The organism is Anoxybacillus tepidamans PS2, assembly GCF_000620165.1.
GTDB classification, from domain to species: Bacteria; Bacillota; Bacilli; order Bacillales; family Anoxybacillaceae; genus Anoxybacteroides; species Anoxybacteroides tepidamans_A.
The window spans coordinates 1-55956 of the sequence record NZ_JHVN01000018.1; the positions used below are offsets into that span (position 1 = coordinate 1).

The window sequence follows — 55956 nt, forward strand, 5'->3', positions numbered from 1 at the left end:
CTGGCCAAATAACCTTCGCCTTCGGGATGTTTCTCATCCCTCCAGGCGAAGAACATTTGGCATACGCGGCTGTACGCGTCGCCTTCGCTTTTTGGCGGAATCTAGCTTCGGCGTCTAGCCGCTTTGCGCCAAATGACCTCCGCCCTCGAAGTGCAGGGCACTTCTTGCGTGCGGAGAACATTTGACGTGCGCGGCTGAGCTCGCCGCCTTTGCTTTTTTATTCTCCTTGCATATTTGACTTTTTATATTGTTGGTTTTGGCTTGTTTGCTTTCCGCTTCCGTCCATTTCAACTGTCGGACCCGCGTTTCCTTTGACGCTTGCGGCACTAACGGCATTTTTAGATGGATTTTTTTTCATTTTCGCCACGGTTGTCACCTCCGCTATTTAGCGTCACCGAAAAAATGGTCCATACTCTAGACAAAATTTGTTAAGTTTATATATTGCGAAAATTTAAAAGATACTTTATATTTAAGATATAAGAACTTGATGGAAAAATTTTTTTCGACAAAAAATGAATGATTATTCATTCAATAGGGGCGAGGAGGAAGTTGCGATGGTCAAACGGATTAAAAGAGCCGCTGTACTTGGTTCAGGAGTGATGGGCTCTGGTATTGCGGCACATTTGGCAAATGTCGGCATTCCAACGCTGTTGCTTGATATCGTACCGCAGGAACTGACAAAAGAAGAGGAAGCAAAGGGGCTTACTCTCGAACATAAAGAAGTTCGTAATCGTTTTGTTAATCAAGCTCTCCAAAAGCTGCTAAAACAAAAGCCAGCACCGCTGATGTCCAAAGAGAAGCTAGCGCTCATCGAAACGGGGAATTTTGCAGACGATTTCCACCGGCTAGCGGAAGCGGATTGGATTATCGAAGTTGTCGTTGAAAATTTGGCTGTGAAAAAGCAAGTGTTTCAAAAAATCGATGAAGTGAGAAAACAAGGGAGCATCGTAAGTTCAAACACGTCAGGAATTTCCATTGAGGCGATGGCAGAAGGCCGTTCGGAAGACTTCAAAAAGCATTTTTTAGGCACACACTTTTTCAACCCACCGCGTTATTTAAAGCTGCTCGAAATCATTCCAACAAAAGATACGGACCCTAACGTTGTTTCTTTTATGAAGAAGTTCGGCGAAGATGTTCTTGGCAAGGGTGTTGTCATGGCGAAAGATACGCCAAACTTTATCGCCAACCGCATCGGAACGTACGGATTGTTAGTGACAGTGCGCGAAATGATGAAAGGGGGTTACAGCATCGGTGAAGTTGATTCGATTACCGGCCCATTGATCGGACGGCCGAAGAGCGCTACTTTCCGCACGTTGGATGTGGTAGGTTTAGACACGTTTGTTCATGTAGCGAACAACGTATTTGAAAAAGTGGAGGGCGAGGAAAAGGAAGCCTTTCGCGTCCCTGATTTTATGAAAGCGATGCTTGAAAAAGGGTGGCTTGGCAGCAAATCAGGACAAGGTTTCTTCCTTAAAAAAGGGAAAGACATTTTAGAATTGAACTACGAAACGCTTGAATATGAGCCTAGTAAAAAGCTAAAAACGCCGGCAGTCGAAATGAGCAAGCAGGCGAAAGGACTCGGCAATAAGCTGAAAGCGCTTGTATACGCAGACGATCGCGCAGGAGCGCTTCTCTGGAATATTTTAAGCCCTGTGCTTATTTACTCGGCACAATTGCTCGGAGAAATCGCGGACGATATTGTAGCGATCGATCGGGCAATGAAGTGGGGCTTCGGCTGGGAAATGGGCCCGTTTGAAACGTGGGATGCGATCGGAGTGGAAGCATCGGTCCGGAAAATGCAGACGGAAGGTCGAAAAGTTCCTGCATGGGTGACCGACATGCTGGATCGCGGCCATACCACTTTCTATAAAAGCGAAAATGGAAACGTTCTTTTTTACGATAAAGGCGAATACAAAGCAATTGAGGAAAATGCGAAAGTAATCCATATTAAGCGCTTAAAAGAAGAAAAAGGCGTCATTAAGAAAAACAGCGGTGCAAGCCTCATTGATGTAGGGGATGATGTGGCGCTTTTAGAGTTTCATTCGCCGAACAACGCGATCGGCCTTGACATTGTACAAATGATCAACTATGCACTAGAGGAGGTCGACCGCAATTACAAAGGGCTTGTGATCGGCAACCAAGGCAAAAACTTCTGCGTCGGCGCCAATCTTGCGATGATTCTTATGGAGGCGCAAGATGATAATTATTTTGAGATCGATCTTGTCGTCCGTCAGTTCCAGCAAGCGATGATGAATATCAAGTACAGCCCGAAACCGGTCGTAGCCGCGCCGTTTGCGATGACGCTCGGCGGCGGAACGGAAATTTGCTTGCCGACAGCGCGCATTCAAGCGGCTGGGGAGACGTACATGGGGCTTGTCGAAGTCGGCGTCGGTTTAATTCCGGGCGGAGGCGGCAACAAAGAGCTCTACATCAAGCATTTGAGCAGCATGCCAAACGGTGTTGAATTTGATTTGCAGAAAGTGGCGAACAAAGTGTTTGAAACGATCGCAATGGCGAAAGTATCGACATCAGCCATCGAAGCGAAAGAGATGAACTTTTTAAACGAAAAAGACGGAATCACGATGAACGGTGACCATTTGCTTTATGATGCGAAACAAGCAGTTATTTCGCTTTATGACAGCGGGTATCAACCGCCGGTTCGCAAAAAAATTCCGGTTGTCGGTGAAACGGGTTACGCGACTTTATTATTAGCAGCACAGTCGATGCACCTTTCCGGCTATATCACGGACCATGACTTAACGATTGCGAAAAAACTCGCCTATGTGATTGCCGGCGGAAAAGTGCCATTTGGAACGGAAGTCGATGAACAATATTTGTTAGATTTAGAGAGAGAAGCGTTTTTAAGTTTAGTAGGAGAGCCGAAATCGCAAGCAAGAATGCAGCATATGCTTGTGAAAGGGAAACCGTTGCGCAACTAAGCGCAAATATGAAACAGGGGTGAAAATTGTGAGAGAAGCGGTCATTGTAGCGGGAGCGCGCACGCCTGTCGGAAAGGCGAAAAAGGGCACACTTGCCCAAGTGCGTCCGGACGATTTAGGGGCGCTTGTTGTGAAAGAGACGTTAAAGAGGGCGGGAAACTATCAAGGAAATATTGATGACTTGATTATCGGCTGCGCGATGCCGGAAGCGGAACAGGGATTGAATATCGCGCGCAACATTGGAGCATTGGCTGGCTTACCGTACACTGTTCCAGCCATTACTATCAATCGTTACTGTTCATCGGGGCTGCAGGCAATTGCCTATGCGGCAGAGCGTATTATGCTTGGACACTCCGATACGATTGTTGCTGGAGGCGTTGAGTCGATGAGCCTTGTTCCGATGATGGGGCATGTTGTCCGTCCAAATGTGAAAATAGCAGAAAGCGCCCCGGAATATTACATGTCAATGGGGCATACGGCGGAGCAAGTGGCAGCGAAGTACGGAGTGAGCCGCGAAGATCAAGATGCTTTTGCGGTGCGCAGCCATCAGCGGGCGGCGAAAGCCATTCACGAGGGAAAATTTGTTGAAGAAATTGTTCCGGTGGAAGTGACGATTCGAAAAATCGAGAACAATAAAGTCGTGGAAAAAACGGTTATGTTCTCGGAAGACGAGGGCGTTCGTCCGAATACGAACATGGAGACGCTTGCGAAGCTGCGCCCAGCATTCGCTGTCAATGGAACAGTCACGGCTGGAAACGCATCACAAACGAGCGACGGAGCGGCTGCCGTGATGGTAATGGAACGCGAAAAAGCGGAGTCACTAGGCTTAAAGCCGCTCGGAAAAATTCGTTCGTTCGCTGTCGCTGGCGTCCCGCCGGAAGTAATGGGAATTGGTCCGGTAGCCGCTGTTCCTAAGGCATTGAAGCTAGCGGGACTTGAAATTTCCGACATCGGCCTGTTCGAACTGAACGAGGCGTTTGCGTCTCAATCGATTCAAGTCATTCGTGAACTTGGCCTGGACGAAGAAAAGGTGAACGTCAACGGCGGTGCAATCGCGCTTGGCCATCCGCTCGGTTGCACGGGGGCGCGATTGACATTATCCTTGCTTCATGAAATGCGCCGCCGCAACGTGCAATTCGGCGTGGTGACGATGTGCATCGGCGGCGGCATGGGCGCAGCCGGCGTGTTTGAATTACTTTGATGAAAAACGGGCAGCGGAGACGTCTTGCCCGCTGAAATATAAGGGGGAGGAAATAAGATGGCAAAAGCAATGGAAAACGTGATTAAAGGCGGAAGTTTTTTGATTGAGGATGTATCTTGCGAGCGTGTGTTTACGCCGGAAGATTTTACAGACGAGCATAAAATGATCGCAAAAACGACGGAGGAATTCGTAGTCAATGAAGTGTTGCCGCAGCTGGAGCATTTGGAAAATCATGAATTTGACCGTTCTGTGAAGCTATTAAAGCAAGCGGGCGAGCTTGGGTTGCTAGGGGCAGATGTTCCGGAGGAGTATGGTGGTCTCTCTCTTGATAAAATCAGCTCGGCATTAATCGCCGAGAAAATGGCACGCGCTGGTGGTTTTTCGATTTCCCACGGCGCTCATGTCGGGATCGGTTCGCTCCCAATTGTGCTGTTTGGTACGGAAGAACAAAAACAAAAATATTTGCCGGCATTGGCAACAGGAGAAAAAATTGCAGCTTATGCACTAACGGAGCCGGGATCGGGGTCAGACGCGTTAGGCGCCAAAACAACGGCGAAACTTAATGCCGAAGGTACGCATTATATACTAAACGGCGAAAAGCAGTGGATTACTAATGCTGGCTTTGCCGATGTGTTTGTCGTCTATGCCAAAGTCGACGGTCAACATTTCTCCGCGTTTATTGTCGAGCGCGATTTTCCGGGCGTCTCTACAGGTGCAGAAGAAAAGAAAATGGGGATTAAAAGTTCTTCGACCCGTACATTGATTTTGCAAGATGCGCTCGTGCCGAAAGAAAACTTGTTAGGTGAAGTCGGCAAAGGGCATGTCATTGCCTTTAACATTTTGAATATTGGCCGCTATAAATTAGGCGTCGGTGCAGTTGGCGGTGCGAAGCGTGCGTTAGAAGTGACCATTCAATACGCGAACCAACGTCAGCAGTTCAAAACGCCAATCTCAAAATTTTCATTAACTCAAGAAAAGCTTGCCACGATGGCAGCAAAGCTATATGCGACGGAAAGCTCTGTCTACCGTACGGTCGGCTTGTTTGAAGAGCGGATGAGCCAGCTTGATGCGGAGCAAGCGAAAGACGGAAAAGAAATCGCCAAATCGATTGCCGAATATGCGATTGAATGCTCCCTCAATAAATTTTTTGCGACAGAAACGCTCGATTATATCGTTGATGAAGGCGTACAAATTCACGGTGGTTACGGCTTTATGCAAGAGTATGAAATTGAGCGTGCGTATCGTGACTCTCGCATTAACCGCATTTTCGAGGGGACAAACGAAATCAACCGCTTGTTAGTACCGGGGACGTATTTGCGCAAAGCGATGAAAGGCGAACTTCCACTGTTGCAAAAAGCACAGCAGCTCCAAGAAGAGCTTATGATGCTCATGCCGGAAGAAGTGGGAGATGGTGTGCTTGAACAGGAGAAATATTTAGTGCGCAATGCAAAGAAAATTGCACTGCTCGCAGCTGGTTTGGCGGTGCAAAAATTCGGTCCGCAGCTTGAGAAAGAGCAAGAAATTTTAGTGAATATCGCGGATATCGTCAGCAACATTTATGCGATGGAATCAGCGCTTCTTCGCACAGAAAAAGCTATTCAAAAGTCAGGAATCGAGAAAAACAAGCAAAAAATTCTATATACGCAAATCTTCTGCCAAGAGGCGTTCAATGAAATTGAAGCACACGCGAAAGAAACTATTGTTGCTGTCGAGCAAGGCGATATGTTGCGCATGATGTTGTCGGCGTTGCGCAAACTCACTCGTCATACGCCAATCAATGTGATTGCAAAAAAACGCGAAGCAGCTGCTGCCCTCATTGAAGCAGAGCGTTATATTGTGTAATAATGGAAGTACCAGACGGTTGAACGTCTGGTACTTTGTTTGCAAAGGATGATGAACGATGAGTCTAACTTTTTATTGGTATCCAAAATGTGGGACATGCCGAAAAGCGAAAAAGTGGCTAGAGGATCGCCATATTGCTGTAAACGACGTACATATTGTTGAGCGCCCGCCGACAAGAGAGGAAATAAAGGAGCTATATCAAAAAAGCGGGCTTCCATTAAAAAAGTTTTTCAACACAAGCGGAATGAAATATCGGGAGCTTGGTTTGAAAGATCGTGTCAATGAGGCTTCTGATGATGAATTGCTTGATCTTTTAGCATCGGACGGCATGTTAATTAAACGGCCAGTTTTAACAGATGGAACAAGGGTCATTGTCGGTTTCAATGAGCAGTCGTATGAAAAATTTTTTGGACAACCATAGGTAAGGCAGTCGAGTTTTTCGAAAAAATCAGTTATTATAAAAAAGAATACATTTGTAGTTGGAGGGACTTGAAATGAACACACCAAAAGAATTACGTTATTCTGAAGAGCATGAATGGGTACGCCTAGAGGATGGAAAAGTTCGCATCGGAATTACTGATTTTGCCCAATCCGAATTAGGAGACATCGTTTTCGTCGAACTGCCAGAAGTAGGAGCAGAAGTGACAGCGAATGAGCCATTCGGTAGCGTCGAATCAGTGAAAACGGTTTCTGAGCTATACGCACCTGTAAGCGGAAAAGTAGTAGAAGTCAATGAAGCGTTAAATGACAATCCAGAATTTGTGAACGAATCTCCATACGAGAAGGCATGGATGATTGTTGTCGAACTTTCTGATCCAAGCGAAATCGACAACTTATTAACAGCAGAGCAATATGAAGAAATGATTAACCAAGAATAAAATAAATAAGCAATGGCAATAGCCATTGCTTATTTATTTGTTATGACTATTGTACCTCGAAATAGGGCACCCTATTGCGTAAATCAAAGATGAAAGGGTGGCTTTTATGGTGTTGCAAAATCAAAAGCTGGATATAACGGACCGGATAGTTGGTAAATTAAAAAACGGTGCTATTGAACTTTTTGCGGATAATGAACAGATTGGAAGGATTGTGCTTCCGCCAAACGGAAGTACATTTGAGCTAAAAGAAGGTTATGAACAGCAACAAGACAAAGTTTATAAACAAGTAACAATCACGACGAATCCTGATCAAAAATATGTCGATTGCGACAGTGAATCTGGCTGGTGCTGACAACAGTGGCGGATTGCCGCTGTTTTTTCTATTTTTTGCGTCGGACAAGGAGAAAACGAGGCGTCTATGGAATAAAATATACGTAACGTCTTTTCTTTAGGTGATGAGGATGGAAATAGAAAAAGTGATTATTGTTGAGGGACGATCGGATAAGAAAAAGATCGAAAGCTTGATTCGCGAGCCCGTTGAAATTATTTGTACAAACGGCACGATTAGCCGTGCGAAATTAGACGAATGGAGCGATCAATTATATAATAAAGAGGTGTTTATACTCGTCGATGCTGATGAGGCTGGAGAGCGATTGCGCAGGCAGCTGCGCCGGGAATTTCCCCAAGCGGCCCATCTGTATATTGACCGCATGTATCGCGAAGTAGCGGCGGCGCCTAAACAGCATATCGCGACGGTGCTACTGAGCGCCAATATTGACGTGCATGCGGAAGATTGGTAAAGGTGTGAGCAATGCGATGACGGAAGTAACGTTGCAACAGTTGGATAAAGCCATTCAGCAGCATGATATGGTAGGGCTCTATGTATACACCCCGATGTGCGGCACATGTCAATTGGCGAAGCGCATGATCGAGATCGTCGAACAGCTATGTCCGCACGTTTCATTTTGCCAAACGGACATTAACTATATGCCGGAACGCGCTGTGGAATGGAAAATTGAAAGCGTTCCTTGCTTCATGTTATTTCGCAATGGAACGATGATTCAAAAGCTATATGCGTTTCATTCTGTTCCTCATTTGTATGAAGTAATCAAAAACGTGTAAAGACATCGCCGACATCGGCGATGTTTTTGCATAAATAGACGTTTTTTGACATATTTCTCGGGAAATGTGAGGAATATTGTATCTTCCCTTTGTGATTTGTCGAGAAGTTCATAAAGGATTTGAATGCTTTTTTATGGAAATAAATGAGGGAAAAGGATAATGGAGAGGCGGGGAAACGATGAGTATTCATGAATTAGTGAAAAAATTTATGGAACGTGTGCAAACATTGCAGCATTTATTGCCGATTTTGCCAGAGGAAGCGCTTTATATTCGATTCGAGTGCGATGGAGAGATGATGTTAGTTGCTGTCTCAAAAAATGGGGTGCAACGCAAACAAGAAGCAGACGAACGTCGGTTATTAACGGTTCGTGGATCGAAAGAAGCGCTTGTCAGTCTTTTTCATGGAGAACTCAAATTACAGCAGCAGCTCCGTTTGAGCGAATTGTTTGTATCTGGGAGTTTCCGACATATGCTTTTATTAGAATCGCTTCTTCATTTAGCTAAACCTTATCGTTATGCCTCTTAGAATGAAAGAATGCATTGACATCCATAAATATTAGTTTTATTTTTCAGAAAAGTATAATAATAATTAATATTCTTATCAAGAGAGGCGGAGGGACTGGCCCGATGAAGCCCGGCAACCGGTTCAAACACGGTGCTAATTCCAGCAGAGTGAATAACTCTGAAAGATAAGAAGAGTTCTAGGAATGGCTCCCCCTCTTCTTATGAAGAGGGGGTTTTCATTTGATATTGAAAAAAGGAGAGGAATGGCATGAACGAAAAATCATATCGTCTGGAAACAATTGCGGTGCATGGAGGATTGCAGCCAGATCCGGTGACAGGAGCGAGAGCGGTCCCAATTTACCAATCGAACGCCTATAAATTTGACAGCACGGACCACGCGGCAAATTTGTTTGCGCTGAAAGAAGAGGGGTACATTTATACGCGCATTCATAATCCGACAGCTACTGTGTTTGAGGAAAGGGTAGCGCAGTTAGAAGGGGGAATTGGCAGTTTGGCGGTAGCGAGCGGCATGGCGGCGATTACACTCGCAATCTTAAATATTGCCCACGCCGGAGATGAAATTGTTGCTGCTTCTACGTTGTATGGAGGTACATACAATTTGCTGGCGACGACGCTGCCGAAGTATGGCATTCGGACACATTTTGTCGACCCATCTGATCCTGACCATTTCCGCGCCGCCATCACGCCGAAAACAAAAGCGATTTTTGCTGAAACGATCGGCAATCCAAGCTTGCACGTTTTAGATATCGAGGCGGTGGCCAATATCGCTCATGAGGCAGGAATTCCGCTTATTGTCGATAACACGTTTGCCACACCGTATTTATGCCGTCCAATTGAGCACGGAGCCGATATTGTTGTCCATTCGGCGACGAAATGGCTGCTTGGCAACGGTACAACGCTCGGTGGTATTATCGTTGACGGCGGAAAGTTTGATTGGAACTCTCCGAAGTTTCCGACATTCACAACTCCTGACCCAAGCTACCACAACCTCGTCTACGCCGAAGCGTTGGGAGCGGCTGCCTATATTGTGAAAGCACGCGTCCAATTGTTGCGCGACTTAGGTCCGGCAATGAGTCCATTTAATGCGTTTCAGTTTAACTTGGGGCTGGAAACGTTGCATGTGCGCATGAAAGAGCATATTGCCAATACAAGGACGATTGTCGACTATCTAGATCGGCATCCGGCAGTGGACTGGGTATTATATCCAGAACATAAAGACCATCCAGCGAAAGAACTGGCGAAAAAGTACATGCCAAAAGGGGCGGGGGCAGTCGTCGTGTTTGGCATTAAAGGTGGCCGCGATGCAGGGGCGGCGATCATTAACAACGTCAAGCTCTGGTCGCATGTGGCTAACGTCGGCGACGCGAAAAGTTTGATTATCCATCCTGCGAGCACGACGCATCAACAGCTCGCACCGGAAGATTTAAAAGCGTCCGGCGTGACCGAAGATATGATTCGTTTATCTGTCGGCATTGAAAATGTCGAAGATCTAATTGACGATCTTGAACAGGCGATTGCAGCGGCAACAGGGATCCGTTCGAATGCTTCGTTGTCGCAGTTATAATTAATTGGATGAATATGGATCGGGAAACTTTTCATTTTTTCATTGACACCTTCTTCGTGATGATGATACAATCACATTCGTAGTTTAAAAGAATCCTTGTATATATTAAAACGTTAACTGAATAAAGCGTTTCGTGCGCTCTTATCAAGAGAGGTGGAGGGATGTGCCCAATGAAGCCCGGCAACCGTCAGCGTAAGCTGAAATGGTGCCAATTCACACAAAGCATTCGCTTTGAGAGATAAGAGACAGAAATGGATATGTAAATAACCTTTCTGTTCTCTTGGACAGAAAGGTTTTTTATTTGTATTTGTTGCAAGAGGAAGGTGTGAAACCGTTGATTACATTGGAACATGTAACAAAAGTATATCCGACGGGCCGCGGGAATGTGACAGCTGTCAACGATGTTAGTTTGCATATTCGAGAAGGGGAGATTTTCGGAATTATCGGCTATAGCGGCGCGGGAAAAAGCTCGCTCATTCGCCTGTTGAATGGGTTGGAGAAACCGACGAGCGGGCAAGTATTAGTCGCTGGCAAAGATATAGGGAAAATTAGCGGAAAAGAGCTGCGGCAGGCGCGCCAAGAGATCGGGATGATTTTTCAACATTTCAATTTACTTTGGTCGCGGACAGTGCGCGAAAATATTGCGTTTCCGCTGGAAATCGCAGGCGTTCCGAAAAAAGAACGCTTGAAGCGGGCGGATGAGCTAATTCAACTTGTCGGTCTTCAAGGAAGGGAAAATGCTTATCCTTCTCAGCTTAGCGGCGGCCAAAAGCAGCGTGTCGGCATCGCTCGGGCGTTAGCGAACAACCCAAAAGTGCTTCTGTGCGACGAAGCGACGTCTGCTTTAGACCCGCAAACGACCGATTCGATTTTAGAGCTGTTAGTCGATATTAATAAACGTTTAGGCTTAACGATCGTGCTGATTACTCACGAAATGCACGTCATCCGCAAAATTTGCGATCGCGTGGCGGTGATGGAAAACGGAAAAGTTGTGGAGGAAGGCGAAGTATTGCACGTGTTTCAAAGACCGCAGCAGATGATTACAAAGCGGTTTGTCCAGCAAATTACAGAACCTGAGGAAACGAAAGAGACAATCGCCCATTTGTTAGACCAATATCCTACCGGAAAAGTCGTGCAATTTGCTTTTGCTGGCTCGGTGACCGAGCGACCGCTCATTGCTGAACTCATTCGAAACTTTGATGTCAAGATTAATATTTTACAAGGGAAGATTTCACAAACGCACCAAGGCTCATACGGAGTGTTGTTTGTTCATATAGACGGGTCGCATGAAGAAGTAGCAAAGGCGATTGACTATGTTCGTCAACAGCAAGTAGTGGTGGAGGTGATGACGCATGAGTCACTTATTTCCTAATGTGCAATGGGAAACAATGTGGGCGGCGACATCGGAAACACTGTACATGACAGGCGTTGCGGTAGCAGTTACCTTCGTGCTAGGGCTGATTCTCGGATTGCTTTTATTTCTAACATCGAAAGGGAATGTTTGGGAAAATAAACTTGCTAATGCTGTGATTTCAGCATTTGTCAATATTTTTCGTTCCATTCCGTTTATCATTTTAATTATTTTGTTAATTCCATTTACGAAGGCAATCGTCGGCACGATTCTCGGCGCGAATGCCGCCTTGCCTGCATTGATCATCGGTGCTGCGCCATTTTATGCGCGCATGGTCGAGATCGCCTTGCGAGAGATTGATAAAGGTGTCATTGAGGCAGCGAAAGCAATGGGAGCCACAACGACTACGATTATTTGGAAAGTGCTCGTTCCAGAGTCGCTGCCTGCCCTTGTTTCGGGTATTACGGTCACTGCGATTGCGCTTGTCGGCTATACAGCGATGGCAGGGGTCGTCGGTGCCGGCGGTCTTGGGAATCTTGCTTATTTAGAAGGATTTCAGCGCAATCACAACGATGTAACGCTTGTAGCCACTGTGCTTATTTTAGTAATTGTATTTATCATTCAGTTTATCGGTGACTTTGTCACTTCCAAAATAGATAAAAGATAAATAATAAGGAGGAAAAACAGCATGAAAAAATGGTGGGGTGCATTGTTAGCAGTTGTGTTAGTATTGGCGCTCGCTGCTTGCGGCAAAAATAGCGCCGAGGAGAAACAAAAAGAAGGAACGCTAGTTGTTGGGGCATCGAATGTTCCACATGCGGAAATTTTAGAGAAAGCGAAGCCGATCCTAAAGCAAAAAGGAATTAACTTAAAAATTGTAACATTCCAAGATTATGTTTTACCGAATAAAGCATTGGCGGATAAAGAAATTGATGCAAACTATTTCCAACACATTCCATACTTAGAAGCGCAAAAAAAGGAATATGGCTATGACTTTGTCAACGCAGGCGGTATTCATATTGAGCCAATCGGTTTGTATTCCAAAAAGTATAAAAGTCTTGATGAACTGCCAGAAGGCGCCACAATCATTATGAGTAATTCTGTTGCCGACCATGGCCGCGCTTTATCAATGTTACAAGAAAAAGGGCTAATCAAGCTGAAAGACGGTATCGATAAAACGAAGGCAACTGTTAAAGACATTGTTGAAAATCCGAAAAAATTAAAGTTTAAAGCAGATGTCGACGCGGGTCTCTTGCCGCAAGTATATAAAAACAATGAAGGCGATGCAGTATTAATTAATGCCAACTATGCGCTTGATGCAGGGTTGGATCCAGCTAAAGATCCGATCGCTGTTGAATCGCCGAAAAATAACCCGTATGTGAACATTATTGCAGTGCGTAAAGGCGACGAAAATCGTAAAGAAATTAAAACGCTCGTACAAGTACTGCAATCAAAAGAAATCCAAGATTTTATTAAAGAAAAATATAAAGGTGCCGTCATTCCAGCGGTGCAATAATAATGAAAGAGCGGAAGCAGTGTTGCTTCCGTTTTTTCATAGTGACGGTTATTTCCAATTTGCCTATGAATAACACGAAAAGAAAAAACAACACTATACATGAAAAGTGTTCTGAGCGTGCTCAGTTTACATTTCGGCAGCGTTTGGGCAAAGTGAGCACTGATTTATACTATGAAAGGGGATGTAATGATGAATCAACAAACGTATTCTTCAACGGAGGCAGCATTGCGCCACTATAAAGAAGGATTAGGGACGTTTACACAAAAATTGCCGGAAGTGGCAAGTCGGTTTAATGCCTTTACGGAAGCATGCTTCGAAGAAGGAGTGCTATCGAAAAAAGAAAAGCAGCTAATTGCGCTCGGCATTAGCTTGGCGACACAAGATGAATACTGCACGATTTATCATACGAAAGGATGTCTTGATCAAGGAGCAACGGAGCAGGAAATTTTAGAAGCTTGCAGCGTGGCGGCGGCGTTCGCGGGTGGTGCAGCGATGAGTCAAACGGTAACGCTCGTTCAAGAATGCATCAATGAGCTGGCAACAAAGCATTAACGAAGACTCCAATATTGGGGTCTTTTTTCGATTACATATAATAAAATAGGAAGCTTTTCGGATGAAAAAGTATATAAGCGGAAACGGTTGATAATACATTTCATTTGTTATAAGATTGTAATGAGAATAAAATGAGAATGCATTAGGCGATAAGATACACAAATTTTTTTCTTAAAATTGGAGGTATTTGTCATGGCAGTGTTGACGATTAAAGATCTTCACGTATCTGTAGAAGGAAAAGAAATTTTAAAAGGGGTGAATCTTGAAGTTAAAGGCGGCGAGATTCACGCGATTATGGGACCGAATGGAACGGGTAAATCGACGCTGTCTTCGGCGATCATGGGTCATCCGAAGTATGAAGTAACAAAGGGAAGCATCACGCTAGACGGACAAGACGTGTTAGAAATGGAAGTCGATGAGCGCGCGCGTGCTGGTCTCTTTTTAGCGATGCAATATCCGAGCGAAATTAGCGGCGTGACGAATGCGGACTTCCTCCGTGCAGCAATTAACTCTCGTCTTGGCGAAGGCAACGAAATTTCATTAATGAAATTTATCCGCAAGCTCGATGAAAAAATGGAGTTTCTTGAAATGAATCCAGATATGGCGCATCGTTATTTAAATGAAGGATTTTCTGGCGGTGAGAAAAAGCGCAATGAGATTCTTCAACTTATGATGCTTGAGCCAAAAATTGCAATTTTAGATGAAATCGACTCAGGCCTTGACATCGACGCATTAAAAGTTGTATCAAAAGGCGTTAACGAAATGCGCGGCAGCGATTTCGGCTGTTTAATCATTACGCACTATCAGCGATTGCTAAACTACATCACACCGGATTATGTGCATGTCATGATGCAAGGACGCATTGTGAAATCCGGCGGTCCAGAATTAGCACAACGTTTAGAAGCTGAAGGTTATGATTGGATTAAAAAAGAACTCGGCATTGAAGATGAAACGGTTGAGCAAGAAGTGTAAGCGTTAGGAGGACTATTTATGGCAATCGAAACAAAATTACCATTCGACCAACAGTATGTGCGCACTTTTTCTGAAGGGCGCGGTGAACCGAGCTGGCTTTTAGATCTTCGCTTACAAGCTCTTGCCAAAGCAGAAGAGTTGCCATTGCCAAAGCCAGATAAAACAAAAATTGATAAATGGAACTTTACAGAATTTAAGAACCATATTGTCCAAAGTGCGGCGTTCTCTTCATTAGAAGAGCTTCCGGAAGCGGTAAAAGCTCTGATTGACTTGAACGAAGAGGCAAAAAATCTATACGTTCAACGCGATCATACGCCAGCTTATCTTTCATTATCGGATGATTTGAAGCAAAAAGGAGTTATTTTTACCGATATTTTAACAGCTGTGCGTGAACACGGAGAGCTCGTGCAAAAATATTTAATGAAAGACGGAGTTAAAGTCGATGAGCATCGTCTGACTGCGCTTCATGCAGCGCTTCTTAATGGCGGTGTATTTGTATACGTGCCGAAAAACGTAGAGGTGGAAACACCGCTTCAAGCGGTTTACATTCAGGAAGGCGAAGACACGGCTCTTTTCAACCACGTTATTGTTGTTGCTGACGATAATAGTAAAGTGGCGTATGTAGAAAACTACATTTCGATTCGTGAAAATGCTAATGCGGTCGTTAATATTGTTGCTGAAGTGTTTGCGAACGACAATGCGCAAGTCTTTTTCGCTGCGGTCGACCACTTGGCAAAAGGCATTACCACATACGTGAATCGCCGTGGTGTGACAGGGCGTCATGGCCGAATCGAATGGGCGCTTGGATTAATGAATGATGGAGATACGGTTTCTGAAAATATTACCCGCTTAATCGGCGACGGTTCGTATGGCGATACGAAGACTGTTGTGGTAGGACGCGGCGAACAAACGCAAAACTTTACAACAAGCGTCATCCATTATGGAAAACATACAGAAGGATATATATTGAAGCACGGGGTAGTAAAAGACAGTGCTACATCCATTTTTAACGGAATTGGAAAAATTGAGCATGGGGCGTCGAAATCGAACGCTGAGCAGGAATCTCGCGTGCTGATGTTAAGCGAAAAAGCGCGCGGCGATGCCAACCCAATTCTTTTAATTGATGAAGATGATGTTACCGCTGGCCATGCGGCTTCGGTTGGACGCGTTGACCCAACGCAGCTGTATTATTTAATGAGCCGCGGCATCCCGAAAACGGAAGCTGAGCGTCTAGTCATTCACGGCTTTTTAGCGCCTGTTGTGAACGAGATTCCGCTTGAAGGCGTGAAAAAGCAGCTTGTCGAAATTATTGAAAGGAAAGTTAAATAATGAATGCAAAAGAGGTTCGTCAGCTGTTTCCGATTTTGGATCAAGAAGTCAATGGAAAGCCGTTAGTATACCTTGACAGCGCAGCGACTTCGCAGAAACCTCTTCCTGTGATTGAAGCGCTTGAACAATATTATCGCCAGTACAATTCCAACGTGCATCGCGGCGTTCATACGCTCGGAACAAAAGCGACGGATGCTTATGAAGGTGCACGGGAGAAAGTGCGCAAGTTTATTAATGCTAAATCGACGCAGGAGATTATTTTTACGCGCGGAACGACAACGGCATTAAATACCGTTGCTGCAAGCTATGGACGCGCGAACTTGCGCGAAGGCGACGAGATCGTCATCACATATATGGAGCATCATAGTAACATTATTCCTTGGCAGCAAGTCGCCAAAGCGACGGGAGCGACATTAAAATATATTCCGCTTGAGGAAGACGGCTCGATTAGCTTAGAAGCTGTCGAAAAAACAGTGACGCCAAACACAAAAATCGTTTCTGTAATGCAAGTGTCGAACGTGCTAGGGGCGATCAACCCAATTAAGGAAATTGCGCAAATCGCGCACAAAAATGGCGCAGTGATGGTCGTTGATGCGGCTCAAAGCGCGCCGCACATGAAAATTGATGTTCAAGATTTGGACTGCGATTTTCTCGCGTTTTCTGGGCATAAGATGTGTGGTCCGACAGGAATTGGCGTATTATATGGTAAACGCACTCTTCTCGAGCAGATGGAGCCAGTAGAGTTTGGCGGCGAGATGATCGATTTTGTCGGACTATATGAATCCACATGGAAAGAGCTTCCTTGGAAGTTTGAAGGTGGCACACCGATTATTGCAGGAGCGATCGGTTTAGGTGCGGCGATCGATTTTCTTGAACAAATCGGTTTGGATCATATTGCGGCACATGAGCATAGGCTGGCCCAATACGCGCTAGAAAAAATGTCAGCGATTGAAGGCTTAACGATCTATGGGCCAAAAGAACGCGCTGGACTAGTGACATTTAATATTGCGGATGTGCATCCGCATGATGTTGCTACTGTGCTTGATGCGGAAGGAATTGCCGTCCGCGCGGGTCACCATTGCGCCCAGCCGCTCATGAAATGGCTCAATGTTTCGGCTACGGCCCGGGCAAGCTTTTATTTATATAACACAGAGGAAGACATCGATCGGCTTGTGGAGGCATTAAAGAAAACGAAGGAGTATTTCAGCCATGTCTTTTAACAATCCTTTAGACGCGCTATACCGCCAAGTGATTATGGATCATTATAAAAATCCGAGAAACCGCGGCGTTCTTGAGGACGAAAACGTCGATATCAACATGAACAACCCGACATGCGGGGATCGCGTTCATTTAACGCTAAAGGTAGAAGACGGAAAAATTATCGATGCCAAATTTGAAGGAGAAGGCTGCTCGATTTCGATGTCGTCTGCCTCTATGATGACGCAGGCGATTAAAGGAAAGACGGTCGAGGAAGCACTCCGCTTGGCAAACATCTTTTCCGATATGATGCAAGGGAAAGAATACGATGATTCGGTGGATTTAGGGGATATTGAAGCGCTTCAAGGCGTTTCAAAATTCCCGGCCCGCATTAAATGCGCAACCCTTGCATGGAAAGCGATGGAAAAAGGACTACATTCTCAACAATGATGTGCTTGTAAAAAAGGAGGCGACAACAATGGCGAAAAAAATGCCAGAAATCGGCGAATATAAATATGGCTTCGCCGATAAAGACGTGTCGGTATTCCGTGCGAAACGCGGGTTGACGAGAGAAATCGTCGAAGAAATCTCGCGCATGAAAAATGAGCCGCAATGGATGCTGGAGTTTCGTTTAAAAGCGTTAGATATTTTTTATAGCTTGCCAATGCCGCAATGGGGTGGCGATTTATCAAGCTTAGATTTCGATGAAATCACGTATTACGTAAAACCATCGGAAAAGTCAGGCCGTTCTTGGGATGAAGTGCCTGAAGAAATTAAAGCAACGTTTGATAAGCTCGGAATTCCGGAAGCGGAACAAAAATATTTAGCAGGGGTATCGGCGCAATACGAATCGGAAGTTGTGTACCACAACATGAAAGAAGACCTTGAAAAGCTTGGCGTTATTTTCAAAGATACGGATTCTGCACTCAAAGAAAATGAGGATATTTTCCGTGAACATTGGGCGAAAGTAGTACCGCCAACTGACAACAAATTTGCAGCGCTCAACTCGGCTGTATGGTCAGGCGGTTCATTCATTTATGTTCCAAAAGGAGTGAAAGTGGATACGCCGCTGCAAGCGTATTTCCGCATTAACTCAGAAAACATGGGACAATTTGAGCGCACGCTAATTATTGTAGATGAAGGTGCACACGTTCATTATGTGGAAGGCTGTACAGCGCCAGTTTATACAACGAACTCGCTTCATAGTGCCGTTGTTGAAATTATTGTAAAGAAAGATGCGTACTGCCGTTACACAACGATTCAAAACTGGGCAAATAACGTCTTTAACCTTGTAACGAAGCGTGCGGTTTGCGAAGAAAACGCAACAATGGAATGGATTGACGGCAACATCGGTTCGAAGCTAACGATGAAATATCCTGCCGTGATTTTAAAAGGAGAAGGCGCACGCGGCTTAACGCTTTCGATTGCGATCGCTGGAAAAGGACAGCATCAAGATGCGGGAGCGAAAATGATCCACTTAGCGCCGAACACGTCGTCAACGATTGTTTCCAAATCGATTTCGAAGCAAGGCGGCAAAGTCACATATCGCGGTATCGTGCATTTTGGCCGAAAAGCATCTGGTTCGCGCTCTAATATCGAATGCGACACGCTTATTATGGATAACCAATCGACGTCGGATACGATTCCATACAACGAAATTTTAAACGACAACATTTCACTAGAGCATGAAGCGAAAGTATCGAAAGTATCCGAAGAGCAATTGTTCTATCTCATGAGCCGCGGCATTTCCGAACAAGAAGCAACAGAAATGATCGTTATGGGCTTCATTGAGCCATTTACAAGAGAACTTCCAATGGAATATGCGGTTGAGATGAACCGTCTCATCAAGTTCGAAATGGAAGGAAGTATTGGTTAATACGATACGTGGGATGAAAAGGGGGACCTTTTCATCCCATTTTTATTTTCTACTCGTGGTTTATATTGTAAAAAATGGGCTTGTTATTTTATAACATACCTACCGAGAAGTCTCCCACCTCTTAACGGAATATAGGTGGGAGAAGTTCATAGTTAATAACTACATTTGTGTCGTGATTTTTATTATAAACGTCACAAATGTCATTTTTTTGCGAGCAATAGTTGCCCATTTTGCTATTTCAGGTGTGAACTTCATCTATTCGAGATGGAAGAATGGGACGGTTAATGATACAATCTACCTAGCTACGTAATGCTGTATTTGGCTAGTTTTACATTATCTTTTATAGTGTTGTGATATTATGAAGACAAGGTGATGTGATCAGAATGATTTATATTGGGCTTACTGGCTGGGGGGATCATGACAGCCTTTATCCAGCGGGCCTTGCTGCCAAAGATAAATTGCAGGAATATGCGGGTCATTTTCCCACTGTCGAAGTGGATTCGTATTTTTACGCGATTCAGCCAAGGCAAAACGTCGAAAAGTGGATCCGTGAAACGCCTGCTTCCTTTCAATTTGTGGTTAAAGCGTATCAAGGGATGACAGGACATGAGCGCGGGGAAATTCCCTACTCTAATAAAGAGGAAATGTTCACTCAGTTTTTATTATCGATTGCCCCATTTTTGGAGGCGAAGAAATTGGCAATGGTGTTGTTTCAATTCCCACCTTGGTTTGACTGTCGGCGCGAGCATGTTGCTTACTTACGCTGGTGCCGGGAGCGGATGGGCGACGTGCCGGTTGCATTGGAATTCCGCCATCAATCATGGTTTTCACCTCGTTTTTATGAGAAAACGTTGCAATTTATGACAGAGGAAGGGTGGATCCATAGCATTTGTGATGAGCCGCAAGCGGGGGAAGGCTCCATTCCGACCGTCTTGCATCCGACGAATCGGGAAAAAACACTCGTTCGCTTTCATGGCCGCAACGTGCATGGGTGGAATAAAGCGACAAGCGGCGAGAATTGGCGAGCTGTTCGCTATTTGTATCGTTATCGTGAAGAGGAATTGAGTGAATGGGTTCAGCATATTCGAAAGCTTGAAGAGAAAACGGACCATATTTACATATTGTTTAACAATAATTCAGGTGGAGATGCCGCAGATAACGCCAAACAATTCATTCGTTTACTTGGAATTGAATATACAGATTTAGCGCCACGGCAATTAGATTTGTTTTAATGGAGATGGGATGATGGAATACGGATTGCTTGTTTTAGTTGGTTTTCTAGCCGGTACGATCGGCAGTTTGATCGGATTGGGCGGAGGAGTGATTATCGTTCCTTCGCTGCTATTTTTAGGAAATTCCCACCTGATACCGGCTGTTTCGCCGCAGATGGCAGTTGGAACATCGCTAGTTGTCATTATTTTTAATGGTCTTTCTTCTACGCTTTCTTATATGAAAGATAAAATGGTTGATTATCGAAGCGGTTTGCTTTTTTTTATTGGAAGCGGACCTGGGGCCATTTTGGGAGCGTGGGTGAACGAGTCGCTTAGTTTTTCGCATTTTTCCCTCTATTTTGGCCTTTTTTTAATCTCAATGTCGTTTTTGCTCATATTTACAAACAATCGATCTCGACAAACGAAACAAAAGCATTTTCCTATCAGCTGTACATATGTAACGAATGAAGGAGAAACGATTACGTATGGCTACCATCCGATAGGAGCGGTTGCGATTTCATTCATCGTTGGTTTCTTTGGCGGGCTGTTTGGCATTGGCGGCGGTTCATTGATGGTTCCTGCAATGATCTTATTATTTTTATTTCCGCCACATGTAGCTGTAGCGACATCGATGTTCATTATATTTTTGTCTTCACTTGTCAGTTCCGTTACTCATGTGGCGATAGGGAACGTTGAATGGCTATTCGCTCTTGCACTGATTCCAGGCGTTTGGTTTGGCGCGAAAGTGGGAGCGTTAACGAACAAAAAGCTGAAAAGCAAAACCGTTGTGTTTGTGTTGCGGTTTGTGCTTATTTTTCTTGGCATCCGCCTCATCATTCAAGGCATTTCGTAAAAGAGGTGTTTTCGTTGAACGATACAGTCTACATCTATCATACGAACGATGTGCATAGCCATTTTGAAAACTGGCCGAAGGTGGCAGGATTTTTACAGAAAAAAAGAAGGGAACATATAAAGAATCAGGAAACCATGCTTTTATTTGATATCGGAGATTTTATGGATCGGTTCCACCCGATTACAGAGGCAACGAGGGGAAAAGCCAATGTACAACTCTTAAATAGCTTAAAGTATGATGCGATTACAATTGGCAATAACGAAGGGATTACACTCTCTTACGAAGAGTTAAATGTGCTATACGAAAACGCACATTTTCCTGTTTTGACTGCCAATTTATTCGAAAAGGGAGGAGAGCGGCCTTCCTGGCTTCAGCCATATACCATTATTTCAACCTCTAACGGGTTTCGCATTGGGGTCATCGGAGTCACAGTTCATTTTATGATATTTTATGAGCTACTTGGCTGGAGAATCGTTCCTCCGTTTGAGATGTTGGGTCAACTAGTACCAGAAGTGCGCAAACAAGCGGATGTAGTTGTATTGTTATCCCATTTAGGAATCAACGATGATGAATTAATTGCGCAACAGGTGCCGGGCATTGATGTCATTCTTGGAGCGCATACACATCACCTGTTGCCGAATGGAAAATGGATAAATAATACGCTGTTATGTGGAGCAGGAAAGTATGGCCAATACGTTGGCAGTGTGAAACTTTGTATCAATGAAGGGAAATTCGCAGCGGAAGCGTCTGTCATTGATGTGTCGTCATGCTCTGAGTGTAAAGATACGAAACAAACGTTAGCAATGCTTGAGGAAGAAAGTGTCCAAAGGCTCGAAAAAGAAGTTGTAGTGGAACTTCAGGAAGATTTGCCGCTACAATGGTTTACCCCTTCTCCATTTGCGCAGTTGCTCGCCTCTGCCTTAAAGGAGTGGTGCGACGGTGATATTGGTATGGTCAATGCAGGAGTACTCTTGGAACCACTTTACAAAGGAATTGTGACAAAAAAAGATTTGCATCGCATTTGTCCACATCCGATTAATCCGTGTAAAGTGTACTTGCGTGGTGATGAGTTGAAAGAAGTGATTTTACAGGCCCATACAGAAAAGATGAAGCATCTCGAGGTCCGAGGATTTGGATTTCGCGGCAAGGTTATGGGGCAAATGGTATATGATGGCGTAGAGCTTGAGATGGAAACAATGAGCGATGGATCAGAACATATTCGTCACATTCTTATTAATGGAAAAGAGCTGGAGCATGATAGAAAGTATGCAGTAGCTACAATTGATATGTTTACGTTTGGGCATTTGTACCCTGAAATTCATCGAGCGCCGCAAAAAATGTATTATATGCCTGAATTTTTGCGTGATCTGCTTGCGTGGAAGTTAGCGAACCTCACATAGGCACACTTTGATCCCTTTTTCATACATTGAATTAGGGAGAGGAGTGTGTCGGCATGATCGATGTAAAACCAATCATCATTGATAATTATTCGTTTATAGCTGTTTCTGTGCAGCTGCCAAAGACAAATTTGTTGGCGGTGGCAAGCGAGAAAGGATATATTATGTGCGGTGCGCTTGATGTGGCGTTGTTGAATGAAAAGCTAAAAGAACGAAAAATTATTGCAGCAAGAGCCGTTGGTGTTCGTACGATTGAGCAGTTGCTGGATGCCCCGCTTGAATCAGTGACAGAAGCGGCAGAAGAACTCGGGATTCAGGTTGGCATGAAAGGAAAAGACGCTTTATTGAAAATGAGATAAAAAATAAACAAGAGTCCCCTCTTTATAGCATACATTAGCTTGTAAAGGGGGGATTTGCTTGCGACGTTTGCCGAAAAGGGGACCGCTTCCTTTTCGTTATTTATTTTTATTAACATTTGTATTTTTTATATTATCAACGGCAGCGAGTCTTTGGATTATCAATAAGGGGATTGAGCCGACATTAATGCAAATCGCTGAAAGGGAAACAAGACGCATTGCCAATCTCGTCATTAATAGTGCAATTAATCAGCAAATTGCCGAAGATGACCTAGATACTAAAAATTTAATTATCACTCAACAAGACGCATCAGGAAAAGTCTCCTCGATTAACTATAACAGTGTAGTGGTCAATCGAATTCTTGCGAAAACGGCGAACCGTGTTCAAAAAAACTTAAAAGCAGCATCGCAAGGGAAGCTTCATGATATCGAGGTGCCTGATGTAGAAATTCAGACGAATGGTGTCAAAAACGAGGGGATTATTTATTATATTCCAGTTGGCCAAGCGACGAACAATGCCCTTCTTGGCAACCTTGGACCGCGCGTTCCAGTTCGTTTCTATATAGTGGGGGATGTTGTTTCAGACGTAAAGACAAAGATTGAGCCATTTGGGATTAATAACGCGCTTGTTAAAATTTTCGTTCACATTCAAGTCAATGTTCAAGTCGTCATTCCGTTTGCGACAAAGCCAACTTCTGTGGCGACGGATATTCCGATTGCGATGCAAGTAATTCCAGGTCAAGTTCCGAATTTTTATAATAACGGAAACGGATCAGACCCATCTTTTGAAATTCCGCTTAACTAAAACTAGAGAGATCAGCTTATTTGTGATCTCTCTGTTTTCTTTGTTTAATTTTTTCCATGCGTTCCCACATTTTTAAATGCGGATAAGGGTCAAAGGACCATTCGGTATAGCCGTTATCTTTGTACATACCGTAATGAAGGTGAGGCGGGAACTTTCCTGCCGTTCCAGGCGGTCCGTATCCAGAACTGCCGACAGAGCCGATCACCATGCCTGGTTCGACGACTTGTCCTTCCTCTATACCTGCAGCAAAGCCGTTCAAATGTGCAAAATAATGATAGGTGTTATTAATATCGCGAATGCCGATGCGCCATCCTCCGTACTTGTTCCATCCTTTCAGTTCGATAATCCCATAACATGTGGCGCGTACAGGAACCCCGTAATCGGCGAAAATATCAGTTCCTTCATGCATCCGTCTTCCTCCCCATCCTCTTGCATCGCCCCATGTATCTTTATAAGTGTAGTTCGCGCGGAGCGGGACTGGAAACGCGTGATTATCGAGTTGAAGAGTGCCGTATTTTTTATAAATCTTCACTTTCCCCAAAATGAGATCAACCGTTTTGCTTCTCTGATAATACTCCCACAGTGCAATTTTTAAATGTTCGTGGTCAGTACCGTATGATTGAAGAAAGCGGGCAATTGAAAAAATAACATCTTCATCGTTTGTTGGGTCGGCTACGCCGTCACCGTTTCCGTCCATACCTAAGCCGCCAAATTGCGAAATGGTGAGCGGATTTGTATCATTTGGATTCTTGTTCAAGGGCCCCGCCCATATTTCGGGTTTTACATAGATGCCGAGAGCCCCTTTAGCTTTTGGTAAATCGCGGCGTACAAGGCGGATATTTCGCTCGTACTGATCGATGGCGGCAAAATAATACCAAGGAATGAGCGAGACGGCCTCTGCCTTTTTATACAACTCCATGCGTTGTTCGTATATATCTTCATCTTTAGAAGCTTCCTTCCCAAAAACGGTGAAGGGAGCGACAGCGACGATTAAACACGTTAAAACGAGAGAGACGAATGTACGCACATCTTCCTACTCCTTTCAGCAAATCTCATGTCATTAGTTTGGAGAGATTGGCGATTTTTCATAAATGTTAAAAATAGGCATTGTAAGCGGTTCGACAATTTTCTTTGAGTTCGTCCGTGCTTTTTTTTATAATAAAAATGTGCAAATAAATTATTGGAGTGTGAAACATGGCTACGAATGAAGAACGTCTTCGAAAACCGGAATGGTTGAAAATAAAATTAAATACAAACGAAAACTATATTGGTTTGAAAAAAATGATGCGGGAAAAGCAGCTGCATACTGTCTGCGAAGAGGCGAAGTGTCCGAACATTCATGAATGTTGGGCGGTAAGAAGAACAGCGACCTTTATGATTCTAGGCGACATTTGTACACGGGCGTGCCGCTTTTGCGCCGTCAAAACAGGACTGCCGACAGAATTGGATTGGCAAGAACCAGAAAGAGTGGCTGACTCAGTTCGCCTCATGAACTTAAAGCACGTCGTTGTGACAGCGGTAGCCCGCGACGATTTGAAAGATGGAGGAGCGGCTGTGTTTGCTGAAACGGTTCGTGCGATCCGCCGCAAAAATCCATTAACTACAATTGAAGTGCTTCCTTCTGATATGGGTGGCGTATACGAAAACTTAAAGACGCTCATGGATGCGCGTCCTGATATTTTAAACCATAATATTGAAACGGTTCGCCGCTTAACTCCGAGAGTTCGCGCGCGCGCGACGTATGAGCGCTCTCTTGAATTTTTGCGCCGTGCGAAAGAGCTGCAGCCTGATATCCCGACAAAATCAAGTATCATGATCGGGCTTGGGGAAACGAAGGAAGAGATTATTGAAGCGATGGACGATTTGCGGGCGAACCATGTCGATATTTTAACGATCGGCCAATATTTGCAACCGACAAAAAAACATTTAAAGGTGCAAAAATATTACCATCCGCACGAATTTATGGAACTGAAAGAAATTGCGCTAAGCAAAGGCTTTAGCCACTGCGAAGCCGGCCCGCTTGTACGTTCTTCCTACCATGCCGATGAGCAAGTGAATGCAGCTGCTAAACAAATGGGCAAAGAAGCGTAAATGTAAAAAAAGGTCCTGCTTTCGAAAGGAACAGGACCTTTTTATGTGTTATTTTGTCTTCATTCGTTTCGGTGTACCGTCGTTAAAATCATGATCGAGATGGTCGTTCATTTCATTAATCATTTCACCATTGGCGTTTTCGCCATCGCTTAATTTACGGCCTTGCGGGTACTTTAGCATCTGTTTGATTGTTGTATTAACAATTTGGTCGATATTGCGGCTGTTAGAATCTAAACGTCCAAAGCGCTCGATTTCTCTCATCATGCGCGGATCGTCAGCGACGTAGACGTGGTAGTATCGCGGTACGACAGAAAGAGCGGTTCTTTTCACCTGATCGGCCGTTTCAAACCGATTTTTTGTATCTGTATCGTATGCGATGAGCACTTCTTCGTCAGTCACCAATGTCGCCACATCGTTAACGTTTGGCAGGCGCACGCATAGTTTGCTGATTAAATCAGCGACGCGTTCGCGGTTTAGTGTTGGCAATGCACCGTAGTTATCGGTATCTCCTGCAACAGGGCTTTTTTGATGACGAACATAACCAAAATTATTCATTGTTGAGTCTCTTCCGTTTGGAACTCCTTCAACATTATATAAATCGTTTCGGTCGGTAACGTTAATCGTATTGCCGCTGCGTTTATACAAACCGTCCCGATTATCTTCTGACATTTGTGCGCATCCGACTAGGGAAACTGTTACGCCGATCGATAAAGCGAGTAACGATTTTTTCAACATAAACACCCCCTCGTTTTCATCATGCCTTCCTTTTTGAGCTTTCATAACAGTAATTGATTGGGAGAGCTTCATCATTTATGATAAAAAGGAGGTGAAGGAAATGATTTGTGTGAACAATACGTATTATGAGCTGATTGAAAATGTAAAGGACGGTTTTAACGAGGAAGCTTTTCGCGCGCGATATGCCGATATTTTAAATAAGTATGACTATATTGTCGGCGATTGGGGATATAATCAGCTGCGATTACGGGGCTTTTTTGATGATCATAATCAAAAAGCGACATATGATACAAAAATTAGCACGTTATCTGAATATTTGTATGAATATTGCAATTTTGGCTGTGCTTATTTTGTCTTAAGAAAAGTAAAAAGATAACAGACGGCTATCTCATCTGACAATGAGATAGCCGTTTTGCTTAGTGGTCATAACGTTGATAAGGAGGTTGTACCTCTTTATTTGGATCATCATGCGGCGGATGCGCTCCGGGATCTTGGCGCGGGATGTTTTGGTGAAATGCTTTATACTCATAGTTAAAATTGCTGTAGTAGCGCTGTCCTTCTTTCCAAGGAGTATTTTTATTTTGCACCGGTTCATCTTTTCGAATTGGAGAGCCGTACGGGCCATCCGGAAATTCTTCCGCTGTTAAAAAATCCCTTTGCTTTTCGACGCTGGAAAAATCAGTGTAAGACATTGTTTAACCTCCTTTGTAGGGGCTATTTATAATATCCCCCTACAAAGTATGGCTATGAAATAAACTCATACAAAAAGGAACGTAAATCATTGGCATCTTCTTCGCTTAAGCGGTAAGCGTGCTCTAAATATCCCGGCTCATCTAAATCGTCTTGGCCGATGATTGCAAAACGATTGCTTTGCATATCGAGAATTAAATACTTTCCGTAAAATCGATCTGTTTGGACGATCGCTAAATCAAAGCGTTGCCGTTCGCCAAGAAAGCTGACAAACCTTGTTTTTGTATTTACTGTATCATCGTATAGGAAGAAACGTTCACCCATGATTGGCACCTCCGAAAAAGTTGCTACGTTTATCTTATCAAACGTTTCTGCAAATGTCTGTCCTCATTTGTTATAATAATACAATAAAAATGTCTTAGTTATAAGGAGGCAAAAACGATGTATTTTGTCGATCGAAATAAAATCGAAGAAACGCTGCGCTATATGGAGCAATTATTGCGCGTATATGAACAGCAGCCATCTTGGGAGGCTGAAGCTGAACGCCTTGCTTTTGAACGAATCGTTCATTTATGTATTGAAGCAGTGCTTGATGTTGGCAATGCGATGATCGATGGTTTTATTATGCGCGATCCGGGAAGCTACGAAGACATTATTGATATTTTAACGGATGAAAAAGTGATTACTGAAACGGATGCCAAAGGTCTTAAGACGATCATTACGTATCGGAAAATGCTCGTCCAGCATTATACGACCATTAAGCATGCTGAACTGTCCGAGGCGTTCAAACAATCGCTCGCGTCTTTGCAAGCCTATCCAAAAGCCATCCGCACTTATTTAGAGAATGAGCTTGGACCCGTTTCGGCGTTTCGAAATTAATTTTTTGGAAAAGAGCGAGGAATATCGGATTATCAGATATAGCATGATCGCGATGCCTAGTCTCCAACTCAGCAACAGGCGCTCCTTAATCAAGCAGGAGCGTTTTTGTTTTTGACATTTCTTGATGTGTAGGATAAAGTGTGTTACGTAGTATGTGAAGATAAGGAAGTGAATGACATGAAGAGATATAAAGGATATTTAATCGATTTGGACGGTACGATGTATCGGGGGACGGAATGCATCGCGGAAGCGCGCGAGTTTGTGAAAGAATTACACCGGCGCGACATCCCGTATTTGTTTGTCACAAATAACTCGTCACGAACGCCGAGGCAAGTAGCAGAAAAGCTGCAATCGTTTGATATTCCTGCAATGGAGCAGCAAGTGTTTACAACAAGCCAAGCGACAGCGAATTACATTTTTGAGAGAAAGCCTAATGCCTCTGTGTATGTGATTGGGGAAGACGGAATTCAAGAAGCCTTAAAAGAAAAAGGATTCACATTTGCGAAAGAAGATGCTGAATTTGTAGTGATGGGAATTGATCGCTCGATTACATATGAAAAATTAGCAATTGCTTGTTTAGCTGTACGCAACGGTGCTACGTTCATCTCAACAAACGGTGACATCGCGATTCCAACGGAGCGGGGGCTTTTACCTGGCAATGGATCATTAACGTCTGTCGTCGCTGTTTCTACGCAAGTGCAGCCGATTTTTATCGGAAAACCGGAGAAAATTATTATGGAGCAAGCGTTGAAAGTGCTTGGCGTGCCGCGGGAGGACACGCTGATGATTGGCGACTATTATGATACAGACATTAAGGCCGGCATGAATGCAGGAATCGACACGCTGCTTGTTCATACAGGCGTTACGACGAAAGAACTGTTGAAACAGTATGAAAAACAGCCGACATACACAGCTGACTCACTAAAAGAGTGGCTGGAAAGAATTTGAATGTAAAACAGGAAGGGTGCTCTATTTTGCATGAGAGCACCCTTATTCACTATTTATTCCGTATGAGCGGCCCGGTGCGCTAGACGACTCGACGCGGCTGCCGCAATCGCTCCGACAATATCATCTAAAAATGTGTGGCATTGGCCTGTGGATTTATCGTTTAAGTACTGTAAAATTCCTGGTTTTTGCTTATCAATATAGCCATAGTTGGTAAATCCGATCGAACCGTATACATTCACAATAGAAAGCGCCAAGATCTCGTCGACCCCATACAAGCCTTCGTCGCGACGAATAATGGCTTGCAGCGGTTCGTCGAGCATTTGTTTTTCCGCTAAAATGTCAAGTTGGATACCTGTAAGGATTGCATTTTGGACTTCGCGTTTTGAAAGAACGCGGTTGACGTTTTCAATGCATTCTTCCATTTGTAAGTTTGGATGGTATTTTGATTGCAAGTAATACACCAACTCGGCAATGTCCTCAATTTTGACGCCGCGCTTTTCTAACCAATCACGAGCAGTTTGTTCAAGATTTTCCATTGGCTTCACCTGTTTCTTTTATAAAATAAAGTGTTTTGTATTGTATATGTTTCATATGACATAAACGTGTCTTTTTATTCATTCAATATGCAAAAACTTAAAAAGGACGAACGCTTTTTCGGCTTGATGGAACTTGTCTGTATTATACTCAAAAAACGAAATATTGTGCAAATATTTTATACATTCAGCGCCGTGAGAATTTTTTATAGGTCGCCTCATATATTATTTTGAAGGAGGTGCAAGGCGATGCATGACCTCATTGAACGAGAGTATGGACTAAAAGTGGAGAGAATGGAACAACTTTCGCGATATTATACATTTATATCGCGAAACGAGCGATATATCATTGTGCCGGCTTGGAATCGAACAGAAGCGGAAATGAATGAATTGCAGCAAATGGGAGCATATTTAGCGGCCAAGGGGGATTTATCCGTCGCATCTTTTGTTCAGACGAAAAAGGGGACATGGATCGCGGTGGATCAAGGGGGACAGCATTTTACCATCCTTCGAATCTACCCTCACTTATATAGAAGAACTATTCCGATTGGAAAAGAACTAGCGAAGCTTCATGAACGCGGGCGGCTATTTCCAGCACGCGTCTTTCATTCGAAACGAATCGGTTTATGGAAAGAATTATGGGGACAGAGAGTGGATCAAATGGATTCGTTTTGGAAAGAGAAGTTAAAGATGAAGCGAGAAACGGAGTTTGAGCAATTATTTGTCGAATCATTTCCGTATTATGCAGGATTAGCGGAAAATGCAATTCAGTACGTTGTTGATACCGAATTAGATGAACAACCTTATGGGGTTGATGCAGCGACGATCTGCCATGAGCGGTTATCGCGTACATTATGGGCAGAAGGAACAGAGATTAAGTTGCCCACTGACTGGGTATATGATCATTGCGCCCGCGATCTAGCTGAATGGGTAAGGAGCATTTACCTTAAGGATGGTTGGCTTGAAGAACCAATCAACCATTTTTTCCGTGAGTATGAGCGCGTGACGCCTCTGTCAGCCTTTGCCTGGCGCCTTGTTTATGCCCGACTGCTGTTTCCGATTCATTATTTTGAGTGTATCGAAGGGTACTATTCAACAAAAATAGAAGAGGAAAAGCGCAGCTATGAACAGAGGTTGAAAGTGATGTTGGAAAACACGCATGATTATGAACGGTTTCTAGCCTCTTTTTATGACCAGTTTGGACTTTCTAGGCGCTTTCGTCTGCCGAGAGTGAAATGGCTGCGTGAAGCGTAAATTAAGCTTAAAAGTTCACGTAAAACATTAAACGATGGTTGTAATATCATCGTTTTTTTGTTTGTGATAAGATGTAATGAGGAAATGTACATGGCTTAGGAAAGGAGACGAAGCAATGACTAAACCATACGTATTTATTACAAGAAAATTACCAGATACTGCAATTGCGTCGCTCACAAAATATGCGGAAGTAAAAATGTGGCCGTATGAAGACGTACCAGTAGAGCGCGAGTTTTTGCTTTCTGAGGCAAAAAAAGCGGACGCGATGATTACGATGCTATCAGATCGCGTTGACCGGGAAGTGATGCAGGCAGGAACATCGTTAAAAGTCGTTGCTAATTTAGCAGTTGGCTTTGATAATATTGATATCGCCTCGGCAACAGAGAATGGAATTGCGGTATGTAACACGCCAGATGTGCTCACTGATACGACGGCCGATTTGACATTTGCCCTTTTGTTGGCAGCAGCACGCCGGGTTGTGGAGGCAGCCGAGTTTGTGAAAGCGGGCGAATGGAAAAGCTGGAGTCCGCTTTTGCTTGCAGGAACGGATGTCCATCATAAAACAATCGGAATTGTGGGAATGGGGAAAATTGGGCAGGCAGTAGCCAAACGTGCAGCCGGTTTTGATATGAATATTTTGTATCACAATCGTTCGAGAAACGAGCAAGCAGAAAAGGAGTTAGGAGCCATTTATTGTACGTTTGCCGAGCTGTTGCAGAAGTCTGATTTTGTCGTATGTTTAACACCTCTGACGAGTGAAACGCGTCATTTGTTTAATCGGTCGGCTTTCCAAATGATGAAGCAGTCTGCGATTTTTGTTAATGCAGCAAGGGGAGCAGTCGTCGATGAGGAAGCGTTATATGAAGCGCTTGTCAACGGCGACATTGCCGGGGCTGGATTAGATGTGTTTACCCGCGAACCGATTGATGCTTCCCATCCGCTATTAAAGCTAAAAAATGTCGTTGCTTTGCCGCATATTGGTAGCGCTAGCGTTGAAACGCGCCTCAAAATGATGGAATTATGTTGTGAAAACGTGATTGCCGTGTTAAATGGAGACACACCAAAGACATTAGTGAATAAAGAATGGATGCTAAAGAAGCGAAATGTGTGAAACGCCCGGAAAACCCCGGGCTTTTTATTTATAAAAAAATTATCTGAATTTACTTGATGTTAAGCGTTTTCAGAATATAAGATAATAAAATAATGATTGTAATGCACTACAACATCTTTTATAATGTCTACTATATAAATACAAATGTACATATACAGAGAACAAAAAAGGGGTGGAGAGCATGGCAGAAGCAATTGCAGTCGGTTTATTAGGATTAGGAACAGTGGGAAGCGGTGTTGTAAAAATTATTGAAGACCATCAAGATCAACTTATCCATCAAGTCGGTTGTCCGGTCACAGTGAAAAAAATTCTCGTGCGAGATATATATAAAGAACGTAATGTTAATGTTGATGCTTCTTTATTGACAACGAATGTTGACGAGGTCATCAATGATCCGAACATTGATGTCATTATTGAGGTAATGGGCGGCGTAGAGGAAACGAGAAAGTATCTTTTACAGGCTCTACAGCAAGGAAAACATGTCGTAACAGCGAATAAAGATTTGATGGCTCTTTATGGTTCAGAACTCTTAGCGGTTGCTACTGAACATGGTTGCGATTTATTTTATGAAGCGAGTGTCGCCGGCGGCATTCCGATTTTGCGCAGCCTTGTGGATGGATTGGCATCTGACCGCATTACGAAAATGATGGGGATCGTCAATGGGACGACGAATTTTATTTTGACGAAAATGTGCAAACACGGAAGCCCTTACGAGGAAGTGCTTGCCGAAGCGCAAGCCCTTGGGTATGCAGAAGCGGATCCGACATCCGATGTGGAAGGGCTAGATGCGGCGAGAAAAATGGCGATTTTAGCGCGGCTAGGCTTTTCAATGAACATCGATTTAGAAGATGTGCAAGTGAGAGGTATTACTGGCATTACAGAACAAGATTTAGACTACAGCAAACGCCTCGGATATACGATGAAGCTGATTGGGATTGCTCATCGGGACGGTAACAAGGTGGAGGTAAGCGTTCAGCCGACATTGTTGCCGGATTCCCATCCGCTCGCTTCTGTTAACGATGAATATAACGCTGTTTATGTTTACGGTGAAGCGGTAGGGGAAACGATGTTTTACGGTCCGGGCGCCGGCAGTTTGCCGACAGCGACCGCTGTTGTGTCCGATTTAGTTGCTGTTATGAAAAATATGCGCCTTGGCGTTAACGGTCGAAGTGCGGTGGCTCCGCAATATGAAAAACAATTAAAATCGCTCTCCGAAATTTTCTCAAAATATTTTGTAAGAATCCACGTGAAAGACGAAGTAGGGGCGTTTGCGAAAATTACAGCAATTTTTGCAGAGCGGGGTGTCAGCTTTGAAAAAATTTTGCAGCTTCCGCTGAAAGAAAAAGGGCTTGCGGAAATTGTGATTGTAACTCATGAAGCATCGCAGCAAGCATATGAAGATATTTTGCAGCAATTGCGGGATCTTGACATCGTTCATGATGTCAAAAGCTCGTATCGTGTAGAAGGGAATGGAAAATGATGATGTGGAGAGGATTGTTACAGGAATATCGCGATTTTTTGCCGGTAACTGAAAAGACGCCCCTCCTTTCACTAAATGAGGGAAATACGCCGCTTATTCGTTTAGAGCGCCTTTCGAAACAGCTTGGCATTGAATTGTACGTCAAAGTGGAGGGGGCAAACCCAACCGGCTCATTTAAAGATCGCGGCATGGTCATGGCAGCAGCTAAGGCAAAAGAAGAAGGAAGCCACACCATTATTTGCGCGTCGACTGGAAATACGTCGGCGGCCGCGGCAGCATATGCGGCCCGGGCGGGATTGCGCTGCATTGTAGTGATTCCTCATGGAAAGATTGCGATGGGGAAACTCGCCCAAGCGGTCATGTATGGAGCGGAAATTTTTGCAATTGAAGGAAATTTTGATGAAGCGTTGAAAATGGTGCGCCGTCTTAGCGAAATCGCACCAATTACACTTGTCAACTCAGTCAATCCATACCGGATTGAGGGACAAAAAACAGCTGCATTTGAAGTTTGCGACCAATTAGGGAAAGCGCCGGACGTATTAGCGATTCCTGTCGGTAATGCAGGGAATATTACTGCTTATTGGAAAGGATTTAAAGAATACAATGAATTCAAGCAGACCGGGCTTCCGGAAATGCGCGGTTTCGAGGCGGAAGGTGCAGCGGCGATCGTTCGCAATCAAGTGATTGCGCAGCCGGAAACCATTGCAACAGCCATTCGCATTGGCAATCCAGCAAGCTGGGATAAGGCGGTACAAGCGGCGAGAGAATCGAAAGGGAAAATTGATGAAGTATCAGATGCGGAAATTTTAGAAGCCTATAAGCTGCTAGCGAGGGAAGAAGGGGTTTTTGCTGAACCCGCTTCATGCGCCTCGATTGCTGGTGTGATCAAACAGCGAAAGAGCGGCGAGATTCAGGAAGGGAGCACGGTTGTGGCTGTGCTGACCGGCAACGGCTTAAAAGACCCGACAGTCGCCATGAATGTAGCCGAGATTCAACCGCTCGTGTTGCCAAACGATGAACAAATCGTGTTTGCGCATATTGAAGGAGCGGTTCGCCAATGAAAGAAGGCGAGATGTTAAAAATTGTCGTTCCCGCAAGTACAGCGAACTTAGGGCCGGGTTTTGATTCCATCGGCCTTGCCGTCTCCCGCTATTTAGTGTTGGAAGCACGCCGCGCGAACGGGTGGAAGTTTGTCCCTCGTTCAGCCGAGGTGCAAGCGATTCCAAATGGAACAGACAATTTAATTTTTCAAGTAGCCGAACGTATTGCCCAGCGTTATGGAGGCGCATTGCCCCCTTGTGCTGTGGACGTGTATAGCAATATACCGTTTACACGCGGTTTAGGAAGCAGTGCAGCCGCAGTGGTCGCTGGGATTGAACTGGCCAATGAACTTCTTGGGTTATCGCTGACAATGGAAGAAAAATTGAGGTTTGCCAGTTGTTATGAGGGACATCCTGACAATGTCGGTGCTTCCCTGTATGGTGGATTGGTCGTTGGAAGTCACCTTCAAGAAGAAACAGTGATCGTCCATATGCCTAATGTTGAGTTGGATCTTGTTGCGGTCATTCCAAGCTATGAGCTTGAAACAAAAAAAGCGCGCGAGGTTCTTCCAATTTCGTTCTCAAGAGCCGAAGCGGTAGAAGCAAGCGCTGTCAGCAACGTTTTAGTGGCGGCGCTGCTGACGAAAAATTGGGAATTAGCGGGCAGGATGATGGATCGCGATTTGTTCCATCAGCCGTATCGCAGAGCGTTAATTCCAGAATTACCAGTCGTACAGCGTTTGGCGAAAGAATATGGGGCGTTTGGCGTGGCATTGAGCGGTGCAGGCCCAACTGTTCTTTGCTTTGCCGAACCGGGAAAAGGCGAGCAACTAAAGGAAAAGCTGTCCCACCATATTCAGCATTGTGCAGTTGAATTATTAAGCGTCGAACCACAAGGAAGTCACGTATATAAAATGGCATTAGAAGCGTAATAAGCGATATAACGAAAAAGGCGATCCGTTTGCTGGACCGCCTTTTCCTGTTGCTTTTTATTAAAACACTTGCTCTACTTCAACAACGCCTGGCACTTCTTCTAAAAGCGCGCGCTCGATGCCGGCTTTTAATGTGATAGTCGAGCTTGGGCAGCTGCCGCAAGCGCCAAGCAAGCGCAATTTTACTACGCCATCTTCAACATCGACGAGTTCGCAGTCACCGCCATCGCGAAGCAAAAATGGACGTAGTTTATCTAAAACTTCTTGTACTTGTTCTTTAATTTCTAAATCGCTCATTCTTATCGACTCCTTTCCTTAACTTTATTATAATCATGATAAAGAAAAAAATCTAATAACTTTTTTGGTGTTGAGAGGAAAGGTGGCGGCATCATGTCATTGAAACAGGTTGAAATATGTGTATATGGGGCAGAAGTTGTTTGTCCCTCTTGTGTCAATTTGCCCTCTTCGAAAGAAACATATGAGTGGCTAGAGGCAGCCATTAAACGGAAATATCCGAATCAGCCATTTGTGATTACGTATGTCGATATTTTTAATCCGCCGGATGACGAGGAAAAGAAAGCGTTTGCTGCGAAAGTGGTTAAGGAAGACTTATTTTATCCTGTTGTTCTTGTAGAAGGCGAGATAGTTGGCGAAGGCAATCCGAAGTTAAAAGCTATTTATGAAGTGATGGAGAAATATGGATATACCTCGCAAGCAGATGTATAATGAAAAAATCAAGGTGTCTTATCGATTGGGGACACCTTTTTTCATTTAGCATACCTACCGAGAAGTCTCCCTCCTTTTAACGGAGTGTATGTAGGAGACCTTCCTTACAAATATTATACATAAAAGTTGTGATGTAAGGAGGCGGTTGAATGGATTTTTCATTTATATGGAAATCCTTTGTACTGGTGCTTTCAGGCATTTTATTGCTGCGGATATCCGGAAGAAAATCGATAGCACAGATGACTCTTGCACCAACGGTTATGATGATTTCTTTAGGAACGATTATTGTTCAGCCTATCGTCGAAAAAAGCATCGTTAAAACTATCATAGGTGCCGGTATCTTGGTGATATCTGTCCTCATTTTAGAATATTTAGAGCTAAAATTGAATTTTGTTGAAACATTTATGACAGGGAAATCTAAAATCGTTGTTGAAAACGGAAAATTAAATGTACAAAATTTAAAAAAGCTGCGTATCACTGTTGATCAGCTAGAGATGAGAATGCGCGAGCAAGGGATTGCCAAATTTGAGGATATAAAAATAGCTACGATTGAACCGAACGGGCAGTTGGGTTATGAGCTACAAGATGAGGCCAAGCCATTAACAGTAGGTGAATTTAAAAAACTGATGGGGTTATTTATGACACAACCAATGACTTTCGCTCAAAGTACTGACTCATCCAAAAGAAATCTTCAAGGAGAAATAAATCAAAATGCAAACATATTTGGGGAAATTAGCTCTTCACAGCAAAAGACCCCCGAATACCTACAATAAAATAGTTTTGTTGTATTATTTCGACTAAAGCGTATGATTTATTTGACATAAAAAATAGCAGTGAATGGGAAAAAGATAAATAAAACAAAGTTCCAATTTCTCCTGATGTGTTTCACCGTGTTATGGAAACGATACACGGTTGCACAAGAAAGATTTGCTTGATAGTTAGCTTGAAATATCCATGTGTTTTTTATTATATATTATGAGCTTTTATAGTCTCCCACTAAGTAATTAATGAAAAAATATTTATTGACCGCATGTTTCAAGCTATGGCTCAACTAACGAAACATTCACTAGAGTTTTTCCTACACATAAACATGATGTGAGAGCCTATATATTTCGACAATGGGGGATAAAAAGAAATTTGAATGAAAAAGCGAAAAGGCAGGACATTTCCTGCCTTTTTTAATATAAAACGTGGTTAGATGTTGCTGTATAAATGGCTTTATGGCCTCTATCTAATTAATAGCCGTTGTGATACTTGTACATCCATAGTACACCGGATTTTAAAAGGCGCGGTACCCTTCCCATTAAAGGGCGATCGGCAACGAGACCAAATCCATGTTTTTTTCCAAGCGAACCGAGAATGCCCTTTAGTTTGATTGGTGGAAATTCATGAGGCGGCTCTTCACCGCGCCAGCGTTTTTGCAGTACTTGCACAATTTGTTCTGCCTGCCCTTCCGCAAGCTGCGCGCTTGGAGAGTGCGGCAAGCTCGCACAGTCGCCGACGACGTATACATTTTCGTAGCCAGGGATATGGTGGCGATTCGTTAGTACAACACGACCTTGGTTATCCTTCTCCACGTCCAGTTCCCGAACGACGCGGTTTGGTTGAATACCAGCTGTCCATACAATCGCATCGCAGTGAATTGGCTCATCGTGATTATATAATATGCCTTCTTCGACTTTTGTAATATTTGAACGCCGGATAATGTCTATGTTGTGTTCATGGAACCAACTTTCTACATATTGGCTTAGCCGCTCTGGGAACATTGGCAAAATTCGTTCGCCGCGGTCAAACAACATGACATGTAAATCCGGGCGGCTTTCAGCTAATTCACTTGCTAATTCCACGCCGCTTAATCCTGCGCCAACGATGCCAACGATAGACCGAGGTGCCAAATTGCTTAATGTTTGGTACGTAATCCGGGATTTTTCAATTGATTGAATGCTATACGTAAATTGTTCCGCACCAGGAACACCGTGATATTTATCTTCACAGCCTAATCCAATCACTAAATCATCATACGATATGGTTGTATTATCTTGTAATAAGACATGACCGTTCTCCAAATCGATACGAACCACTTCGCCAAAGTGATATGTGAGGCGTGGATGTTCCGGAAACGGTACGCGAATGTCATGATCGCTGACCGTTCCTGCGGCTAACGCATAGTATTCCGTTTTTAGACAGTGGTATGGAACGCGATCGATCAGTGTGATGTGAACGTTCTCAGGCAAATGATTCGGGAGAAGGCGAAGCAAAATTCGCATGTTTCCATATCCCCCACCAAGTAGAACGAGGTGTCTCATGCTAGAATTCCCCTTTGTAGTTTGTCTTTTCGCGCAAAACGTTGACCAAATGACATTAAAAGTATAGCGAAATTGTGACAAAATCACAACAATTTTTCGAAAAAAATGATAAATATACGGAATGACTCAACAATAAATGAGGGCAAATATACAAAATAGCATGTCACAAATTGACGGTTATAAAAAAAATCGTTACATTTAGAAATAGGTAGTGAGGTGACAAACATTGATTCAGCCAATTATCGAGTTTTGCATAAGCAACTTAGCGAGCGGTTCGCAAAAAGCGTTAGAAGTGTTACAAAAAGATCCAAATTTAGATATTATTGAATACGGATGCTTAAGCTATTGTGGCAAATGCGGCAAGTCACTCTTCGCCTTAGTAAACGGTGAAGTGGTAACGGGAGAGACACCGGAGCAGTTAGTTGAAAATATTTATCAATTTATTGAAGAAAATCCGATGTTTTAGAAGGATGCGGCTATGAAAAGCCGCTTTTTCCTTATGATGACGAACGTTGATTGTAGCGGATGTCTTGCCAGCGTTCATGGGCCATATCGACAATCCGTTTTTCGATCGTTTCCTTTTTTTTCGCAATGACGCGGGAAAAATATCGGATCGCTTCTTTTGTTTCGTTTAATCGGCGATGCAATTCGCCAATTAAATAGAGAAGGCGAACTTCTGACATATGCGTGCCAGCAAAATCTTCGATGCTGTATGAGGCGGTATATTCTTTGAGGGCAAGGCGCATAAATTGCTCTTCTTGTTCTGGCATTTCATAAGTTCGATACAGCCAAGCAAGACGCATGTATAAACCAGCGAGAACAATATGACGCTCCTTTTTCATGGACGCACAATAAATGCCGATTTGGTAGGTTTGCAGCGCTTGTTCTAATGTCCGTTCTCCGCTGTAGTTTTTCCCATTCCAATATGTCCGAATGTTTTGTTGAATCGCTTCGCGTGTGCCCGGCGGAAAATAAGAAGAAAACTCCTCGGTTATAGCAAAGCCGCAGCAAGGGCAAACGCTTACATAGTAGAACAATGGATTTAGGTCTTCAGGTTGATAATACGAACAAAAATCCGTATCGTGCTTCACGGCTCGAAGAAAGCGGGAGCGAATTTTTTTCGTCGTATATTGTTGATGACAAGCCATGCACACGACATTTCGGTCATACAATTGGCTCATTTTCATATTTTTCCCCCGCATTCTTTCAAGAATAAAGACCTATTACAAAATAATTATACCGTGAATATTCAAAAAAAAGAAGATGCCGTTAAGACATCTTCTTTTTAGGTGTATATGAAAAAACGGGGGATATTTTCATTGTTTCCACTATTAAACCTATTTATACTATAGACAACAAATTTTTTTCAGGAGGAGCAAGATGCGCAACTTTTCATTTACAAAAATGCATGGCTTAGGGAACAGTTATATATATGTCAATATGTTTGAAGAAACAATTCCCGAATCGTTGTTTTCGGAACTAGCGGTGAAAGTGTCAAATGTAAATACGGGCATCGGCGCGGATGGGATGATTCTTATTTGTCCGTCGAAAGTGGCTCCTGTAAAAATGAGAATTTTTAACAGCGATGGATCGGAAGGAAAAAATTGCGGCAACGGCCTTCGCTGTGTAGCGAAATATGCATATGAGCATCAGCTGGTAACGGAACGCTCTTTTTGGATTGAGACATTATCGGGATTAGTGAAGGCGGAAGTAGCGGTAGAAGAAGGTGCTGTCAAAAATGTCACGATTGACATGGGAAAGCCTCGTCTCAAACGAAGCGAGATTCCGATGATTGGCGAAGAAACGGATCAGGTTGTGGCGGAACCAATCGAATTTGCTGGAGAGGTATACGAAGCTACCGCTGTTTCAATGGGAAATCCGCATGTTATTTTCTATGTGAATGACATTAACGCGGCTCCGGTTACGACCCTTGGACCAATTGTTGAAAAAGATCAACGGTTCCCGGAAGGAGTCAACGTTGAATTTGTGGAAATAGTGAATAATCGCGAGTTGCATTTTCGTGTATGGGAGCGGGGGTCCGGAGTTACGCAAGCTTGTGGCACAGGAGCATGCGCAGCAGTCGTAGCATCGGTGCTGAACGGTAAAACGGCACGAAATCAGGAAACGATCGTTCATCTCGCTGGGGGAGATTTATTTATTACCTGGACAGAAGAAGGAAATGTGTTGATGACAGGACCCGCTGAAACAATTTGTAAGGGTGTATACTATTACTAAACGTTTGAACGGATCATACGAAAATAGATATACTAGTGACAAAGGAGGGAATGGAATGAACGATGTTATTACTTTAACTGAAGCGGCAGCGTTTCAAATTAAAGATATGATGAAAGAGCATGGAGAAGAAGAAGCCTATCTTCGCGTTGGCGTAAAAGGCGGCGGCTGCAGCGGATTGTCATATGGAATGGGATTTGAGCATGAACGCCATGAGGATGATTATGAATTTGAACAACATGGCATTAAAGTATTAATTGACAAGGAGAGCGCACCTATTTTAAAGGGCACAGTCATCGATTATAAGCAATCGTTAATGGGAGGCGGCTTTACAATCAATAACCCAAACGCCATCGCTACATGCGGGTGCGGTTCATCGTTCCGCACGGCAGCAAATGCGGGAACGCCGGAAGAGTGTTAAACGATTACATGGACTACTTCAACTAAAAAGGGAGCCACATCAACAATTGCGGCTCCCTTTTGTTTATTTACCGATAAACATTTGTGTCCAATGGTTTCCAGCTTGTTCAAATCCTACGCCAATATGAGTGAATTGTCGATTTAAAATGTTGGCTCGATGGCCCGGACTGTTCATCCAAGCTGTCACAACTTCTTGTGGAGTTCGTTGACCTTGAGCGATATTTTCCCCGGCTGTTCTGTAGGTAATCCCAAAATCCCGCATCATGTCAAATGGAGAGCCGTAAGTTGGGCTCGTGTGCGAAAAATAATGGTTTTGCTGCATGTCTTCAGATTTTCTTTGAGCGACTGCACTTAATTTCGTGTCAATTTGTAAAGCCGGAAGACCGGCACGAGCTCTTTCTCTGTTTGTTAAGTCAATCACTTGTCGAGCGTATTGACTAATCCCTGCTGCAGCTGGAGCTTGAGTTTGCGGGCGTTGAGCCGGTGTTTGTGGGCTAGGCTGATTTGACCGTTGTTGCGTATTGTTCGGGATGGATGTATACGGCATTTGTTGTTGAGCCCAAGGCTGCTGAAATCTTGCCTGCCACTGTGCTGCTTGTCTAGGATCGACTGGAATAAATTCGTATTTTGAGTCTTGAATTAGTATGGCTCTTGTATTTGGATATTGGCTGCTTGGAATCGTTGTAGACAATGATGAGATATTGTCGTTCTTTCGGTTTTTATTATTGTCATTACGACCTTCGTCCATTGCGTTGCAAGCGGTCAATGCAACGAACAAGAAAGAAGCCGCGATAAAACTGATTTTTTTCTTGTTCAACTGCCACACCTCCTAATGAAAAAGCATTTGCTTTTACACGTTTATTTTTTATATTTGTCCGGAAAGTAATGATAGGAATAACTGCGATAAATGGAATTTCTATGGATGACTTGCAGGGGAATGATGATAAATCAGCATGCCTGAAAGCGGTCAAAAGAACAATAAAAAAAGGATATCTGTTATACAGACATCCTCTTTTACCATAAATTAGAACATTGATGTAGAGTGCAGAGGTTGCACTTTCGCCGTTGGATCGATGTATGCTTTTGCGTTATTTACAGCAGTCGGAGCTTCACCAAAGCCGCATGCAATCAGTTTCACTTTCCCCTCATATGTGCAAATATCGCCAGCCGCATAAATGCCAGGAATGTTTGTTTCCATTTTTGAGTTCACTTTAATAGCGTTTTTCTCGATTTCAAGTCCCCATTCCTTGATTGGACCAAGCGATGACACAAAGCCGTAGTTAACAATGACAGCATCGACATCGATCGTTTCGCGTGTTCCGTCTTTGACATGTTCTAGTACAACTTGGCTGATTCCGCTTTCATTACCAACTAAATCGACAGGAACAAATGGTGTTTTTACATCGACTTTTGAGTTCATTAAATTCTCTACGCTATGTTCATGTGCGCGAAATTTATCGCGACGGTGCACAATCGTTACTTTTTCGGCGATTGGCTCAAGCATTAACGCCCAGTCTACTGCTGAATCACCGCCGCCGCAAACGAGAACTTTTTGGCCGGCAAATTTATTTAAATCGTCAATAAAGTAATGAAGATTTTTTCCTTCATACTTTGCTGCGCTATCTAATTCAAGGCGCCGAGGCTGGAACGCTCCATTGCCAGCTGTGATAATAACGGTTTTGGAATAATGGGTTTCTTTATTAGTCGTTAACTTAAAGATGCCGTTATCTTGTTTTTCGAGTTTCTCAACAGATTGCTCTAAACAAATCGTCGGATTAAATTTGGCCATTTGCTCCTTTAAATTATCGATTAACTCTTGGGCGCGAATTTTCGGGAATCCTGCCACGTCATATATGTACTTTTCGGGATATAGAGCTGACAGCTGTCCTCCTAATTGTGGAAGGCTTTCGATGATTTTCACGCTCGCTTGGCGCATCCCGCCGTAAAATGCGGTGAATAATCCGGTTGGGCCACCGCCGATAATGGTGATATCGTACACTTTTTGATCTTCTTTCATGGTCCCTTCCCCCCTAAGCATCAGAATACAGACACTTACATCATAACATATATAATTGCTTTATAAAAAAGAAAAAAATCACTTGAAAACCGTTCAAAAAAAGCATAATATGTTTTTTGGATAGATTGTTAAGATTTTTTGACAATTATTCGACATTTTTTTATCCTTTTTCGTGAATTTATTCACAAACTTTTTTCGATAAAATGCAGCATGACGGCAAACGCTATTTCTAGTGCTGCAAACAAAAAATAAAAGGGTGGAAGTGATTAAGTTGAAAAAGCCAAATGTTGTAATTTTAGGTGCAGGTTATGGTGGTTTAATGACAGCAGTTCGCTTGCAGAAATACGTTGGTGTGAATGAGGCGAACATCACATTAGTGAACAAAAATGATTATCACTACGAAACGACATGGCTTCATGAAGCATCAGCGGGAACGCTTCACCATGATCGTGTGCGCTATCCAATTAAAGACGTAATTGATAGCAATAAAGTGCAGTTTGTCAAAGACACAGTGGTTAAGGTAGTTCCAGAAGAGCAGCGAGTCATTTTGGAAAATGGGGAACTTTCCTATGATTATTTAGTGGTAGCTCTTGGTTTCGAATCGGAAACGTTTGGAATTAAGGGGCTAAAAGAATACGCTTTCTCGATCGCTAACGTCAACGCAGCGCGCCAAATTCGCGAGCATATTGAGTATCAATTTGCGACGTATAATACGGAAGCGGAAAAACGCGATGAGCGTTTAACAATCGTAGTTGGCGGCGCTGGGTTTACAGGTATCGAGTTTCTCGGTGAGTTAGCAAACCGTGTTCCAGAGCTTTGCCGCGAATATGACATCGACCCTCAAAAAGTGCGTATCATTTGTGTGGAAGCGGCTCCAACAGCACTTCCTGGCTTTGATCCAGAGCTAGTGGAATATGCAGTGGGCCTATTAGAGCGCAAAGGGGTAGAATTTAAAATCGGAACAGCCATCAAAGAGTGCACACCGGAAGGTATTATCGTTGCTAAAGGTGACGAAGTAGAAGAGATTAAGGCAGGCACTGTGATTTGGGCTGCTGGCGTGCGCGGAAGCTATGTTATCGATGAATCTGGCTTTGAAGCAATGCGCGGCCGCGTGAAAGTAGATCCATTCTTGCGCGCTCCTGGTTATGACAACGTATTTATCGTCGGTGACTGCTCTTTAGTGATTAATGAAGAGATCAATCGTCCATATCCACCGACAGCGCAAATCGCGATGCAACAAGGAGAATTATGCGCGAAAAACCTTGCTGTATTAATTCGTGAACAAGGCGAGTTGCAGCCGTTCAAGCCAGACATTAAAGGAACTGTATGTTCGCTTGGCCATGATGATGCGATTGGGGTCGCATTTGGCAAAAAGATGTGGGGAGCGAAAGCAAGCTTTATGAAAAAAATGATCGACAACCGTGCTCTCTACTTAATTGGCGGTGCGTCGCTTGTAATGAAAAAAGGAAAATTCAATTTCTTCTAATTTTAGATGCACGAGGGCAAACAAATCTTTGTTTGCCCTTTTTTCATGAATCTCCTCGCCTATACTCTGTTTAGAGGTGGGAGATGTGGATATGTTAAAATGGGAGAAAAAGGATGATGAATATGGAGGAGAGTCGTGGAAATGTATGGCTCGCAGTGGCGGGCCTAGTGCTGAATAAGGCTGGGGAATGGCTAGTTGTGAAGAAAAAATACGGTGGCCTAAAGGGAAAGTGGTCGCTGCCAGCTGGTTTTGTAAAGCCGGGAGAGACGGTCGATGAGGCGGTTGTTCGCGAAATTCGGGAAGAAACAGGTATTGAGGCGGAAGTAAGCGGCATAGTCGGCTTGCGCACGGGTGTCATTCGCGGGGAAGTAAGTGACAATATGATCATTTTCCTTATGAGGGCTTTGACATATCACATTCACATTCAAGAGAAAGAATTATTAACGGCAGCTTTTTTGCCAAAAAAAGCCCTTGAAAGTGATCCGCATACGTCCGCATTATTATTGCATCTGCTTCAAGCAGAGCCTCTGATTCATTTACCGGTTCACGATGGATTAAATCCGGGTGATCCGTTTGGATACACAAAATACCAAGTTTATTTTAAAAATTCAAAAAATTGAGATAAACAAAGGAAATGAGAGTATTTTGCAGATGTATCCGTTTACATGAAGATAAATCGCTTTAAATCCTCTTTTCTTTTTTCAAGAACATTTGATATATTATCAGAAAATTAAGAAAAGGGGAGAACAGCCAATGAAACACGCAGAACAAACGGTATGTCCATATTGCTCAGGGAATGGATATGTGCAGCTGCTTTTAGGTGGGTCAGAAACATGCTATTGTTGTTCAGGAAAAGGAACAGAAAGCAAAAATAACTAACCGCCTTCATTGACTCCCTGCCATTCATTCAGTACACTTAAAAAGGATGTACTGGAGGTGATGGGGATGAAAATGGGTTTACCCGTTCTATTAATATCGATGTTGCTATTTTTTGTGTTATTTTTCGGAATTGGCTTTTTATTAAATATGATTTTAAGAATGTCATGGATTATGGCGATTTTGAGCCCGATTGTTTTCATATTCATTATTGATGACGTAAGATGGACTGAATATTTTACAGCGCCTGGCTCTTCATTTGCAGCTTTACAACATAAAATTATGTCGCTTGCGCCAGCTGATTTGTTGATTCTTAGCAGCGGCCTAGTTGGAGCTATTTGTTCGGGGATTGCCATCCGTGCGTTAAGAGCTAAAGGATACCAGATGTTTTAAGGCTTTCGCATATAAAGCGAAAGTCTTTTTATTTTCTCATTCTTCCCAAATGAATATTTACTTTTTCCTGTGGAAATAAATAGAACCATGGGAGGAGTGAGGAAATGAATATTTTTAGAAGGATATTCATGTCGATTTTATTTATTGGCGCATTCTTTACAACGTTTCAATCTGTTTCTGGAGTCGAAGCGCGAACCATTGTTGATTGGATTGATGAATCGCCGTTTTCATTGTTTAAACGAAGCCATTATTTCTTTGATAACTTCGAGATAGACAAGCATGCATCTGCTGATAACGGCTGGGTGCAATATGCGGATTACGCACAGCCACAAATTTCATCCGAGCAGACAAAAAACGATTCAGTAAGTTTAGAGGAAGCAATCGATTGGTCACAATATCCGTCTACTACCGTTGTCGCCACTGGCTATACAGCAGGCGTTGAGTCAACAGGAAAATCACCGGAGCATCCTGAATACGGAATTACGTATTCGGGAGTACGGGTAAAGCGTGATTTATACTCAACAATTGCCGCAGACTTGAATGTTTTCCCAATTGGAACTATTTTGTTTATTCCAGGGTACGGATACGGTGTAGTGGCGGATAAGGGATCAGCGATTAAAGGAAATCGCCTCGACTTATATTACAATACAGTAGAAGATGTATATAAATATTGGGGCAAGAAAACCGTGAAAGTATATATTGTAAAAAAAGGAAATGGAAAATTGTCGGAAGAAGAGTTGACGAAGTTGAATGAAGATGAAACGATGCAAGTATTTAGGCAGCATTATTTACAATCTGAAAGTTAAAAAATCGAGAAGGACGGGCTTCATTCCCGTCCTTCTTTTTGTTTGAGCAAAGGATCGACGCCGTCGTAAGGCGGGAATACATCGGGATAAATAAGGGCGGCAAGCTTTTTTAAACCGAGCAACAAGCGCGGGGATGGCCGGCAAAAAAGTGATTCTTCAAGGATAAGGATGTTTCCTTCTTTTACTGCATCTATTTCTTCCCACCCAGGACGCTTTCTAACAATATTTGGATTGATTTTTTCGGTTTGAACGCCGACCCAAGCGAGACAAATATGTTTAGGGTTTCGCTTCTTTACTTCCTGCCAATCCGTTTGCACATTTGCTTGTTCAAAATCAGCAAAAATGTTACTGCCTCCGGCTAATTCGCTAATTTCGCTCAGCCAATTCGCTTTTCCGGGAGTGAACACAGGTTTTGGCCACCACTCCCAATAAAGCGTCGTTGGCTCTTCTACGTTTTTTGCTAATCGTCTATATTGATCAATGACCGCCTGATACTGTTCGACCACTGCTTCTGCTTGCTTTCTATGATCGAGCGCTTCTCCGACCAAAAGCAGATCATTAGCAATATCTTGTAAAGAATTCGGCTGCAGTACGAGGTGGGGAATATTCCGCTTTTGCAGCTCACTTACGTTCCGCTCCATTCCTGGAACGCTCAAAGAAGCAAGAACGAGATCCGGTTTCATCGCTTCAACTACATCCATATTGATATGCAAATCGGGGCCGACTTTCGGCAGCTCATGCACCGAAGGCGGCCAATCGGAATAATCGTCAACAGCAATTACTTTCTCGGTCAAACCTAAATAAGCAAGAAGTTCCGTGTTGCTTGGACAGAGAGAGACAATTTTCATGTATATCACCTCCTTTTTTCTATTCGCCTTCAGTTCCTTCATTTCCTTGTGATATGCTGAAAAAAGGGGGAGTGTTTATGTATCCAATGGAGTATTATGAGTTTTTCGTGAAATTCAATGAAGGTGATTATTATACATGCCATGATTTGTTAGAGGAAATTTGGATGACTGATAAGAACAATTTATTTATAAAAGGGTTATTGCAAATGACGGTGGCGCTGTATCATTATGGATACGGCAATGTGAAAGGTGTGCGAATGATGATGCAAGCGGCTCATCAGTACTTACGGCCGTATCGACCATTTTATTGGGGAGTTGATGTCGAAGAGGTATGTACCTTTATTGAACGATGCTTGGCGCTGATGCCTGTAGACGTGGAGCGAGTTGATTTTTCTCACGTCAATCGGTTGCCCTCTCTTCCTCCGCTTATTTTACTTTTGCACGATTAATTAGAAAACCGAAATATTTTTGTCGGTTATATATTATAATGAAGATAATCATACGAGAAGGAGTGATTCGATGTTTACGGTTATTCCTGAACTTTCTACTGAGACAAAACAAGAGGTGTTTGTTGTCGGACTATTTGAACAGCATTCTCCCTTGAAAGGTATTGCAGCAAAATGGAATGAGCAGTTAAATGGACAGCTTGTAGAGTTGCTGAAAGAAGGAGATATTTCTCCTAAGAGAAAACATGTTTCCAAAATACATACGCTCGGGCACACGAACGCGAAACGGCTTTATTTTGTTGGGTTGGGAAAAAAGGAAGAGTTGACGTTTGAGCAATTAAGAGAAGCGTTCGGCAAATTATTTAAAACATTGAAAGGAACAAAACTAACAGAAGTTGCAGTAGCTCTTGATACATTTACGACAGAACAAATTGATATCAATGATGCGGCCCATGCGCTTTCCGAAGCGTTTCATCTTGCCACGTATCAGTTTGCTGGCTATAAACAAAAAACAAATGAACCGGAGAAGAAAATTGAACAAATCACAGTTTACACAGAAGGAGATAAAGAGGAAGTGGAAGCGAGCCTGTTTGTCGGCTCCGTCTACGGAAAGGCAACGAATTTTGCTCGAACGCTCGTCAATACACCGAGCAATTTATTAACGGCGAATGATTTAGCGAATTATGCAGTGGAACTAGCAAAAAAATATGAATTTGAATACGAAGTGCTTGAGAAAGAAGAAATGGAAAAGCTCGGAATGGGTGCATTTTTAGCGGTTAACAAAGGGTCGGCGGAACCGCCGAAAATGATCGTATTAAAATATCAAGGCAAGGAAGCGTGGGAGAATGTCATCGGTCTTGTCGGAAAAGGAGTGACATTCGATACAGGCGGTTATTCCATTAAAACAAAGGAAGGAATCGTCGGGATGAAAACCGATATGGCTGGCGCAGCAGCGGTTCTCGGAGCGATGGAAATCATCGGAGAGATTCGCCCCGAACAAAACGTCGTTGCAGTTATTCCGGCTACGGACAATATGGTCAGCGGTGAAGCGTTTAAACCGGATGACGTGATTACATCGATGAGCGGAAAAACGATTGAAGTCAAAAACACCGATGCGGAAGGCCGACTCATTTTGGCGGATGCTATTACATATGCGAAACATCATGGAGCTAGCTATATTATCGATGTAGCCACACTAACAGGAGGAGTAATTATCGCCTTAGGAGCCCACACTACAGGAGCGATGACGAATAACGAGGCGTTGTTTGAACAAATGTTGGAAGCCTCTGCTGAGACTGGCGAGTTTATTTGGCGCTTGCCAATTACCGAAAAAGATAAAGAACGTGTGCGTAGCAGCGCCGTTGCTGATTTAAATAACTCCCCGGGAAGAGAGGGACATGCGATTATGGGCGGCGCTTTTCTGGCCGAGTTTGCCGAGGAGACTCCTTGGATTCATTTAGATATTGCCGGCACATCGGTCACATCGAAAGAGCACGATCTCGGCCCTGCCGGCGCAACGGGAGTGATGGTACGAACGCTTGCGACCTTTGTTGAGCGTTTTCAGACAAATGATTAATGAAGCCGTCGAGTGCGGCTTCATTTTTATTTTGTATGTTTTTTGAAAATAAATAATTACAAGTTAGAGCGTTTTCATATAAAACTCTTCAAAGAACAGAATAACAAGTTATACGCATATACTTGTTGTCTATTTGTTCATTGTCTCGTTTCCAAGCATTCTCGAACGACCATTTAACCAAAGTGCGGGTTACGCATATAATATAATCTCGCTTTCTATATATTAGTTGTAAAAGAAACTCATTAGTTTGCTCGGAAAGCAATGGATGTTTTATTTAAATGTAAAGATAGTGTAAATTTTATGTTAATTTTTTTAAAATTAATTGTAAATTCGACGAGTATTGATAAAATAAGACAGGGTGGCTCATTATTAATAAATAAGTGGGGGTTTTTGTATGGTTTTTTCACCAAAAAAAGATGTATTTTTTGATTTATTATTTACAATTTCAGAAAACGTAAAAGAAGCGGCACAATATTTTGTGGAGTACAAAATTAATAACATCAGCGATTTGAAAGAGTTTGCTCGTGTGATGAAAGAATACGAAAAGAAAGGCGATTCGTTCATTCACGAACTCGTTGTTGCGTTAAATAAAACATTCATTACACCAATTGAACGCGAGGATATTCATCAATTGGCAATGAAAATGGACGATGTGCTTGACGGTTTCGAGCAATGTTCTGCTCGTTTTGAAATGTTTTCATTCACTGATATTGACGATCATATGGTGAAATTCTTTGACAACATTTATCAAAGCACGATTGAAATCGCTGAGGCGCTCAAGCTGTTAGCAAACAAAAAATTGTTAGATATGCGCGCACATGCGATCAAAATTAAAGACTACGAAACAAAATGCGACGAGATTTTACGCGCATCTATTAAAAATTTATTTGTTACACAAAAAGACCCTATTAAACTTATTCAATATAAAGAACTTTATGAGATGTTGGAAGAAATCGCGGATAGCTGTGAGGACGTTGCAAATACAATCGAAACAATTATCATGCGTAACGCGTAAAAGGAGATTGCGTTTTTATGGATACGGTATTGATACTCACAGTTTTAGTCGTTATTTTTGCGTTAGCATTTGACTTTATTAACGGCTTTCATGACACAGCAAATGCGATTGCAACATCTGTTTCAACAAGGGCGTTGACACCTCGCCAGGCTATTGTTTTAGCGGCAACGATGAACTTAATCGGAGCGTTGACATTTACCGGTGTTGCTAAAACCATTACGAAAGATATTGTAGATCCTTTTGCTTTAGAAAACGGCTCAATTGTTATTCTGGCAGCGTTGACTGCCGCGATCGCTTGGAACTTAATTACGTGGTATTACGGTATTCCGAGCAGTTCGTCTCATGCGCTAATCGGTTCTATTGCCGGTGCAGCGATTTCAGCAGCTGGATTTGGGGTCTTGAACTATTCTGGTTTTATAAAAATTTTAGAGTCGTTAATTATTTCTCCATTTCTTGCATTCGGGGTCGGATTTATTATTATGAGTTTGTTCCGCGCTATATTTAGAAATGCAAATCTATCTAAAACAACGAAAGGATTCCGCTTATTCCAAGTAGTAACAGCTGCGATGCAAGCCTATACGCACGGAACGAACGATGCACAAAAGGCGATGGGAATTATCACGATGGCTCTAATTGCAGCAAATTACCATCACTCCACTGACATTCCGGAGTGGGTGCGCTTTTCGGCAGCGATCGCAATGGGGTTAGGAACATCGGTTGGCGGTTGGAAAATTATTAAGACAATCGGCGGAAAAATTATGAAAATCCGTCCTGTGAACGGAGCGGCTGCCGATTTATCCTCTGCGCTAATTATTTTTACAGCGACGACGTTCCATTTGCCTGTTAGTACTACTCATGTCGCTTCATCTTCGGTTATGGGAGTAGGAGCGGCACAACGCGTGAAAGGAGTTAAATGGGGAGTCGCGCAACGGATCGTATTGACATGGATTATTACGTTGCCGGTTTCCGCGTTAATTTCAGGGTTTATTTATCAATTATTTAAATTATTTTTATAAAAAAGTGCATGCGAAGGCATGCACTTTTTTAGTCAACGACGCTTTTTCTTTTTATTAAGCAGCATAACGGCTAGAAGAAGAGGACTTGCGAACCGACGAATAAATGCGCGGTGCAATAACGGCTGCGACGATCGAGAGAATGATATCTTTTGGCAGCGGCGCAAGCATCCAGCTCCAAGCCATGCTATAGGAAAAACCTTTAGGAGCCTGTGCCCAATATTTATAAGCAAAATACATCCAATTCGTACCTACGACATAGTTAATGACCATTCCTACCAGGGTAGCGGTCACAAATCGGGCAACAGAAGGAGATGAAGGGCTTTTTTCAATGATCCAGCCTGTAGCGTAAGCGGCTAAAATGAATGATAAAATAAAGCCGAATGTTGGACGGAAAATCATACCAAACCCGCCGGAAAATTGAGCAAATACAGGCGCGCCAAAAAGACCAATCAATGTGTAGACAATCATCGCCAATGCACCGAGACGGCGTCCTAAAATCGCTCCAGCAAGGACACAAAAAAAGGTTTGCAATGTAATGGGCACGCCGCCTACTACTAAAAATGGCGCCCATGAGGTAATATTAGCTCCGATCGCCATGAGAGCTGCAAACATGCCGACTAATGTAAGATCGAGTGCGCGTAACGATTGTTTTGTTGTCATATGTAAACCTCCTTTATTGTTTGGTTAACTGAATCGTATCGAACAAAAGGCTATCTGTCAATAACCTTTTGTATAACACGCATACTTAAGGAAACGCTATAATCACTACAATCAAATGAGGAGGAGGACGTAATGCAATCGGATAAAAAAATGGATCGCATCGAGCGGGCCAGTCAAACAGGAGCTAGAGAAGATATCGTTCATGTCAGTTCGGATGACGAAGGGGATGATTACGATTTAAGGGATGCGCGGGAAGTAGGGATAAAACAGCTCGATCACGAATAAGAAAGCTGCTTGGTCAATCAAGCAGCTTAAAATACATTCCAGCGCAGCCCAATAGCGAGCTGGCAGCAATAATGCATCCCGGAAGTTGGAGATAGAGTTAAGCGAATGCCGTCTGGATTAAAGTAAATGTCGATTTTGGAACGAATACCGAGCGACTGAATCATTTGCTGCACTTGTTTTGTTTTGCCTTCTTGAGCAAGCGACATGACATGTTTAGCAAATGATTGGGAGCTTGCTAATTTTGCTAAAACAATGCTCGCATCTTTCATCAATGTTTGGGCTGTTGTTGCAGATTGGGTAAATAAGTAAGGATTGACGGACGGATATTGACGCATATGACTATACATAGGAACTACATACATTCTAGAACGCCTCCATTAAATAAATGACTCATTTCTAATCACTATATGTATTAAATAAAAAAAGGAGCGAGTTTTACAAAGAAAACTCGCTCCTGTTACCGCTAACGGCTGAAAAGTTTAGTATGGCGGTGCTCCATTAAATCGATCGCTCCTAGCACCACATGGGCTAACCCAAATCCAAATAGTGTATTTGAAAAATTCGGGCTTACTCTATGGCTTTGCCTCATGGCTAGTCCAGTTGCTGTGACAATCGTTCCTAAAGCGGTCGGAATCAACCCTTCACGGATGCGCATCGTCATCATCTCCCTTTATTCATTAGTGATGGATATGCCATCATTGCTAGTTTGCGCATTCAGTAAAAGAAAAAAGCAGGAAAACTTTTTCCTACTTGTATCTACCAGAATAAACATTCACATTAAATAGCGCAAAAATAAATACAAATTGGATAATAATAAAGCGATTAATGTTAACGGAGCACCGATTTTTAAGAAGTCCATGTAACTAAAGCCGTGTCCTTCGCGTGAGGCGATGCCCGCTACAATGACATTCGCTGAAGCGCCGATTAACGTTCCGTTTCCTCCTAAACAAGCGCCAAGCGACAACGCCCACCATAAAACATCGATTTGCGGAGAGTCAGGAGAAAGCCCCATTCCAACCGCCATATCTTTAATCAGTGGAATCATTGTAGCGACAAACGGGATGTTATCAATCGTTGCCGACGCAATACCTGAAACCCAAAGGATAAAATACGAAGCGACAGAAATGTCCCCTCCTGTAACATCGAGCGCTTTTTCCGCCAAGCTTTTAATCAGTCCGATGTCGACAAGTCCTCCGACTAATGTGAACAAACCAGCAAAAAAGAAAATCGTTACCCACTCCACTGATGAAAGAATTTCCTCGATTTCATGTTCTTGTACGCCAATTACCATAAGAACGGTTGCACCTGTCATGGCGATAACGGCGGCATCCACATGAATGATCGAGTGAAGAATAAAAGCTAGAATGGTCAATACTAATACCGCTACTGATTTTTTTAATAAAACAGCATCTTTAATGTAGTCTTGCTCGTTTACTTTCATCAGTTTTTCAATCAGCTTTGTATCCGATTTTAATTGCCGGCGGTAAACGAAAGCAAGGATGGCTACAGTCATAATTAAAATAACGACGGCAATGGGTGATAAATTAATGAGAAAATCGTTGAAATCCAGATGTTTATTGGCTGAACCGATCATAATATTTGGCGGGTCACCGATTAACGTAGCTGTTCCACCGATGTTGGAAGCCAACACTTCCGAAATTAAATAGGGCACCGGATTAACGTGCAGCATGCGTGTAATGGAAAACGTAACAGGCACAACTAGCAATACAGTTGTCACATTATCAAGAAACGCTGACAGCACAGCTGTGAGCAAAGATAAAATGATTAAAATGCGGACAGGGTTTCCTCTGGCCATTTTAGCCGCTTTAACGGCTACGTATTGAAAAAAACCAGACTTACTTGTGATATTTACAAGGATCATCATTCCGATTAAAAGGGTGATAGTCCCCCATTCGATATGGTGCGTAAACGCCTTATGTACATCTACGATACCGAAAATAATCATGCATGCAGCACCGAGCAAGGCGATCACGGCGCGGTTGATTTTTTCAGAAATAATGATGGCATATGTCACTAAAAAAATGGCAATGGCCGCGTAATATTGAATGTTTGATATTCCGGTTGTTACTGTTTCATACAACGGTTTTCCCTCCTTTATTTATTGTATCGTGTTCCTACAAGATGGGCAGAGTAAGTGGGATCTATTTTCTAGCTCTCTTGTATAAAATGTGAATTGACATTGTGGACAACGAAATTCCGTTAAACGATCTATGAACAGTTTATTTGTTGGCCGTTTTGCAATCGATGTATCAACGATTTCAACATGAACATCTTCCCGAGAGTCATCCTCCGCGACAACCAACCCTTCAGTTTCTTCTTTCGACCGCCATCCTCCGTCCATTAAATGTTGTTGCAGTTGGCTATGCGATGAATATTCAAGCATTTCCTCGGCTAATTTCATATACTGCTCGTTTGTTAATGTGGCGAATGGTAGGCCGGTTTTTTTCTTTTCCCAATATGACTTCAACTGCTCTTCTGTAAAAATAAACGTTACAATTTTATGAATCACGACGTTTTTCAATAGCCAATCTCCCTTCGTCGACATTGTACCTATAGAACTTATTATACCGTCTTTACTATACGTACTCAAAAAAAGTGTAGACATGCGGACGTTCGCCTTTTTTTAAATATTTTCTGAAAAATGAAAGTAAAACGATGACATCCCATGATATAATGAAAGTACTATCGTCGCTCGAATGCATAAAACATGACGAAACAAAGGGAACGAAAGGAGGGAGCGCGGTGCAAGCGAAAGATCATCAATATTTATTTCTTGATTTTGAGTTTACCATGCCTGAGAATAAAGCCAAACCGAAAGGATTTTTTCCAGAAATTATCGAAGCGGGTCTTGTGTCGGTGATCAACGATCAAGTATATGATCAATTTTCTGCGTACGTGAAACCAACCTGTTTCCCGATTTTAACCGAACGGTGCAAGTCATTTTTAAATATTACACAAGAACAGATTGATCAAGGGATTTCGTTTGAGGAGCTTATTCATTGGTTAAAAGAGTATGATCGGGTATGTCCTAGCACAGTGATTACATGGGGAAACATGGACATGAAAGTATTGCGGCACAACTGTCTGCAAGCGAATCTTCCGTTCCCGTTCACAGGGGAACACCGGGATTTGGCGATGGAGTATAAAATGTTTTTCGGAGAACGAAACCAGCCTGGGCTTCGCAAAGCGGTTCAAGAATACGGAAAAGAAGGAATCGGGAAGCCACATTGTGCTTTAGACGATGCGTTTACAACATATAACATTTTTAAGCTTGTGGAAAAAGATAAAAAATATTTAGCCAAGCCAGAGCAGCCGACCATTGGCGAACGAATTGATTTTAGCCAGCTGTTAAAAAAATTTGCGTTATAAATGGCCAAGTCACGTTGTTTTGTGGTTTGGCTTATTTGTTTTTGTTATAATAGAGTCGGTATATATTTATACATGAAAGGTTGACGAAACATGCTGTTCCCATATATCTTGAATTTATTTTTATATTTTCCGGAGGATAAGCGAGAGTATATTCCGGCTGCGATTACATGCACGCTATTTTTAATTGCGGCTATTTTAACGATGCGGCTTATTATTAAAGTTTCTAAATACCAAGAGGAAAAAGCAAAACAATTTGAAGAGCAACTGAGAAAAGAAAAG

Annotated in this window: 67 protein-coding genes and 2 riboswitches (1 of these 69 only partly in view); of the genes, 50 read left to right on the forward strand and 17 right to left on the reverse strand. The window is 43.1% G+C overall.

The genetic code is table 11. The features are described from left to right. Positions 1–217: 217 nt before the first annotated feature. Positions 218–367 (reverse strand): YuzL family protein, encoded by a 150-nt coding sequence (locus N667_RS19535; protein WP_084279215.1) that lies wholly within the window; start codon positions 365–367, stop codon positions 218–220. A gap of 187 nt (positions 368–554) precedes the next feature. Between N667_RS19535 and N667_RS0113390 the strand changes: the two genes are divergently transcribed. From N667_RS0113390 to yunB, 24 genes are all read left to right on the forward strand, one after another. After that, complete coding sequence (locus N667_RS0113390) at positions 555–2939, forward strand: 3-hydroxyacyl-CoA dehydrogenase/enoyl-CoA hydratase family protein (RefSeq protein WP_027410043.1); 2385 nt, start codon at positions 555–557, stop codon at positions 2937–2939. Positions 2940–2967: 28 nt separating this feature from the next. Further along, positions 2968–4140 (forward strand): acetyl-CoA C-acetyltransferase, encoded by a 1173-nt coding sequence (locus N667_RS0113395; RefSeq protein ID WP_027410044.1) that lies wholly within the window; start codon positions 2968–2970, stop codon positions 4138–4140. Between the two features lie 57 nt (positions 4141–4197). Next, positions 4198–5982, forward strand: coding sequence for an acyl-CoA dehydrogenase family protein (locus tag N667_RS0113400; RefSeq protein ID WP_027410045.1), 1785 nt, complete (start codon positions 4198–4200; stop codon positions 5980–5982). A 58-nt stretch (positions 5983–6040) separates the two neighbouring features. Further along, a complete protein-coding gene (locus N667_RS0113405) occupies positions 6041–6403 on the forward strand; it encodes an arsenate reductase family protein (protein ID WP_027410046.1) in 363 nt (120 codons plus the stop codon). A gap of 73 nt (positions 6404–6476) precedes the next feature. Further along, positions 6477–6860 (forward strand): glycine cleavage system protein GcvH, encoded by a 384-nt coding sequence (gene gcvH, locus N667_RS0113410; protein ID WP_027410047.1) that lies wholly within the window; start codon positions 6477–6479, stop codon positions 6858–6860. 106 nt (positions 6861–6966) lie between these two features. Beyond that, a complete protein-coding gene (locus tag N667_RS0113415; RefSeq protein ID WP_027410048.1) occupies positions 6967–7212 on the forward strand; it encodes a YusG family protein in 246 nt (81 codons plus the stop codon). Between the two features lie 109 nt (positions 7213–7321). Next, positions 7322–7660, forward strand: coding sequence for a toprim domain-containing protein (locus tag N667_RS0113420; RefSeq protein WP_409978192.1), 339 nt, complete (start codon positions 7322–7324; stop codon positions 7658–7660). Between the two features lie 16 nt (positions 7661–7676). Continuing rightward, positions 7677–7982 (forward strand): thioredoxin family protein, encoded by a 306-nt coding sequence (locus N667_RS0113425; RefSeq protein WP_027410050.1) that lies wholly within the window; start codon positions 7677–7679, stop codon positions 7980–7982. Positions 7983–8160: 178 nt separating this feature from the next. After that, a complete protein-coding gene (locus N667_RS0113430) occupies positions 8161–8508 on the forward strand; it encodes a hypothetical protein (RefSeq protein WP_027410051.1) in 348 nt (115 codons plus the stop codon). A 69-nt stretch (positions 8509–8577) separates the two neighbouring features. Next, positions 8578–8678, forward strand: a riboswitch (SAM riboswitch). Between the two features lie 76 nt (positions 8679–8754). Continuing rightward, complete coding sequence (locus tag N667_RS0113435) at positions 8755–10071, forward strand: O-acetylhomoserine aminocarboxypropyltransferase/cysteine synthase family protein (RefSeq protein ID WP_027410052.1); 1317 nt, start codon at positions 8755–8757, stop codon at positions 10069–10071. 138 nt (positions 10072–10209) lie between these two features. Continuing rightward, positions 10210–10316: riboswitch (SAM riboswitch) on the forward strand. Between the two features lie 89 nt (positions 10317–10405). After that, entirely contained in the window at positions 10406–11443 is a 1038-nt protein-coding gene (locus N667_RS0113440) for a methionine ABC transporter ATP-binding protein (RefSeq protein WP_027410053.1), read from the forward strand. Then, positions 11424–12089, forward strand: coding sequence for a methionine ABC transporter permease (locus N667_RS0113445; RefSeq protein ID WP_035098969.1), 666 nt, complete (start codon positions 11424–11426; stop codon positions 12087–12089). The genes N667_RS0113440 and N667_RS0113445 overlap by 20 nt, the downstream gene beginning before the upstream one ends. A 21-nt stretch (positions 12090–12110) precedes the next feature. Further along, positions 12111–12938: a MetQ/NlpA family ABC transporter substrate-binding protein gene (locus N667_RS0113450; protein ID WP_027410055.1), complete on the forward strand. Its 828-nt coding sequence runs from the start codon at positions 12111–12113 to the stop codon at positions 12936–12938. A 186-nt stretch (positions 12939–13124) separates the two neighbouring features. Beyond that, positions 13125–13490 carry a carboxymuconolactone decarboxylase family protein gene (locus N667_RS0113455; RefSeq protein ID WP_027410056.1) on the forward strand — a complete coding sequence of 122 codons (366 nt, stop codon included), beginning with the start codon at positions 13125–13127 and terminating at the stop codon, positions 13488–13490. Between the two features lie 192 nt (positions 13491–13682). Further along, positions 13683–14462: a Fe-S cluster assembly ATPase SufC gene (gene sufC, locus N667_RS0113460; RefSeq protein ID WP_027410057.1), complete on the forward strand. Its 780-nt coding sequence runs from the start codon at positions 13683–13685 to the stop codon at positions 14460–14462. An 18-nt stretch (positions 14463–14480) separates the two neighbouring features. Continuing rightward, positions 14481–15791, forward strand: a complete 1311-nt coding sequence (sufD, locus tag N667_RS0113465; RefSeq protein ID WP_027410058.1) for a Fe-S cluster assembly protein SufD — start codon at positions 14481–14483, stop codon at positions 15789–15791. Further along, positions 15791–17011 (forward strand): cysteine desulfurase, encoded by a 1221-nt coding sequence (locus N667_RS0113470; protein WP_027410059.1) that lies wholly within the window; start codon positions 15791–15793, stop codon positions 17009–17011. The genes sufD and N667_RS0113470 overlap by 1 nt, the downstream gene beginning before the upstream one ends. Then, positions 17001–17438: a Fe-S cluster assembly sulfur transfer protein SufU gene (gene sufU / locus N667_RS0113475; RefSeq protein ID WP_027410060.1), complete on the forward strand. Its 438-nt coding sequence runs from the start codon at positions 17001–17003 to the stop codon at positions 17436–17438. Before N667_RS0113470 ends, sufU begins: the two co-directional genes overlap by 11 nt. Positions 17439–17466: 28 nt before the next feature. Then, positions 17467–18864, forward strand: a complete 1398-nt coding sequence (sufB, locus tag N667_RS0113480; RefSeq protein ID WP_027410061.1) for a Fe-S cluster assembly protein SufB — start codon at positions 17467–17469, stop codon at positions 18862–18864. A gap of 383 nt (positions 18865–19247) precedes the next feature. Continuing rightward, entirely contained in the window at positions 19248–20096 is an 849-nt protein-coding gene (locus tag N667_RS0113485; RefSeq protein WP_027410062.1) for a DUF72 domain-containing protein, read from the forward strand. Between the two features lie 13 nt (positions 20097–20109). After that, entirely contained in the window at positions 20110–20928 is an 819-nt protein-coding gene (locus N667_RS0113490) for a sulfite exporter TauE/SafE family protein (RefSeq protein ID WP_027410063.1), read from the forward strand. Between the two features lie 14 nt (positions 20929–20942). Then, the gene (locus N667_RS0113495; RefSeq protein WP_035098972.1) at positions 20943–22328 is read left to right on the forward strand and encodes a bifunctional metallophosphatase/5'-nucleotidase; all 1386 of its coding nucleotides are present in this window, start codon (positions 20943–20945) and stop codon (positions 22326–22328) included. Between the two features lie 53 nt (positions 22329–22381). Continuing rightward, on the forward strand, positions 22382–22684 hold the full coding sequence (locus N667_RS0113500; RefSeq protein ID WP_027410065.1) for a YunC family protein: 303 nt from the start codon (positions 22382–22384) through the stop codon (positions 22682–22684). 58 nt (positions 22685–22742) lie between these two features. Beyond that, the gene (gene yunB, locus N667_RS0113505; RefSeq protein WP_409978193.1) at positions 22743–23486 is read left to right on the forward strand and encodes a sporulation protein YunB; all 744 of its coding nucleotides are present in this window, start codon (positions 22743–22745) and stop codon (positions 23484–23486) included. A 16-nt stretch (positions 23487–23502) separates the two neighbouring features. On the opposite strand, the gene N667_RS0113510 is transcribed toward yunB, so the two are convergent. Then, entirely contained in the window at positions 23503–24477 is a 975-nt protein-coding gene (locus N667_RS0113510) for a M23 family metallopeptidase (RefSeq protein WP_051530058.1), read from the reverse strand. 203 nt (positions 24478–24680) lie between these two features. Between N667_RS0113510 and lipA the strand changes: the two genes are divergently transcribed. Further along, entirely contained in the window at positions 24681–25577 is an 897-nt protein-coding gene (lipA, locus tag N667_RS0113515; protein ID WP_027410068.1) for a lipoyl synthase, read from the forward strand. Between the two features lie 48 nt (positions 25578–25625). On the opposite strand, the gene N667_RS0113520 is transcribed toward lipA, so the two are convergent. After that, positions 25626–26312 carry a YhcN/YlaJ family sporulation lipoprotein gene (locus tag N667_RS0113520; protein WP_409978194.1) on the reverse strand — a complete coding sequence of 229 codons (687 nt, stop codon included), beginning with the start codon at positions 26310–26312 and terminating at the stop codon, positions 25626–25628. Positions 26313–26412: 100 nt separating this feature from the next. Here N667_RS0113520 and N667_RS0113525 point away from each other — a divergent pair, with 100 nt between their 5' ends. Continuing rightward, positions 26413–26688 carry a YutD-like domain-containing protein gene (locus N667_RS0113525; RefSeq protein WP_027410070.1) on the forward strand — a complete coding sequence of 92 codons (276 nt, stop codon included), beginning with the start codon at positions 26413–26415 and terminating at the stop codon, positions 26686–26688. Between the two features lie 40 nt (positions 26689–26728). Here N667_RS0113525 and N667_RS0113530 read toward each other — a convergent pair whose 3' ends face one another. Together N667_RS0113530 and N667_RS0113535 are read right to left on the reverse strand one after the other, a co-directional pair. Beyond that, positions 26729–27004, reverse strand: coding sequence for a hypothetical protein (locus tag N667_RS0113530; RefSeq protein ID WP_027410071.1), 276 nt, complete (start codon positions 27002–27004; stop codon positions 26729–26731). A 52-nt stretch (positions 27005–27056) separates the two neighbouring features. After that, complete coding sequence (locus N667_RS0113535; protein ID WP_027410072.1) at positions 27057–27326, reverse strand: DUF3055 domain-containing protein; 270 nt, start codon at positions 27324–27326, stop codon at positions 27057–27059. 117 nt (positions 27327–27443) lie between these two features. On the opposite strand from N667_RS0113535, the gene N667_RS0113540 reads away from it, so the two are divergent. Beyond that, positions 27444–27881 (forward strand): DUF86 domain-containing protein, encoded by a 438-nt coding sequence (locus N667_RS0113540; RefSeq protein ID WP_027410073.1) that lies wholly within the window; start codon positions 27444–27446, stop codon positions 27879–27881. Between the two features lie 177 nt (positions 27882–28058). Next, a complete protein-coding gene (locus N667_RS0113545) occupies positions 28059–28829 on the forward strand; it encodes a TIGR01457 family HAD-type hydrolase (RefSeq protein ID WP_027410074.1) in 771 nt (256 codons plus the stop codon). 53 nt (positions 28830–28882) lie between these two features. Here the strand turns inward: N667_RS0113545 and N667_RS0113550 are convergent, their stop codons facing one another. Continuing rightward, complete coding sequence (locus tag N667_RS0113550) at positions 28883–29365, reverse strand: phosphatidylglycerophosphatase A (RefSeq protein ID WP_027410075.1); 483 nt, start codon at positions 29363–29365, stop codon at positions 28883–28885. A 246-nt stretch (positions 29366–29611) separates the two neighbouring features. Here N667_RS0113550 and yutH point away from each other — a divergent pair, with 246 nt between their 5' ends. The 5 genes from yutH (at position 29612) to thrB (ending at position 35179) form a co-directional block, all read left to right on the forward strand. Continuing rightward, positions 29612–30616, forward strand: coding sequence for a spore coat putative kinase YutH (gene yutH / locus N667_RS0113555; protein WP_027410076.1), 1005 nt, complete (start codon positions 29612–29614; stop codon positions 30614–30616). 115 nt (positions 30617–30731) lie between these two features. Beyond that, on the forward strand, positions 30732–31727 hold the full coding sequence (locus N667_RS0113560) for a 2-hydroxyacid dehydrogenase (protein WP_027410077.1): 996 nt from the start codon (positions 30732–30734) through the stop codon (positions 31725–31727). 181 nt (positions 31728–31908) lie between these two features. Continuing rightward, positions 31909–33207 carry a homoserine dehydrogenase gene (locus N667_RS0113565; RefSeq protein ID WP_027410078.1) on the forward strand — a complete coding sequence of 433 codons (1299 nt, stop codon included), beginning with the start codon at positions 31909–31911 and terminating at the stop codon, positions 33205–33207. Next, positions 33207–34268, forward strand: coding sequence for a threonine synthase (gene thrC / locus N667_RS0113570; protein ID WP_027410079.1), 1062 nt, complete (start codon positions 33207–33209; stop codon positions 34266–34268). The genes N667_RS0113565 and thrC overlap by 1 nt, the downstream gene beginning before the upstream one ends. Beyond that, positions 34265–35179 carry a homoserine kinase gene (gene thrB / locus N667_RS0113575; protein WP_027410080.1) on the forward strand — a complete coding sequence of 305 codons (915 nt, stop codon included), beginning with the start codon at positions 34265–34267 and terminating at the stop codon, positions 35177–35179. The genes thrC and thrB overlap by 4 nt, the downstream gene beginning before the upstream one ends. A gap of 60 nt (positions 35180–35239) precedes the next feature. Here thrB and N667_RS0113580 read toward each other — a convergent pair whose 3' ends face one another. Further along, positions 35240–35476 (reverse strand): NifU family protein, encoded by a 237-nt coding sequence (locus N667_RS0113580; RefSeq protein ID WP_027410081.1) that lies wholly within the window; start codon positions 35474–35476, stop codon positions 35240–35242. A gap of 93 nt (positions 35477–35569) precedes the next feature. On the opposite strand from N667_RS0113580, the gene N667_RS0113585 reads away from it, so the two are divergent. Further along, positions 35570–35905, forward strand: a complete 336-nt coding sequence (locus N667_RS0113585; protein WP_027410082.1) for a YuzD family protein — start codon at positions 35570–35572, stop codon at positions 35903–35905. Between the two features lie 149 nt (positions 35906–36054). After that, positions 36055–36678: a DUF421 domain-containing protein gene (locus N667_RS0113590; protein WP_027410083.1), complete on the forward strand. Its 624-nt coding sequence runs from the start codon at positions 36055–36057 to the stop codon at positions 36676–36678. A 462-nt stretch (positions 36679–37140) separates the two neighbouring features. On the opposite strand, the gene N667_RS0113595 is transcribed toward N667_RS0113590, so the two are convergent. Continuing rightward, entirely contained in the window at positions 37141–38211 is a 1071-nt protein-coding gene (locus N667_RS0113595) for an NAD(P)/FAD-dependent oxidoreductase (protein WP_027410084.1), read from the reverse strand. A 226-nt stretch (positions 38212–38437) separates the two neighbouring features. Between N667_RS0113595 and N667_RS0113600 the strand changes: the two genes are divergently transcribed. Continuing rightward, positions 38438–38677 carry a YuzB family protein gene (locus tag N667_RS0113600; protein WP_027410085.1) on the forward strand — a complete coding sequence of 80 codons (240 nt, stop codon included), beginning with the start codon at positions 38438–38440 and terminating at the stop codon, positions 38675–38677. Positions 38678–38708: 31 nt separating this feature from the next. On the opposite strand, the gene N667_RS0113605 is transcribed toward N667_RS0113600, so the two are convergent. Next, positions 38709–39398, reverse strand: coding sequence for a DUF2225 domain-containing protein (locus N667_RS0113605; RefSeq protein WP_232223981.1), 690 nt, complete (start codon positions 39396–39398; stop codon positions 38709–38711). Between the two features lie 193 nt (positions 39399–39591). Between N667_RS0113605 and dapF the strand changes: the two genes are divergently transcribed. Together dapF and N667_RS0113615 are read left to right on the forward strand one after the other, a co-directional pair. Next, positions 39592–40446 carry a diaminopimelate epimerase gene (dapF, locus tag N667_RS0113610; protein ID WP_027410087.1) on the forward strand — a complete coding sequence of 285 codons (855 nt, stop codon included), beginning with the start codon at positions 39592–39594 and terminating at the stop codon, positions 40444–40446. A 55-nt stretch (positions 40447–40501) separates the two neighbouring features. Further along, complete coding sequence (locus N667_RS0113615; RefSeq protein ID WP_027410088.1) at positions 40502–40864, forward strand: HesB/IscA family protein; 363 nt, start codon at positions 40502–40504, stop codon at positions 40862–40864. Between the two features lie 63 nt (positions 40865–40927). On the opposite strand, the gene N667_RS0113620 is transcribed toward N667_RS0113615, so the two are convergent. Both N667_RS0113620 and N667_RS0113625 read right to left on the reverse strand, forming a co-directional pair. After that, positions 40928–41680 carry a CAP domain-containing protein gene (locus N667_RS0113620; RefSeq protein ID WP_027410089.1) on the reverse strand — a complete coding sequence of 251 codons (753 nt, stop codon included), beginning with the start codon at positions 41678–41680 and terminating at the stop codon, positions 40928–40930. Positions 41681–41887: 207 nt separating this feature from the next. After that, the gene (locus N667_RS0113625; protein WP_027410090.1) at positions 41888–42880 is read right to left on the reverse strand and encodes an NAD(P)/FAD-dependent oxidoreductase; all 993 of its coding nucleotides are present in this window, start codon (positions 42878–42880) and stop codon (positions 41888–41890) included. A 262-nt stretch (positions 42881–43142) separates the two neighbouring features. On the opposite strand from N667_RS0113625, the gene N667_RS0113630 reads away from it, so the two are divergent. The 5 genes from N667_RS0113630 to N667_RS0113650 all read left to right on the forward strand — a co-directional run bounded on the left by N667_RS0113630 (position 43143) and on the right by N667_RS0113650 (position 46441). Next, positions 43143–44366 carry an NAD(P)/FAD-dependent oxidoreductase gene (locus tag N667_RS0113630; protein WP_027410091.1) on the forward strand — a complete coding sequence of 408 codons (1224 nt, stop codon included), beginning with the start codon at positions 43143–43145 and terminating at the stop codon, positions 44364–44366. Between the two features lie 122 nt (positions 44367–44488). Next, positions 44489–44986, forward strand: coding sequence for an NUDIX domain-containing protein (locus N667_RS0113635; RefSeq protein WP_027410092.1), 498 nt, complete (start codon positions 44489–44491; stop codon positions 44984–44986). Between the two features lie 133 nt (positions 44987–45119). Next, on the forward strand, positions 45120–45245 hold the full coding sequence (locus N667_RS20045) for a YuiA family protein (RefSeq protein ID WP_035098974.1): 126 nt from the start codon (positions 45120–45122) through the stop codon (positions 45243–45245). A gap of 66 nt (positions 45246–45311) precedes the next feature. Beyond that, on the forward strand, positions 45312–45635 hold the full coding sequence (locus tag N667_RS0113645; RefSeq protein ID WP_027410093.1) for a YuiB family protein: 324 nt from the start codon (positions 45312–45314) through the stop codon (positions 45633–45635). A 104-nt stretch (positions 45636–45739) separates the two neighbouring features. Next, entirely contained in the window at positions 45740–46441 is a 702-nt protein-coding gene (locus N667_RS0113650; protein WP_027410094.1) for a 3D domain-containing protein, read from the forward strand. Between the two features lie 20 nt (positions 46442–46461). Here N667_RS0113650 and N667_RS0113655 read toward each other — a convergent pair whose 3' ends face one another. After that, positions 46462–47289, reverse strand: a complete 828-nt coding sequence (locus N667_RS0113655; RefSeq protein WP_027410095.1) for a cobalamin-binding protein — start codon at positions 47287–47289, stop codon at positions 46462–46464. Positions 47290–47366: 77 nt separating this feature from the next. Between N667_RS0113655 and N667_RS0113660 the strand changes: the two genes are divergently transcribed. The 4 genes from N667_RS0113660 (at position 47367) to N667_RS0113675 (ending at position 51342) form a co-directional block, all read left to right on the forward strand. Continuing rightward, entirely contained in the window at positions 47367–47738 is a 372-nt protein-coding gene (locus N667_RS0113660; protein WP_035098976.1) for a DUF309 domain-containing protein, read from the forward strand. A 70-nt stretch (positions 47739–47808) separates the two neighbouring features. Next, on the forward strand, positions 47809–49311 hold the full coding sequence (locus N667_RS0113665; RefSeq protein WP_027410097.1) for a leucyl aminopeptidase: 1503 nt from the start codon (positions 47809–47811) through the stop codon (positions 49309–49311). A gap of 394 nt (positions 49312–49705) precedes the next feature. Further along, positions 49706–50326, forward strand: a complete 621-nt coding sequence (locus tag N667_RS0113670; protein ID WP_027410098.1) for a DUF47 domain-containing protein — start codon at positions 49706–49708, stop codon at positions 50324–50326. A 17-nt stretch (positions 50327–50343) separates the two neighbouring features. Continuing rightward, entirely contained in the window at positions 50344–51342 is a 999-nt protein-coding gene (locus N667_RS0113675) for an inorganic phosphate transporter (protein ID WP_027410099.1), read from the forward strand. A gap of 54 nt (positions 51343–51396) precedes the next feature. Here the strand turns inward: N667_RS0113675 and N667_RS0113680 are convergent, their stop codons facing one another. Next, the gene (locus N667_RS0113680) at positions 51397–52002 is read right to left on the reverse strand and encodes a biotin transporter BioY (RefSeq protein WP_027410100.1); all 606 of its coding nucleotides are present in this window, start codon (positions 52000–52002) and stop codon (positions 51397–51399) included. Positions 52003–52134: 132 nt separating this feature from the next. Here N667_RS0113680 and N667_RS20050 point away from each other — a divergent pair, with 132 nt between their 5' ends. Continuing rightward, the gene (locus N667_RS20050; protein ID WP_198020554.1) at positions 52135–52287 is read left to right on the forward strand and encodes a hypothetical protein; all 153 of its coding nucleotides are present in this window, start codon (positions 52135–52137) and stop codon (positions 52285–52287) included. 26 nt (positions 52288–52313) lie between these two features. Here the strand turns inward: N667_RS20050 and N667_RS0113690 are convergent, their stop codons facing one another. The 4 genes from N667_RS0113690 to N667_RS0113705 all read right to left on the reverse strand — a co-directional run bounded on the left by N667_RS0113690 (position 52314) and on the right by N667_RS0113705 (position 54829). Beyond that, positions 52314–52649 (reverse strand): hypothetical protein, encoded by a 336-nt coding sequence (locus tag N667_RS0113690; RefSeq protein ID WP_051530057.1) that lies wholly within the window; start codon positions 52647–52649, stop codon positions 52314–52316. A gap of 101 nt (positions 52650–52750) precedes the next feature. Continuing rightward, on the reverse strand, positions 52751–52942 hold the full coding sequence (locus N667_RS0113695) for a hypothetical protein (protein ID WP_027410102.1): 192 nt from the start codon (positions 52940–52942) through the stop codon (positions 52751–52753). A 117-nt stretch (positions 52943–53059) separates the two neighbouring features. Further along, positions 53060–54388, reverse strand: coding sequence for an ArsB/NhaD family transporter (locus tag N667_RS0113700; RefSeq protein WP_027410103.1), 1329 nt, complete (start codon positions 54386–54388; stop codon positions 53060–53062). 18 nt (positions 54389–54406) lie between these two features. After that, on the reverse strand, positions 54407–54829 hold the full coding sequence (locus N667_RS0113705; RefSeq protein ID WP_027410104.1) for a hypothetical protein: 423 nt from the start codon (positions 54827–54829) through the stop codon (positions 54407–54409). A gap of 152 nt (positions 54830–54981) precedes the next feature. Here N667_RS0113705 and kapD point away from each other — a divergent pair, with 152 nt between their 5' ends. Together kapD and N667_RS0113715 are read left to right on the forward strand one after the other, a co-directional pair. Beyond that, entirely contained in the window at positions 54982–55677 is a 696-nt protein-coding gene (gene kapD, locus N667_RS0113710) for a 3'-5' exonuclease KapD (protein ID WP_084279225.1), read from the forward strand. Between the two features lie 90 nt (positions 55678–55767). Then, a protein-coding gene (locus N667_RS0113715) for a hypothetical protein (RefSeq protein ID WP_027410106.1) crosses the window boundary here: on the forward strand, positions 55768–55956 show its 5' portion. The gene runs 21 nt beyond the window's last position; only the first 189 of its 210 coding nucleotides appear in the window; it begins with the start codon at positions 55768–55770; the stop codon falls past the right edge of the window.

Bases quoted from the DNA above. Each gene is read 5' to 3' on its own strand.
- N667_RS0113390 (WP_027410043.1), top strand. From the start codon at position 555: ATGGTCAAACGGATTAAAAGAGCCGCTGTACTTGGTTCAGGAGTGATG.
- N667_RS0113400 (WP_027410045.1), top strand. From the start codon at position 4,198: ATGGCAAAAGCAATGGAAAACGTGATTAAAGGCGGAAGTTTTTTGATT.
- N667_RS0113405 (WP_027410046.1), top strand. From the start codon at position 6,041: ATGAGTCTAACTTTTTATTGGTATCCAAAATGTGGGACATGCCGAAAA.
- gcvH (WP_027410047.1), top strand. From the start codon at position 6,477: ATGAACACACCAAAAGAATTACGTTATTCTGAAGAGCATGAATGGGTA.
- N667_RS0113415 (WP_027410048.1), top strand. From the start codon at position 6,967: ATGGTGTTGCAAAATCAAAAGCTGGATATAACGGACCGGATAGTTGGT.
- N667_RS0113420 (WP_409978192.1), top strand. From the start codon at position 7,322: ATGGAAATAGAAAAAGTGATTATTGTTGAGGGACGATCGGATAAGAAA.
- N667_RS0113425 (WP_027410050.1), top strand. From the start codon at position 7,677: ATGACGGAAGTAACGTTGCAACAGTTGGATAAAGCCATTCAGCAGCAT.
- N667_RS0113430 (WP_027410051.1), top strand. From the start codon at position 8,161: ATGAGTATTCATGAATTAGTGAAAAAATTTATGGAACGTGTGCAAACA.
- N667_RS0113435 (WP_027410052.1), top strand. From the start codon at position 8,755: ATGAACGAAAAATCATATCGTCTGGAAACAATTGCGGTGCATGGAGGA.
- N667_RS0113445 (WP_035098969.1), top strand. From the start codon at position 11,424: ATGAGTCACTTATTTCCTAATGTGCAATGGGAAACAATGTGGGCGGCG.
- N667_RS0113450 (WP_027410055.1), top strand. From the start codon at position 12,111: ATGAAAAAATGGTGGGGTGCATTGTTAGCAGTTGTGTTAGTATTGGCG.
- N667_RS0113455 (WP_027410056.1), top strand. From the start codon at position 13,125: ATGATGAATCAACAAACGTATTCTTCAACGGAGGCAGCATTGCGCCAC.
- sufC (WP_027410057.1), top strand. From the start codon at position 13,683: ATGGCAGTGTTGACGATTAAAGATCTTCACGTATCTGTAGAAGGAAAA.
- sufD (WP_027410058.1), top strand. From the start codon at position 14,481: ATGGCAATCGAAACAAAATTACCATTCGACCAACAGTATGTGCGCACT.
- N667_RS0113470 (WP_027410059.1), top strand. From the start codon at position 15,791: ATGAATGCAAAAGAGGTTCGTCAGCTGTTTCCGATTTTGGATCAAGAA.
- sufU (WP_027410060.1), top strand. From the start codon at position 17,001: ATGTCTTTTAACAATCCTTTAGACGCGCTATACCGCCAAGTGATTATG.
- sufB (WP_027410061.1), top strand. From the start codon at position 17,467: ATGGCGAAAAAAATGCCAGAAATCGGCGAATATAAATATGGCTTCGCC.
- N667_RS0113485 (WP_027410062.1), top strand. From the start codon at position 19,248: ATGATTTATATTGGGCTTACTGGCTGGGGGGATCATGACAGCCTTTAT.
- N667_RS0113490 (WP_027410063.1), top strand. From the start codon at position 20,110: ATGGAATACGGATTGCTTGTTTTAGTTGGTTTTCTAGCCGGTACGATC.
- N667_RS0113500 (WP_027410065.1), top strand. From the start codon at position 22,382: ATGATCGATGTAAAACCAATCATCATTGATAATTATTCGTTTATAGCT.
- lipA (WP_027410068.1), top strand. From the start codon at position 24,681: ATGGCTACGAATGAAGAACGTCTTCGAAAACCGGAATGGTTGAAAATA.
- N667_RS0113520 (WP_409978194.1), bottom strand. From the start codon at position 26,312: ATGTTGAAAAAATCGTTACTCGCTTTATCGATCGGCGTAACAGTTTCC.
- N667_RS0113525 (WP_027410070.1), top strand. From the start codon at position 26,413: ATGATTTGTGTGAACAATACGTATTATGAGCTGATTGAAAATGTAAAG.
- N667_RS0113530 (WP_027410071.1), bottom strand. From the start codon at position 27,004: ATGTCTTACACTGATTTTTCCAGCGTCGAAAAGCAAAGGGATTTTTTA.
- N667_RS0113535 (WP_027410072.1), bottom strand. From the start codon at position 27,326: ATGGGTGAACGTTTCTTCCTATACGATGATACAGTAAATACAAAAACA.
- N667_RS0113540 (WP_027410073.1), top strand. From the start codon at position 27,444: ATGTATTTTGTCGATCGAAATAAAATCGAAGAAACGCTGCGCTATATG.
- N667_RS0113545 (WP_027410074.1), top strand. From the start codon at position 28,059: ATGAAGAGATATAAAGGATATTTAATCGATTTGGACGGTACGATGTAT.
- N667_RS0113550 (WP_027410075.1), bottom strand. From the start codon at position 29,365: ATGGAAAATCTTGAACAAACTGCTCGTGATTGGTTAGAAAAGCGCGGC.
- yutH (WP_027410076.1), top strand. From the start codon at position 29,612: ATGCATGACCTCATTGAACGAGAGTATGGACTAAAAGTGGAGAGAATG.
- N667_RS0113560 (WP_027410077.1), top strand. From the start codon at position 30,732: ATGACTAAACCATACGTATTTATTACAAGAAAATTACCAGATACTGCA.
- N667_RS0113565 (WP_027410078.1), top strand. From the start codon at position 31,909: ATGGCAGAAGCAATTGCAGTCGGTTTATTAGGATTAGGAACAGTGGGA.
- thrC (WP_027410079.1), top strand. From the start codon at position 33,207: ATGATGTGGAGAGGATTGTTACAGGAATATCGCGATTTTTTGCCGGTA.
- thrB (WP_027410080.1), top strand. From the start codon at position 34,265: ATGAAAGAAGGCGAGATGTTAAAAATTGTCGTTCCCGCAAGTACAGCG.
- N667_RS0113580 (WP_027410081.1), bottom strand. From the start codon at position 35,476: ATGAGCGATTTAGAAATTAAAGAACAAGTACAAGAAGTTTTAGATAAA.
- N667_RS0113585 (WP_027410082.1), top strand. From the start codon at position 35,570: ATGTCATTGAAACAGGTTGAAATATGTGTATATGGGGCAGAAGTTGTT.
- N667_RS0113590 (WP_027410083.1), top strand. From the start codon at position 36,055: ATGGATTTTTCATTTATATGGAAATCCTTTGTACTGGTGCTTTCAGGC.
- N667_RS0113595 (WP_027410084.1), bottom strand. From the start codon at position 38,211: ATGAGACACCTCGTTCTACTTGGTGGGGGATATGGAAACATGCGAATT.
- N667_RS0113605 (WP_232223981.1), bottom strand. From the start codon at position 39,398: ATGAAAATGAGCCAATTGTATGACCGAAATGTCGTGTGCATGGCTTGT.
- dapF (WP_027410087.1), top strand. From the start codon at position 39,592: ATGCGCAACTTTTCATTTACAAAAATGCATGGCTTAGGGAACAGTTAT.
- N667_RS0113615 (WP_027410088.1), top strand. From the start codon at position 40,502: ATGAACGATGTTATTACTTTAACTGAAGCGGCAGCGTTTCAAATTAAA.
- N667_RS0113625 (WP_027410090.1), bottom strand. From the start codon at position 42,880: ATGAAAGAAGATCAAAAAGTGTACGATATCACCATTATCGGCGGTGGC.
- N667_RS0113635 (WP_027410092.1), top strand. From the start codon at position 44,489: ATGGAGGAGAGTCGTGGAAATGTATGGCTCGCAGTGGCGGGCCTAGTG.
- N667_RS20045 (WP_035098974.1), top strand. From the start codon at position 45,120: ATGAAACACGCAGAACAAACGGTATGTCCATATTGCTCAGGGAATGGA.
- N667_RS0113645 (WP_027410093.1), top strand. From the start codon at position 45,312: ATGAAAATGGGTTTACCCGTTCTATTAATATCGATGTTGCTATTTTTT.
- N667_RS0113650 (WP_027410094.1), top strand. From the start codon at position 45,740: ATGAATATTTTTAGAAGGATATTCATGTCGATTTTATTTATTGGCGCA.
- N667_RS0113655 (WP_027410095.1), bottom strand. From the start codon at position 47,289: ATGAAAATTGTCTCTCTCTGTCCAAGCAACACGGAACTTCTTGCTTAT.
- N667_RS0113660 (WP_035098976.1), top strand. From the start codon at position 47,367: ATGTATCCAATGGAGTATTATGAGTTTTTCGTGAAATTCAATGAAGGT.
- N667_RS0113665 (WP_027410097.1), top strand. From the start codon at position 47,809: ATGTTTACGGTTATTCCTGAACTTTCTACTGAGACAAAACAAGAGGTG.
- N667_RS0113670 (WP_027410098.1), top strand. From the start codon at position 49,706: ATGGTTTTTTCACCAAAAAAAGATGTATTTTTTGATTTATTATTTACA.
- N667_RS0113675 (WP_027410099.1), top strand. From the start codon at position 50,344: ATGGATACGGTATTGATACTCACAGTTTTAGTCGTTATTTTTGCGTTA.
- N667_RS0113680 (WP_027410100.1), bottom strand. From the start codon at position 52,002: ATGACAACAAAACAATCGTTACGCGCACTCGATCTTACATTAGTCGGC.
- N667_RS20050 (WP_198020554.1), top strand. From the start codon at position 52,135: ATGCAATCGGATAAAAAAATGGATCGCATCGAGCGGGCCAGTCAAACA.
- N667_RS0113690 (WP_051530057.1), bottom strand. From the start codon at position 52,649: ATGTATGTAGTTCCTATGTATAGTCATATGCGTCAATATCCGTCCGTC.
- N667_RS0113695 (WP_027410102.1), bottom strand. From the start codon at position 52,942: ATGCGCATCCGTGAAGGGTTGATTCCGACCGCTTTAGGAACGATTGTC.
- kapD (WP_084279225.1), top strand. From the start codon at position 54,982: ATGAAAGTACTATCGTCGCTCGAATGCATAAAACATGACGAAACAAAG.